General features: G+C 72.7%; 49 protein-coding genes and 1 pseudogene (2 of these 50 cut by a window edge). 24 read left to right on the forward strand and 26 right to left on the reverse strand.

Annotation, left to right across the window (positions count from 1 at the left end):
- Both ACFY2L_RS07865 and ACFY2L_RS07870 read right to left on the reverse strand, forming a co-directional pair.
- On the reverse strand, positions 1 to 98 hold the beginning of the coding sequence (locus tag ACFY2L_RS07865; protein WP_390658668.1) for an SCO5389 family protein. Its footprint begins 295 nt before the window's first position; only the first 98 of its 393 coding nucleotides appear in the window; it begins with the start codon at positions 96 to 98; its stop codon lies off the left edge, out of view.
- Positions 99 to 160: 62 nt separating this feature from the next.
- Positions 161 to 1108, reverse strand: a complete 948-nt coding sequence (locus ACFY2L_RS07870; RefSeq protein ID WP_390821793.1) for an ATP-binding protein — start codon at positions 1106 to 1108, stop codon at positions 161 to 163.
- A gap of 150 nt (positions 1109 to 1258) precedes the next feature.
- Here ACFY2L_RS07870 and ACFY2L_RS07875 point away from each other — a divergent pair, with 150 nt between their 5' ends.
- The 4 genes from ACFY2L_RS07875 to ACFY2L_RS07890 are packed head-to-tail and all read left to right on the forward strand — an operon-like array spanning position 1259 to position 6366.
- Positions 1259 to 1828, forward strand: a complete 570-nt coding sequence (locus ACFY2L_RS07875) for a GNAT family N-acetyltransferase (RefSeq protein ID WP_390658666.1) — start codon at positions 1259 to 1261, stop codon at positions 1826 to 1828.
- A 13-nt stretch (positions 1829 to 1841) separates the two neighbouring features.
- On the forward strand, positions 1842 to 3341 hold the full coding sequence (locus ACFY2L_RS07880; protein ID WP_390821794.1) for an ABC transporter substrate-binding protein: 1500 nt from the start codon (positions 1842 to 1844) through the stop codon (positions 3339 to 3341).
- Between the two features lie 5 nt (positions 3342 to 3346).
- The gene (locus ACFY2L_RS07885) at positions 3347 to 5134 is read left to right on the forward strand and encodes an ABC transporter permease subunit (RefSeq protein ID WP_390821795.1); all 1788 of its coding nucleotides are present in this window, start codon (positions 3347 to 3349) and stop codon (positions 5132 to 5134) included.
- A complete protein-coding gene (locus ACFY2L_RS07890) occupies positions 5131 to 6366 on the forward strand; it encodes an MDR family MFS transporter (protein WP_390821796.1) in 1236 nt (411 codons plus the stop codon). Before ACFY2L_RS07885 ends, ACFY2L_RS07890 begins: the two co-directional genes overlap by 4 nt.
- Positions 6367 to 6965: 599 nt before the next feature.
- On the opposite strand, the gene ACFY2L_RS07895 is transcribed toward ACFY2L_RS07890, so the two are convergent.
- A complete protein-coding gene (locus tag ACFY2L_RS07895) occupies positions 6966 to 7724 on the reverse strand; it encodes a CDP-alcohol phosphatidyltransferase family protein (RefSeq protein ID WP_390658662.1) in 759 nt (252 codons plus the stop codon).
- 108 nt (positions 7725 to 7832) lie between these two features.
- On the opposite strand from ACFY2L_RS07895, the gene ACFY2L_RS07900 reads away from it, so the two are divergent.
- The 5 genes and pseudogenes from ACFY2L_RS07900 to ACFY2L_RS07920 form a co-directional block, all read left to right on the forward strand.
- Positions 7833 to 8825 carry a zinc-binding alcohol dehydrogenase gene (locus tag ACFY2L_RS07900; protein ID WP_390821797.1) on the forward strand — a complete coding sequence of 331 codons (993 nt, stop codon included), beginning with the start codon at positions 7833 to 7835 and terminating at the stop codon, positions 8823 to 8825.
- 116 nt (positions 8826 to 8941) lie between these two features.
- Positions 8942 to 9340 carry a 6-pyruvoyl tetrahydropterin synthase family protein gene (locus ACFY2L_RS07905; protein WP_390821798.1) on the forward strand — a complete coding sequence of 133 codons (399 nt, stop codon included), beginning with the start codon at positions 8942 to 8944 and terminating at the stop codon, positions 9338 to 9340.
- The gene (locus ACFY2L_RS07910) at positions 9337 to 10518 is read left to right on the forward strand and encodes a glycosyltransferase family 4 protein (protein ID WP_390821799.1); all 1182 of its coding nucleotides are present in this window, start codon (positions 9337 to 9339) and stop codon (positions 10516 to 10518) included. Before ACFY2L_RS07905 ends, ACFY2L_RS07910 begins: the two co-directional genes overlap by 4 nt.
- Positions 10515 to 11555, forward strand: a complete 1041-nt coding sequence (locus ACFY2L_RS07915; protein ID WP_390658658.1) for a class I SAM-dependent methyltransferase — start codon at positions 10515 to 10517, stop codon at positions 11553 to 11555. Before ACFY2L_RS07910 ends, ACFY2L_RS07915 begins: the two co-directional genes overlap by 4 nt.
- A pseudogene (locus tag ACFY2L_RS07920) lies at positions 11555 to 12610 on the forward strand (YbhN family protein); the annotation flags it as partial. The gene ACFY2L_RS07915 and the pseudogene ACFY2L_RS07920, both read left to right, overlap by 1 nt.
- A 110-nt stretch (positions 12611 to 12720) precedes the next feature.
- On the opposite strand, the gene ACFY2L_RS07925 reads toward ACFY2L_RS07920, so the two are convergent.
- Positions 12721 to 13587: a creatininase family protein gene (locus tag ACFY2L_RS07925; RefSeq protein ID WP_390821800.1), complete on the reverse strand. Its 867-nt coding sequence runs from the start codon at positions 13585 to 13587 to the stop codon at positions 12721 to 12723.
- A 39-nt stretch (positions 13588 to 13626) separates the two neighbouring features.
- Here ACFY2L_RS07925 and ribA point away from each other — a divergent pair, with 39 nt between their 5' ends.
- The 4 genes from ribA to ACFY2L_RS07945 all read left to right on the forward strand — a co-directional run bounded on the left by ribA (position 13627) and on the right by ACFY2L_RS07945 (position 17796).
- Entirely contained in the window at positions 13627 to 14286 is a 660-nt protein-coding gene (ribA, locus tag ACFY2L_RS07930; protein ID WP_390658656.1) for a GTP cyclohydrolase II, read from the forward strand.
- A 135-nt stretch (positions 14287 to 14421) separates the two neighbouring features.
- The gene (locus ACFY2L_RS07935) at positions 14422 to 15567 is read left to right on the forward strand and encodes an NAD(P)/FAD-dependent oxidoreductase (protein WP_390658655.1); all 1146 of its coding nucleotides are present in this window, start codon (positions 14422 to 14424) and stop codon (positions 15565 to 15567) included.
- A 5-nt stretch (positions 15568 to 15572) separates the two neighbouring features.
- On the forward strand, positions 15573 to 16634 hold the full coding sequence (locus ACFY2L_RS07940; RefSeq protein ID WP_390822392.1) for a saccharopine dehydrogenase: 1062 nt from the start codon (positions 15573 to 15575) through the stop codon (positions 16632 to 16634).
- On the forward strand, positions 16627 to 17796 hold the full coding sequence (locus ACFY2L_RS07945) for a saccharopine dehydrogenase family protein (protein ID WP_390821801.1): 1170 nt from the start codon (positions 16627 to 16629) through the stop codon (positions 17794 to 17796). The genes ACFY2L_RS07940 and ACFY2L_RS07945 overlap by 8 nt, the downstream gene beginning before the upstream one ends.
- A gap of 3 nt (positions 17797 to 17799) precedes the next feature.
- Here ACFY2L_RS07945 and ACFY2L_RS07950 read toward each other — a convergent pair whose 3' ends face one another.
- From ACFY2L_RS07950 to ACFY2L_RS07960, 3 genes are read right to left on the reverse strand one after another with little or no spacing between them, the layout of a single operon-like run.
- Positions 17800 to 19029, reverse strand: coding sequence for a serine hydrolase domain-containing protein (locus tag ACFY2L_RS07950; protein ID WP_390821802.1), 1230 nt, complete (start codon positions 19027 to 19029; stop codon positions 17800 to 17802).
- Positions 19030 to 19087: 58 nt separating this feature from the next.
- Entirely contained in the window at positions 19088 to 20506 is a 1419-nt protein-coding gene (locus ACFY2L_RS07955) for an MFS transporter (protein ID WP_390821803.1), read from the reverse strand.
- Positions 20503 to 21093, reverse strand: a complete 591-nt coding sequence (locus tag ACFY2L_RS07960) for a TetR/AcrR family transcriptional regulator (protein ID WP_390821804.1) — start codon at positions 21091 to 21093, stop codon at positions 20503 to 20505. Before ACFY2L_RS07960 ends, ACFY2L_RS07955 begins: the two co-directional genes overlap by 4 nt.
- Before the next feature lie 80 nt (positions 21094 to 21173).
- On the opposite strand from ACFY2L_RS07960, the gene ACFY2L_RS07965 reads away from it, so the two are divergent.
- The gene (locus ACFY2L_RS07965; RefSeq protein WP_390658650.1) at positions 21174 to 21623 is read left to right on the forward strand and encodes a PPOX class F420-dependent oxidoreductase; all 450 of its coding nucleotides are present in this window, start codon (positions 21174 to 21176) and stop codon (positions 21621 to 21623) included.
- 127 nt (positions 21624 to 21750) lie between these two features.
- On the opposite strand, the gene ACFY2L_RS07970 is transcribed toward ACFY2L_RS07965, so the two are convergent.
- Together ACFY2L_RS07970 and ACFY2L_RS07975 are read right to left on the reverse strand one after the other, a co-directional pair.
- Positions 21751 to 23094, reverse strand: a complete 1344-nt coding sequence (locus ACFY2L_RS07970; protein ID WP_390658649.1) for an MFS transporter — start codon at positions 23092 to 23094, stop codon at positions 21751 to 21753.
- A 305-nt stretch (positions 23095 to 23399) separates the two neighbouring features.
- Positions 23400 to 24065: a TetR family transcriptional regulator gene (locus ACFY2L_RS07975; RefSeq protein ID WP_390658648.1), complete on the reverse strand. Its 666-nt coding sequence runs from the start codon at positions 24063 to 24065 to the stop codon at positions 23400 to 23402.
- Positions 24066 to 24225: 160 nt separating this feature from the next.
- On the opposite strand from ACFY2L_RS07975, the gene ACFY2L_RS07980 reads away from it, so the two are divergent.
- Together ACFY2L_RS07980 and ACFY2L_RS07985 are read left to right on the forward strand one after the other, a co-directional pair.
- Positions 24226 to 25101 carry a shikimate dehydrogenase gene (locus ACFY2L_RS07980; RefSeq protein WP_390658982.1) on the forward strand — a complete coding sequence of 292 codons (876 nt, stop codon included), beginning with the start codon at positions 24226 to 24228 and terminating at the stop codon, positions 25099 to 25101.
- Positions 25102 to 25122: 21 nt separating this feature from the next.
- The gene (locus ACFY2L_RS07985; protein WP_390821805.1) at positions 25123 to 26958 is read left to right on the forward strand and encodes a bifunctional sugar phosphate isomerase/epimerase/4-hydroxyphenylpyruvate dioxygenase family protein; all 1836 of its coding nucleotides are present in this window, start codon (positions 25123 to 25125) and stop codon (positions 26956 to 26958) included.
- On the opposite strand, the gene ACFY2L_RS07990 is transcribed toward ACFY2L_RS07985, so the two are convergent.
- The 8 genes from ACFY2L_RS07990 to tkt are packed head-to-tail and all read right to left on the reverse strand — an operon-like array spanning position 26945 to position 37277.
- Positions 26945 to 28375 (reverse strand): membrane-associated oxidoreductase, encoded by a 1431-nt coding sequence (locus ACFY2L_RS07990; protein ID WP_390821806.1) that lies wholly within the window; start codon positions 28373 to 28375, stop codon positions 26945 to 26947. The genes ACFY2L_RS07985 and ACFY2L_RS07990 overlap by 14 nt on opposite strands.
- 41 nt (positions 28376 to 28416) lie before the next feature.
- A complete protein-coding gene (locus ACFY2L_RS07995; RefSeq protein ID WP_390658645.1) occupies positions 28417 to 29010 on the reverse strand; it encodes a histidine phosphatase family protein in 594 nt (197 codons plus the stop codon).
- A gap of 8 nt (positions 29011 to 29018) precedes the next feature.
- Positions 29019 to 29897, reverse strand: a complete 879-nt coding sequence (gnd, locus tag ACFY2L_RS08000) for a phosphogluconate dehydrogenase (NAD(+)-dependent, decarboxylating) (protein ID WP_390658981.1) — start codon at positions 29895 to 29897, stop codon at positions 29019 to 29021.
- An 18-nt stretch (positions 29898 to 29915) separates the two neighbouring features.
- The gene (pgi, locus tag ACFY2L_RS08005) at positions 29916 to 31580 is read right to left on the reverse strand and encodes a glucose-6-phosphate isomerase (protein WP_390658644.1); all 1665 of its coding nucleotides are present in this window, start codon (positions 31578 to 31580) and stop codon (positions 29916 to 29918) included.
- The gene (gene opcA, locus ACFY2L_RS08010; protein WP_390658643.1) at positions 31573 to 32508 is read right to left on the reverse strand and encodes a glucose-6-phosphate dehydrogenase assembly protein OpcA; all 936 of its coding nucleotides are present in this window, start codon (positions 32506 to 32508) and stop codon (positions 31573 to 31575) included. Before opcA ends, pgi begins: the two co-directional genes overlap by 8 nt.
- Positions 32505 to 34040 (reverse strand): glucose-6-phosphate dehydrogenase, encoded by a 1536-nt coding sequence (gene zwf / locus ACFY2L_RS08015; protein WP_390658642.1) that lies wholly within the window; start codon positions 34038 to 34040, stop codon positions 32505 to 32507. The genes opcA and zwf overlap by 4 nt, the downstream gene beginning before the upstream one ends.
- Positions 34037 to 35182 (reverse strand): transaldolase, encoded by a 1146-nt coding sequence (gene tal, locus ACFY2L_RS08020; RefSeq protein WP_390658641.1) that lies wholly within the window; start codon positions 35180 to 35182, stop codon positions 34037 to 34039. The genes zwf and tal overlap by 4 nt, the downstream gene beginning before the upstream one ends.
- A 19-nt stretch (positions 35183 to 35201) precedes the next feature.
- Positions 35202 to 37277, reverse strand: coding sequence for a transketolase (gene tkt, locus ACFY2L_RS08025; protein WP_390658640.1), 2076 nt, complete (start codon positions 37275 to 37277; stop codon positions 35202 to 35204).
- A gap of 146 nt (positions 37278 to 37423) precedes the next feature.
- On the opposite strand from tkt, the gene ACFY2L_RS08030 reads away from it, so the two are divergent.
- The 3 genes from ACFY2L_RS08030 (at position 37424) to ACFY2L_RS08040 (ending at position 40012) form a co-directional block, all read left to right on the forward strand.
- Complete coding sequence (locus ACFY2L_RS08030; protein ID WP_390658639.1) at positions 37424 to 38320, forward strand: helix-turn-helix domain-containing protein; 897 nt, start codon at positions 37424 to 37426, stop codon at positions 38318 to 38320.
- Between the two features lie 178 nt (positions 38321 to 38498).
- Positions 38499 to 39269 carry a 2-phosphosulfolactate phosphatase gene (locus tag ACFY2L_RS08035; RefSeq protein WP_390821807.1) on the forward strand — a complete coding sequence of 257 codons (771 nt, stop codon included), beginning with the start codon at positions 38499 to 38501 and terminating at the stop codon, positions 39267 to 39269.
- Positions 39270 to 39331: 62 nt separating this feature from the next.
- Positions 39332 to 40012, forward strand: coding sequence for an SDR family NAD(P)-dependent oxidoreductase (locus ACFY2L_RS08040; RefSeq protein WP_390821808.1), 681 nt, complete (start codon positions 39332 to 39334; stop codon positions 40010 to 40012).
- Positions 40013 to 40081: 69 nt separating this feature from the next.
- Here ACFY2L_RS08040 and ACFY2L_RS08045 read toward each other — a convergent pair whose 3' ends face one another.
- Both ACFY2L_RS08045 and ACFY2L_RS08050 read right to left on the reverse strand, forming a co-directional pair.
- Positions 40082 to 41473: a glycoside hydrolase family 16 protein gene (locus ACFY2L_RS08045; protein WP_390821809.1), complete on the reverse strand. Its 1392-nt coding sequence runs from the start codon at positions 41471 to 41473 to the stop codon at positions 40082 to 40084.
- Positions 41474 to 41631: 158 nt separating this feature from the next.
- Positions 41632 to 42879, reverse strand: coding sequence for an Ig-like domain-containing protein (locus tag ACFY2L_RS08050; RefSeq protein WP_390821810.1), 1248 nt, complete (start codon positions 42877 to 42879; stop codon positions 41632 to 41634).
- A 255-nt stretch (positions 42880 to 43134) separates the two neighbouring features.
- Here ACFY2L_RS08050 and ACFY2L_RS08055 point away from each other — a divergent pair, with 255 nt between their 5' ends.
- Positions 43135 to 43548, forward strand: coding sequence for a VOC family protein (locus ACFY2L_RS08055; RefSeq protein WP_390658634.1), 414 nt, complete (start codon positions 43135 to 43137; stop codon positions 43546 to 43548).
- Between the two features lie 45 nt (positions 43549 to 43593).
- On the opposite strand, the gene ACFY2L_RS08060 is transcribed toward ACFY2L_RS08055, so the two are convergent.
- On the reverse strand, positions 43594 to 44388 hold the full coding sequence (locus ACFY2L_RS08060) for an IclR family transcriptional regulator (RefSeq protein WP_390821811.1): 795 nt from the start codon (positions 44386 to 44388) through the stop codon (positions 43594 to 43596).
- A 4-nt stretch (positions 44389 to 44392) separates the two neighbouring features.
- Positions 44393 to 44818: a MarR family winged helix-turn-helix transcriptional regulator gene (locus ACFY2L_RS08065; protein ID WP_390658980.1), complete on the reverse strand. Its 426-nt coding sequence runs from the start codon at positions 44816 to 44818 to the stop codon at positions 44393 to 44395.
- A 263-nt stretch (positions 44819 to 45081) separates the two neighbouring features.
- Between ACFY2L_RS08065 and ACFY2L_RS08070 the strand changes: the two genes are divergently transcribed.
- Genes ACFY2L_RS08070 through ACFY2L_RS08085 form a run of 4 tightly spaced genes read left to right on the forward strand, consistent with a single transcriptional unit; the run spans position 45082 to position 48887 of the window.
- The gene (locus ACFY2L_RS08070; protein WP_390658632.1) at positions 45082 to 45999 is read left to right on the forward strand and encodes an SDR family oxidoreductase; all 918 of its coding nucleotides are present in this window, start codon (positions 45082 to 45084) and stop codon (positions 45997 to 45999) included.
- A 2-nt stretch (positions 46000 to 46001) separates the two neighbouring features.
- Positions 46002 to 46886, forward strand: a complete 885-nt coding sequence (locus ACFY2L_RS08075; RefSeq protein ID WP_390821812.1) for an amidohydrolase family protein — start codon at positions 46002 to 46004, stop codon at positions 46884 to 46886.
- Between the two features lie 12 nt (positions 46887 to 46898).
- Positions 46899 to 48404 (forward strand): long-chain fatty acid--CoA ligase, encoded by a 1506-nt coding sequence (locus tag ACFY2L_RS08080; protein WP_390658630.1) that lies wholly within the window; start codon positions 46899 to 46901, stop codon positions 48402 to 48404.
- A gap of 27 nt (positions 48405 to 48431) precedes the next feature.
- Positions 48432 to 48887 (forward strand): MaoC family dehydratase, encoded by a 456-nt coding sequence (locus tag ACFY2L_RS08085; RefSeq protein WP_390821813.1) that lies wholly within the window; start codon positions 48432 to 48434, stop codon positions 48885 to 48887.
- Positions 48888 to 48985: 98 nt separating this feature from the next.
- Here ACFY2L_RS08085 and ACFY2L_RS08090 read toward each other — a convergent pair whose 3' ends face one another.
- The 5 genes in view from ACFY2L_RS08090 to ACFY2L_RS08110 are tightly spaced (at most 60 nt apart) and all read right to left on the reverse strand, a layout consistent with a single transcriptional unit that may run on beyond the window.
- The gene (locus ACFY2L_RS08090; protein WP_390821814.1) at positions 48986 to 50653 is read right to left on the reverse strand and encodes a histidinol-phosphatase; all 1668 of its coding nucleotides are present in this window, start codon (positions 50651 to 50653) and stop codon (positions 48986 to 48988) included.
- Positions 50654 to 50681: 28 nt separating this feature from the next.
- Positions 50682 to 52523 (reverse strand): LamG-like jellyroll fold domain-containing protein, encoded by a 1842-nt coding sequence (locus tag ACFY2L_RS08095; protein ID WP_390821815.1) that lies wholly within the window; start codon positions 52521 to 52523, stop codon positions 50682 to 50684.
- A gap of 60 nt (positions 52524 to 52583) precedes the next feature.
- Positions 52584 to 55526, reverse strand: coding sequence for a glycoside hydrolase family 2 TIM barrel-domain containing protein (locus ACFY2L_RS08100; RefSeq protein WP_390821816.1), 2943 nt, complete (start codon positions 55524 to 55526; stop codon positions 52584 to 52586).
- Positions 55523 to 56359, reverse strand: coding sequence for a carbohydrate ABC transporter permease (locus ACFY2L_RS08105; protein WP_390821817.1), 837 nt, complete (start codon positions 56357 to 56359; stop codon positions 55523 to 55525). Before ACFY2L_RS08105 ends, ACFY2L_RS08100 begins: the two co-directional genes overlap by 4 nt.
- A 12-nt stretch (positions 56360 to 56371) precedes the next feature.
- On the reverse strand, positions 56372 to 56853 hold the 3' portion of the coding sequence (locus tag ACFY2L_RS08110) for a carbohydrate ABC transporter permease (RefSeq protein ID WP_390658624.1). It continues 475 nt past the right edge of the window; the window shows 482 of its 957 coding nt (coding positions 476-957); its start codon lies off the right edge, out of view; the stop codon is at positions 56372 to 56374.

Raw genomic sequence — 56853 nt, forward strand, 5'->3', positions numbered from 1 at the left:
TACGGGAGGGAGGTGCGGACGGTGTCCACGAAGTCCGCCTCGCGGATGTCACCGGCTTCGGCCTCGGCGAGGAGCTTCGGGGAGACGTCGAGAGACATGGGTGTCCTGTTCTGGGGAGGGAAGGGGAGGGGGAGGGGAGGGGTGGGGACGTGCGGGGGTGTCAGGGCAGGGACGCGGGGCCGGGGACGAAGTCCGGGTCCACCTGGGCCGCCAGGTCCTGGCCCGTCGCCGCGTCCGCCCAGGCGCGGGCGTTGCGCAGGTGGAACTCGACGGCGTGGCGGTGGAGCGTGGGCCAGTCCCGCACGCGGGCGTCGGCCGTCTCGCGCAGGACGGCGAGGGCGTGGCGGTTGGCGGCCTCCAACTCGCCCTGTGGCGTGCCCCGTTCGGCGGAGCGCACCCAGGGGGAGTGGACCAGGTGGGTGAGGAGGTCGTCACCCACCTGCTCCTTGAGGAAGAGGAGATCGTCCTCTCCGGTGACCTTGTTGCCGACCACGGCGAGCGGGATGCCGAACTCGCGGGCGTGGTCGCGGTACTGGCGGTAGACGGAGACGCCCTTGCGGGTGGGTTCGGCCACCAGGAACGTCATGTCGAAGCGGGTGAACAGTCCGGAGGCGAAGGCGTCGGCGCCGGCGGTCATGTCGACGACCACGTACTCGCCGGGGCCGTCGACGAGATGCCCGAGGTAGAGCTCGACGGCACTCAGCTTGGAGTGGTAGCAGGCCACCCCCAGGTCGCTCTCGTCGAACTCACCGGTGACCATCAGCGGTACACCGCCCACCCGTTGGACGTGACGTGCGTGCAGCTCGTCGTCGCCCAGCGGACGCAGCAGCCGTGAACCACGGCCCGGCGGAGTGGTCTTGATCATCGCCTCGCGGGAGGCGATCCGCGGATTTCCGCCGCGCAGGAGGTCCTTGATCTCGCCCAAATGGGCGGCCAGGGGCGGAGCGGTGAACGCGCCGCCCCCGGGGTCGAGCGCCTCGGCCAGGTGCTGGTTGATGTCGCCGTCGACGGCCAGCACCGGCGCGCCGGACCGCGCCAGCTCGCGGGAGAACAGAGCCGACAGGGTGGTCTTGCCGCTGCCGCCCTTGCCGACGAACGCGATGCGCACCTATCGCCCCTCATTTTTGAAAATGAATGTCATGTTGCTAGGTTTAGGGCTCGGTGATGATCTCTGTCAAGTCAAGGGCGGGAGGCGGGGGATGGGTGCGGGAGCGGATGAAGTGATCATGTGCGGGGTCTTACTGCATAGGATGTGCAGGTGCGTGACTACTGCATCAGGCCCGCAGGCCGTGACGACCTCGACGGCGCCCGTGCCGTCATGCTCGACACCGTCTACCGCGACTTCGGCACCGGGTACGTACCTCGCTGGCACGGCGACATCATCGACCTGGCCGCCGCCTATCTCGCCCCGCCCCGCCACACCCTGCTGGTGGCGCTGGACGGCGTCGACGGCGAGGTCGTCGCCACCGCCGCGCTGGACTGCCGCGGCCCCGCGCATCCGCCGAACCCGAGACACGTCGCCGAACGCTTCCCGTCCGGGGAGACCGCGCAACTGCGCCGGGTGTACGTGCGGCCCGGGCACCGCCGGCGCGGGCTCGCCCGGCACCTGGTCGCCGGCCTCCTCGCCTTCGCGGCCGCAGACGGCGGATACCGCTCCGTCTACCTGCACACCGACCCCGCCGTGGAGGGGGCCGAGGGCTTCTGGCGGTCGCTCGGCCAGGTCGTGCACGACGAGCGCGAGGACCCCGGCGGCGGCCAGGGGGTCGTCCACTTCGAGGTCCCCCTGCCCGCCCTCACCCCATCAGCCCTGTCCTTTCTCACCCCCTAGGTCGGAACTCCCCATGCGCCTTCCCCGCCGCCCGCGTCGCTTCGCCGCGCTCCTGCTCACCCCGTTCCTCGCCGGCTGCTTCGCCTCCACCGGCGCGGGCGGCGGGGCGGCCGACGGCGAGGACGGTTCGCGGCTGCGCGTCGCCCTCGCCTTCCCGCCCGCCGAGAACCTCTCCCCGTACGGCGCCGACGCCACGATCCTCAGCCGCCTCGGCGTCACCGAGGGCCTGACCGCCCTCGACGCCAACGGCGCCGCCACGCCCGCGCTCGCCGCGTCCTGGCGGCGCGAGGACGACCGGACCTGGCTGTTCACCCTGCGCGAGGCCGTCTTCCAGGACGGCACGGCCGTCACGCCGGCCGCCGTGGTCAACGCCCTCACCCGCGCCACCCGCGCCGAGCCCGTCCCCGCCGCGCTCTCGGGCGTCACCCTCACGGCGAAGGCGGCGGGCACCACGGGCGTACGGATCACCACCACCGCCCCCGACGCCGTCCTGCCCCTGCGTCTGGCCGGCCCCTCCCTCGCCGTCCTCGCCCCCGGGGCCTACGAGGAGAAGGGCGCCGTCGACCCGGTCGGGACCGCCACCGGGCCCTTCGAACTCACCGAGGTCACCGGCACCACCGCCGCCGGCCTCGACCGGTTCGACGACCACTGGGGCGGCCGCGCCCACGCCCCGGGCATCGACGCCCGCTTCATCGCCGACGGCACCGCCCGCGCGAACGCCCTGCGCACCGGCCAGGTCGACCTCGCCGAGGCGATACCCGTGGCCCAGGCCGCCACCCTCGACGCGGACACCCGCCGCGAGACCGCCACCACCCGCACCACCAGCCTGTTCCTCAACACCCGGTCGGACGTCTTCGCGGACCCGGCCCTGCGGGCCGCCGCCCGCGCCGCCGTCGACACCGCCGCGCTCGCCGAGGGCGTGTACGAGGGACACGCCGACGCCGGAGCAGGCCTCTACGGTCCCGCCGTCACCTGGGCCGACGGCAAGCGGGCCCGGCCCGCCGGGCGCGCGAAGCCCGGGAACCCCGACGGCGCCTCGCTCACCCTCGCCACCTACGACAACCGGCCCGAACTCCCCGAAGCCGCCCAGGTGGTGAAGCAGCAGCTGGAGAAGGCCGGATTCACGGTGAAGCTGGAGGTGCGCGAGTACGCGCGGCTGGAGAGCGACGCGCTGGCCGGGAAGTTCGACGCGTTCGTCGGCGCCCGCAACAGCCTCCTCGACACCGGAGACCCGGTCTCCCTCCTCGCCGGCGACTTCACCTGCGACGGCGGCTACAACCTGGCGCTGCTGTGCGACAAGGCGGTCGACCGGGCCGTCGCGGCGGCACAGGGCACCGCCGGGACCGGCGAACGCCAGGAAGCCGCCCTGACCGCCGAGGCCGCCGTCCTCGGCACCGACGCCGTCGTCCCGCTGGTCCACCAGCGCGTCGTCACCGGTGTGGCCGCCGACGTCCGCGGGGTGCTGCTCGACCCGTACGAGCGCACCCTCGTCGGTGCCGGCACCCGGCGCTGAGCCGCATGGCCACCAGGGTGGGCACGCTGCTGTGGCGTGCCGGACTCGCCGCGGCACTGGTGTGCGGGATCGGGCTGCTGCCCTGGCTCTCGCACACCGATCCGGCGCTCACCGTCCTCAAGGCCCGCAACGCCGACCGCGCACCCTCCCCGGAGGTGCTGGCCGGCATCCGCGCCCAACTCCACCTCGACGAAGGGCCGTTGCGGCTCCTCGGGCGGTGGCTCGGCGGGCTGCCGCACGGGGACGCCGGACGGTCCTGGATCTCCGGCACCGAGGTCGCGCCCGCCGTCGCGCAGGCGCTGGGGGTGTCCCTGCTGCTCATGGCGGTGTCCCTCGTCGTCGCCGGCGGCACGGCCGCCGTGGTGTGCGCCCGCACCCTGTGTCTCGGCGCCCGCCGGCGCCTGGACGGGCGGCCCCCGGGCGGCTCGGGCTCCGCCGTGCTCGCCGCGCTGCCCGAGTTCCTCACCGCGTCCGTCCTCGCCACCGTCGTCGGCGTGCAGTGGGGATGGCTGCCCGCCCTCGGCTGGTACGGGCCCCGGTGGACCGTCCTGCCCGCGCTCGCCCTCGGTCTGCCCGCCGGAGCCGTGCTCGGGCGTCTCCTCGACGACCGGCTGCCCGCAGCCTTCGCCGAGCCCTGGGCGACGGCGGCCGCCGCGCGGGGACTGCCCGGCCGGAGCATCGCCCGCCAGGCGCTGCGCCGCTGCGTCCCCGGACTCCTGCCCAATCTCGGGCTGTTCGCCGTGGGGCTGACCGGCGGGTCGGTCGCCGTCGAGCAGATCTTCGACATCCCGGGTCTCGGCCGCACCACCCTGCAGGCCGCGCTCGCCCAGGACCTCCCCGTCCTCCAGGCCGGCACGCTCGCACTCGTCGCTCTCGCCGCCGTCACCACGGCCGTGGCCCGGCTCGCCGCCCGACGGCTGATCGGTCCCGCGCTGCGCGACGGCGCGCTGCACACACTCCACGGGCCCACGCCCACCGTCCACGGGACGCCGCCGACCGCCCACAGGATCCTGGCTCCTGCATACAGTCTTTCGCTGGTCGCCGTCATCGCCCTCGGCCTCCCCCGCGACCCCCTGGCCCTCGACACCGCCACCCGCCTCCAACCCCCCTCCGCCGCCCACCCCTTCGGCACCGACGCCCTCGGCCGGGACATGCTCGCCCGCGTCGCCCACGGCGCCCTCGACACCCTTCTGCTCGCCCTCGCCATCAGCGTGCTCGCCCTGACCGCCGGGACGCTGCTCGGCCTGCTGCCCCGGCTGTCCGGGCCGCTCGTCGACACCGTCAACGCCGTACCACCCGTCCTGGCCGCCCTTCTCGTCACCGCGCTCTGGGGCAGCGGGAGCACGACCCCCCTGCTCGCGGTGGCCGCCGTGGCCTGGACGCCGCTCGCCGCGCACACCTCCGCCCTGCTGCTTCAGGAGCGGGCCACCCTGCACCTGGCCGCCACCCGCGCCCTGGGAGCCGGCCGCTGGTACCTGCTGAGGAGCGAACTGCTGCCGGCCGTCCTGCCGGCCGTCACCCGGCACGCCCTCCTGCGGCTGCCCGGTGTCGCCCTCGCCCTCGCCTCGCTCGGCTTCCTCGGACTCGGCGCCCAGCCGCCGTCCCCCGAGTGGGGCCTGCTGCTCGCCGAGAACCAGCCCTACGCCGAACGCGCCCCCTGGGCCGTCCTCGCCCCCGCCGCCGTGCTCGCCCTCCTGGGCGCCCTCGCGGTCACGGCGACCGGGGCACTGCGACGGACGCGGCGCCAGGCCGGACAAGTGGCCCTCCGCGCCGTCGTGTTGGCGGACGCATGACGACGGCCCTCTCCCTGCGGCGGAGTTCACCGGGTGAGGTCCGGCTCTCTCCTCTCCTCCGGCTGCTCGTCCTCACCCAACTCGCCTTCAACATCGGCTTCTTCGCGGTGCTGCCCTTCCTCGGCGGGCATCTGGGCGGCGCGGTCGGCATGGCCGGATGGCTCGTCGGGTTCGTGCTGGGGCTGCGGACCTTCAGCCAGCAGGGGCTGTTCCTGGTCGGCGGGGCCCTGGCCGACCGGTACGGTGTGCGGCCCGTCGTCCTCACGGGCTGCGCGCTCAGGATCGCCGGGTTCGGCTGGCTCGGGTACGCCGAGCAGGCCTGGGCGGTGACCGGCGCGGTGCTGCTGACCGGGTTCGCGGCCGCGCTCTTCTCGCCGGCGGTCGAGTCGGAGGTGGCCCGGCAGGCCGTCGCGCACGAGGAGGCGGGCGGCGGCTCGCGGACCCGGGTGCTGGCGCTGTTCACGGTCGCCGGACAGGCCGGGGCGTTCGTCGGACCGCTGGTGGGCGCGCTGCTGCTGTCGGTCGGCTTCCGCACGGTGTGCCTGGCCGGGGCCGGCGTCTTCGTCCTCGTGCTCGCGGCCCACGCGTGGCTGCTGCCACGGCACATCCCCGGCCGCCGGCTCGTCCGGATCCGGGGCGGGATGGGGCCGTTGCTGCGCAACCGCCGCTTCCTCGCCCTGTGCTGCGTGTACGGCGCCCACCTCCTCGCCTACAACCAGCTCTACCTCGCCCTGCCCGCCGAGGTGGAGCGCGCGGCGGGTTCGCAGGCCCCGCTGGCCTGGCTGTTCGCGCTGTCGTCGCTGCTGGTGGTGACCGTCCAGCTGCCCGTCACCCGCGGGGTGGGGGAGCGGCTCGGCCCGCGCCGCGCGACGGCGGCCGGGCTGGCGCTGATCGCCGGCGGATTCGCGATGGTGGCCGCCGCCCTGCCCGTCGGGTGGACCGGGACGGCCGGGCTGCTGCCCGCCGCCGGGTTCGTCGTCCTGCTCACCCTCGGCCAGATGCTGGTCGCGCCCGCCGCCCGCGCCTGGGTGCCCGACCTCGCCGAGGACGGCCGGCTCGGCCTGTACACCGGGGCACTGTCCTCGGTCTCCGGGCTGATCGTGCTGCTCGGCAGCGCGGCCACCGGCACCCTCCTCGACACCGGCCTGCCCCCGGCCGTGCCCTGGCTGCTGCTGGCCGCCGTACCGGTCGCCGCGATCACCCTGCTGCCCCACCGCCCGCAGAAGGCCTGAACCACGAACACCGGCCCGCGCGGCCACCGACCCGCCCCGCCGCGGCGACGCGGCCGACAGGGCCGTGGGAACGCGGCCGCCGGGGCCGGAGGAGCGGCGCGGCCGACGCCGTCGTGGGTCCGGTGCCGTCACGGGGGTGGGAACGTGAGCGCTGGGGTCGGAGGAGCGGCGCCGAGCCGCCGTGGGACCGGTGCCGGCAGGGGCGTAGAAGCGCGGTCGGTACGGACGGTCGCAGGAGAGGCGCCGACGCGCCGTAGGGCAGGTGCCGGCAGGGGCGTGGGAACGCGGCCGCCGGGGTCGGAGGAGCGGCGCGGCCGACCCGTCGTGGGACCGGTGCCGACACGGTCGTAGAGCGCGCCGAGCGGTCGCAGGAGCTCGGTCGGCACTGTCGTGGGAGCGGCGCCTGAAGACCGGCGCCGGCCTCGCCGTAGTACCGCGATACCGCGAACGGCACCTCCGCCGGACCCGCCGTCACCACACACGTGGCGGCGCGTGCCGTAGGCCGGGGCATACGGAAGGGCCCGGACCGTCCGTGACGGCGCGGGCCCTTTCCCGTGGGTGGCGGCGGACTTCCGAACGGCGGGAGTCTCCTCGGGGCGTTACGCGAGCTCCAGCACCCGCTGTTCCGCCGGGAGACCCGAGCGCGTCCGCGAGGTGCGCCACAGCCACAGCACGTCCCGCCCGAACGACCAGAGCAGGGAGCCGAGGGCCAGCAGCATGATGCCGAAGTTGGCCGCGTAGGGCAGCAGATCGGCACCCGCGACCAGCAGGCAGACGCCCTGGAGCGCGGCGACCGTCTTGCGGGCCATGCTCGGCGGGAGCGGGGCGTTGAGCCAGGGGGCGACGCGGGCGGCGGCGACGAAGCCGTAGCGCATGGCGCCGATCAGCAGCACCCACGGACCCAGCGCCATCGAGACGTACACGCTGAGGACGAGGATCAGGAACGCGTCGACCTCCATGTCGAAGCGGGCCCCCAGCGCCGTCGAGGTGCCGGTGCGGCGGGCGACCTTGCCGTCGACGCCGTCGAGGATCAGGGCCACCGCGGTGAGCCCGACCAGCAGGGTCACCGGCGGGGTGCTGGCGAAGGAGTCCGCGACGAGGGCGGTCACCCCGCCGACCAGCGTCGCGCGGCCGAGGGTCACCCGGTTGGCCGGACCGAAGGAGCGCAGCCCGGAGCGGTGCAGCGCCCGGGAGAGCACCGCCCAGGTGGCGACGGCGAAGACGAGACCGGTCACCCAGCCCGCCGGCCCCATGCCGATCGCCGAGCCGAGCAGGGCCAGCAACAGGATCTGAACGCCCGCTCCCACAGCGGTCTCCTGCTGGACCAGCCTTGCGTCGTAAGTGTTGTTCAGGGCCACCGCACATTCCTCCGGCCAGGTGACAGAGATGATCAGTGCCGCGTACTGTGCGCGACCTGTGCACACCTCGGTACGTGCACCAGTTCCAGATCGTTCAGGAGGATGCCGATGAACCGCACCGGACGCGCGTTCTGGCTCAACTCTCCGGGCCAGGGCGAGATACGCGACGTCGCCCTGCCGGACCCGGCCGAGGGCGAGGTCGTCGTCCGCTCGCTGTACTCCGGGGTCAGCCGCGGCACGGAGACCCTCGTCTTCCGGGGCGGGGTGCCCGGGAGCCAGCACGCCGTCATGCGGGCGCCCTTCCAGGAAGGCGACTTCCCGGCGCCCGTGAAGTACGGCTACCTCAACGTGGGGCTGGTGGAGGAGGGGCCGGCGCGGCTCGTCGGGCGGACCGTGTTCTGCCTGTACCCGCATCAGACGCGGTATGTCGTGCCCGCCTCGGCCGTGACGGTCGTACCGGAGTCCGTGCCCGCCGAACGGGCCGTGCTCGCCGGCACCGTGGAGACCGCCGTCAACGCGCTCTGGGACGCGAAGCCGTTGATCGGCGACCGGATCGCGGTGGTCGGCGGCGGCATGGTCGGCTGCTCGGTCGCCGCGCTGCTGGCCCGCTTCCCCGGTGTGCGCGTCCAGTTGGTGGACGCCGATCCCGCCCGGGCGAAGACCGCGAAGGCGCTCGGCGTGGACTTCGCGCTGCCGCAGGACGCGCTCGGCGGCTGCGACCTCGTCGTGCACGCCAGCGCCACCGAGGCGGGCCTCACCCGCTCCCTGGAACTGCTGACCGCCGAGGGCACCGTCGTCGAACTGAGCTGGTACGGCGACCGGCAGGTGTCCCTCCCGCTCGGCGAGGCGTTCCACTCCCGCCGCCTGGTCATCCGCAGCAGCCAGGTCGGCACCGTCTCCCCGGCCCGTCCGAACCGCGACTACGCCGACCGGCTGGCGCTCGCCCTCGACCTGCTCGCCGACCCGGCGCTCGACGCGCTCGTCACCGGAGAAAGCGCCTTCGAGGAGCTGCCCGAGGTGATGCCGAGGCTCGCGTCGGGGGAGATCCCCGCGCTCTGTCACCGCGTCACGTACCCGTCGGGTACCAGCAAGAGCGCCTGACCTGAGAAAAGAGTGAGATCCGGCTGAACAAGGGGAAGCGAAGAGCCGTACTACACGGCATCCCCCGGCGGTCAACGGCCGGGGGACCAGACGCGCCGCACCTGGAGGGTCGTCCGTTGTTCAGTGTCACCGTCCGCGATCACATCATGATCGCCCACAGCTTCCGCGGCGAGGTCTTCGGACCCGCGCAGCGCCTGCACGGAGCGACGTTCCTGGTGGACGCCACGTTCCGCCGCGAGCAGCTGGACGACGACAACATCGTCGTCGACATCGGACTGGCCACCCGGGAACTCGGGGCCGTGGTCAGCGAGCTGAACTACCGCAACCTGGACAACGAGCCCGATTTCGCCGGGGTCAACACCTCCACCGAGTTCCTGGCCAAGGTCGTCGCGGACCGGCTCGCCGAGCGGATCCACAAGGGCGCGCTCGGCGACGGCGCCCGGGGTATCGCCTCGCTCTCCGTCACCCTGCACGAGTCGCACATCGCCTGGGCGAGTTACGAGCGTGCGCTGTGACCGACGTGACCCTGGAGAAGGCCCCGCTCGTCTACGTGCCCGCACAGACGGCCGTTCCCAAGATGGGCGACATCATCCCCATGTCCCTGCGCTCCGTGCACTTCGTCATGCCGGGCGGTGTCGACGACCCGGCGAACCCCAGCGGCGGCAACGCCTACGACCGGCGGGTCTGCCTGGACCTGCCCGGTTTCGGCTGGCAGGTCCACAAGCACCTGCTGAACGGCTCCTGGCCGCGCCCGGAGGCGGCGGCCCGCACCGAACTGGCGCGCACCCTGGCCGAGTTCCCGGACGGCACCGTCGTCCTGCTCGACGGGCTGGTCGCCTGCGGCGTCCCGGAGGTCGTCGTCCCGGAGGCGGAGCGGCTGCGGCTCGCGGTCCTCGTCCACCTCCCGCTGGGCGACGAGACGGGGCTCGAACCGCTGGTGGCCGCCGACCTCGACGCCAGGGAACGGACCGTGCTGCGGGCCGTGCCCGCCGTGATCGCCACCAGCGACTGGGCGGTGCGCCGGCTCGTCTCCCACCACGGCCTGGCCCCGGAGAAGGTGCACTGCGCCGCTCCCGGCGCCGACATCGCGCCCCTCGCCTCCGGCACCGACGGCGTCTCCCGGCTGCTGTGCGTGGCCGCCGTGACCCCGCGCAAGGGCCAGCACCGGCTGGTGGAGGCGCTGGCCGCGGTGACCGACCTGCGGTGGAGCTGTGTGTGCGTGGGCGGCCTGGGCCAGGACCCGGAGTACGTCGCCCATCTGCGCGGTCTCATCCGCGACTACGGCCTCGAGGACCGGCTGGAACTGGCCGGACCGAAGACGGGCGCCGAACTCGACGCCGCCTACGCCTCCGCCGACCTGATGGTCCTCACCTCCTACGCCGAGACGTACGGCATGGCGGTCACCGAGGCCCTCGCCCGCGGCATCCCGGTGCTGGCGACGGACGTCGGCGGGCTGCCCGAGGCGGTCGGCCGCGCCCCCGACGGCGGGATGCCCGGCATTCTCGTCCCGCCGGAGAACCCGGCCGCCCTCGCCGCCGAACTGCGCGGCTGGTTCGGCGAGGCGGACGTCCGGCGCCGGCTGAAGGCCGCCGCGCGCAGCCGCCGGGCCGCCCTGAACGGCTGGGCGTCCACCGCCCAGAGCCTGGCCGGCGTCCTGGGCCGGCTTCCCAGCGAACCCCGGAGGGCGGCATGAGGAAGACGACGGCGACCCCGGCGGACGTGGCCCGCCAGATCGGCCGCATACCGGCCCAGCCGGGCCCCAAGGAGGCCGAACCCATGACAGAGACCGTGATCACGGATGCTTCCGGCGTCGGCGGCGACGCCGTCATCGAGGGTGCCGGCCCCGTCACCCGCCCCGGCGAGCGGCCCACCGTACGGCTGCGGGACGCGGGTCCCGAGGACCAGCCCCGCTACGCGCCCGAGTGGCTGCAGCTGCGGGAGCCCGCCGACGCGGCCGCCCGGGCCGTGGACCTGCTGGACCCGCTGCGGATCCGGCTCGCCAACCTGCCCGGCCGCCCCGGCGGTCTGGCCGTCCACGACCTCGGCTGCGGCACCGGCTCGATGGGCCGCTGGCTGGCGCCCCGCCTGGACGGCGGCCAGCACTGGATCCTGCACGACCGCGACCCCTACCTGCTGCACTTCGCCGCCGTCGCCTCCCCGCGCGCGGCCGCCGACGGCAGCCGGGTCACCGTCGAGACCCGGCGCGGCGACGTCGCCCGGCTCACCCCGGACGCCCTGGCCGGCGCCTCGCTGGTCACCGCCTCCGCGCTGCTCGACGTCCTCACCCGCGAGGAGGTCGAGACGCTCGCCGCCGCCTGCGCGGGCGCGGGCTGCCCGGCGCTGCTGACGCTCTCCGTCGCCGGCCGCGTCGACTTCGGCACGCCGGACCCGCTGGACGAGGAGATCGCCGCCGCGTTCAACGACCACCAGCGGCGCGGCGGCCTCCTCGGCCCCGAGGCGGTGACCGTCGCGTGCGAGGCGTTCGCCGCCCACGGCGCCACCGTCAAGGTCCACCCGAGCCCCTGGCGGCTCGGACCCGAGAGCGCCGCACTGACCGCCCAGTGGCTGCGCGGCTGGGTCGGCGCGGCCGTCGAGCAGCGCCCCGCACTGGCCGAGCGGGCCGAGGCCTACCTCGCCGGCCGCCTCGCCGCCTGCCAGGCGGGCGAGCTGCGGGTCACCGTCCACCACAGCGACCTGCTGGCGCTGGCCCGGCCGACGGGCGGGGCCTGATGAGCGCCGAGACGGTGAGCGCACGGGCCGAGCCGGCCGCGCCCGTGGTGTGGGGGGCGGGCGCACCGGCCGTCCGGCGGCCGTCCCGCGCCCCGTCGGTGGCCCGGACCGGGCCCGCCGTGTCCGGGGACCGCATCGGCGTCGTCGTCACCGAGGCGCACCGCACACCGCCCGCCCGGCGCCGGCTGCTCACCTCCCGCGCCCTGCGCACCCACTTCGGGACCGTCGCAGGGATCGTCATCCTCGCGGTGCTGCTGTGGCGGATGGGCACCGGCGTCTTCCTCGACGGGCTGCGGCGGATCGACGCGCCGACCCTGCTGACCGGAGTGGGGATCGGCGCGGTCACCACCGTGTTCAGCGCCTGGCGTTGGGCGCTGGTCGCGCGCGGGCTGCGGATCCGGCTGCCGCTCGGCGCGGCCGTCGCCGACTACTACCGGGCGCTGTTCCTCAACGCGGCCCTGCCCGGCGGGATCCTCGGCGACGTGCACCGCGCCGTGCGGCACGGGCAGAGCGCCGGTGACGTCGGGCGCGGTGTGCGGGCGGTCGTCCTGGAGCGCACGGCGGGCCAGCTCGCGCTGGCCGGCGCGGGCGTGACGGTCCTGCTGGTGCTGCCGTCCCCGGTCAGGGACGAGATGCGCGCCCTCGCCCCGCTGGTCGTGCCGGCCGGGGCGGGCGCGCTCGCCGTCGTCCTCGCGCTGCGCATGAACTCCTCCGCCCGGCGTCCCGGCGGACGGGTGAGGAAGACGCTGGCCGAGGCGCGCGAGGGGCTGCTGTCCCGGAGCAACGGGCCCGGCGTCGCCCTGTCGTCGGTGGTCGTGCTGGCCGGATACGTGGCGATGTTCGTCGTGTCCGCCCGGGTCGCCGGCTCCACCGCCTCCGTGCTCACCCTGCTGCCGATCGCGATGCTCGCCCTGCTCGCCATGGGCGTGCCGCTGAACGTCGGCGGCTGGGGCCCCCGCGAGGGCGTCACCGCCTGGGCGTTCGGCGCGGCCGGACTCGGCGCGAGCACCGGCCTGACGGCGGCGGTGGTGTACGGGGTGCTGAGCTTCGTGGCCGCGCTGCCCGGGGCGGTCGTCCTCGTCGTCCGCTGGTACGCCTCCGTACGGGCCGGTGCGACCGGGACGAGCGGGGCGGCCGCGGCGGCCGCCCCCGGATCCGGCGCGGACTACTCGGAGCCGGCCGCCTCGGCCCCGGCCGAGGGCGTCCCGGCTCCCAGCGCGGGCGTCCCGGTTCCCAGGGCGGGCGTCGAGGCACCCCGGGCGGGTGCCCCGGAGCCCGCCGAGGTCAGCAATGCGAAATACGCCCCGAAGGAATCCGCCAGGCTCGCCAGCAGTTCCTTCCCCTTTTCCGCGGACCCCAGGGAAGGACGGCCGATGACGCCCGAATCGGTATAGGCGGACATTCCCAGCGTGAGCAGATGGCGACGGTCGTCCGCGACGAAATCGGCGGACTCGTAACCGGGCCGGACCAGTTCGGGGTGGGCGTGCAGCAGGATCGAGGTCTCGATTTCCCCGGCGTGCATGTCGGTGAGGAGTGAGGTCTCCACCCCGGACCGTTCCCGTGCCGCCTCCCAGTCCTCCGGGGCCGGGAAGAGCGCCATCCGCTCACCGCGGGCGGAGGACTCCTGGACCGCGTTGCCCAGGACGTAGTTCCCGCCGTGTCCGTTGACCAGCACCAGGGCCTCGACGCCCGAGCGGCGCAGCGAGGCCGCTATGTCCCGTACCACCGAGTGAAGGGTCACGGAGGAGATGCTGACGGTCCCCGGCCAGGCCGCGTGCTCGTGCGAGCAGGCGATGGTCACCGGCGGAAGGAGGTGCACCGGGTGCGTCCCGGCGATCTCCCGGGCGATGGCACAGGCGACCAGCGTGTCGGTGGCCAGAGGCAGGTACGGACCGTGCTGTTCGAAGCTCCCGACCGGCAGGACCGCCACCCGTGTCGCCGCGCCGGCCCCCCGGGCGCGGACGTCCTCGGTGGTGTCCGCCGGAACCAGTCCGTACGCCGTCGCCGCCGTCCGTATGTCCGAACCACTCATCTTTACAGGGCCTTTCGTCTCCGCTTAGGAATCAGAATCATGACAGAAAAAATTGGCGTACTCGGCAAGAAGACCTCGCAGCGCACCGGGGTGGAACGCGTGGTGAATGCCCCCCTGCCGACCGTGTACGGGAAATTCCAGGCGGTCGGCTACCTCGACCACGACCGCGGTGACGAACAAGTCGCCCTGGTGTACGGCGAGATCGGCAGCGAGGACGTGCTGACCCGGCTGCACTCGGAGTGCCTGACCGGCGACGCGTTCGGGTCCCAGCACTGCGAGTGCGGCGACCAGCTGGAGTCGGCGCTGCGCGCCGTCGTCGCCGCGGGCAGCGGGATCGTCGTCTACCTGCGCGGACACGAGGGGCGCGGTATCGGTCTGCTCGGCAAGCTGCGCGCGATGGCACTGCAGGCGGAGGGCCTGGACACCGTCGAGGCGAACGTGGCGCTGGGCTTCCCGGTGGACGCCCGCGACTACAAGGTGGCCGCCGACATCCTGCGCGACCTGGGCGTGCGGTCGGTGCGCCTGATGTCGAACAACCCGCGCAAGCGCGAGGCGCTGGTCGACAACGGCATCCAGGTCGCCGAGGAGGTGCCGCTGCTGATCGAGCCCTGCGAGAACAACATCACGTACCTGCGCACCAAGCGGGAGCGCATGGACCACCGGCTGCCCCACCTGGACGCGGTCGCGCACTGGTCCTGAGCGCGCCGCGGACCGCCGTCCCGGCCGAGGGTGAGCAGGGCTCCCCGGCGGGCAGGGATCAGGACGGTCACGGCATGTGACAGCCCCGGCCCCGGTACCCGGGCCGGGGCCGCCGCATCGGGAGGAGCCGCTCGCATGAACACGCATGCCTCGGTCGTCGTCATCGGCGGCGGAGTGATCGGGACCAGCATCGCCTACCATCTGGCCGCGGCCGGGGTGAGGGACGTCCTGCTCCTCGAACGGGACGAACTCGCCGCCGGATCCACCTCGAAGGCCGCGGGAGGGGTGCGCGCCCAGTTCTCCGACGAGCTGAACATCCAGCTCGGGGCGCGCAGTCTGGAGGCGTTCGGGCGGTTCGGGCAGGACTTCGGGCAGGACATCGGACTGCGCCGGGTGGGCTATCTCTTCCTGCTCTCCACACCCGAGGAGGTCGCCTCCTTCGAGGCCGGCGTCGCCCTGCAGAACGCCCTGGGCGTCCCCAGCAGGATGATCGACCCGGCCGAGGCCCGCCGCCTCTCCCCGCTGATCACCACCGACGGCCTGCGCGCGGCCGCGTTCTCGCCCGACGACGGCCACTGCACCCCCGAGGCGGTCGTCCACGGGTACGCGGCCGCCGCCCGCGAGTGCGGGGCGCGCATCCTGCGGCGCACCGCGGTGACCGGCATCGAGACCCGCGGGGACACCATCACCGCCGTCACCACCACCATCGGCCGGGTCACCACCGACACCGTGATCTGCGCGGCCGGCGCCTGGTCGCGGGCGGTCGGCGCGATGGTGGGCGTGGACCTGCCGGTGCAGCCGCTGCGCCGGCAGATCGCGGTCACGGAACCGGTCACGGACCTCCCGCCGGACCTCCCCATGACCATCGACTTCGGGACCACCCTCTACTTCCACGCCGAGGGCCCCGGTCTGCTCGTCGGCATGTCCGACCCCGACGAGCGCCCCGGTTTCGCCACCGACACCCACGACCGCTGGATCCCCCGTCTCGCCGCCGCCCTCGAACACCGCGCCCCCGACATCCTCGAACTGCGCCGCACCGGCGGCTGGGCGGGCTTGTACGAGGTCACGCCGGACCACAACGCGCTGATCGGCGAGGCGCATTCGGTATCCCGTTTTCTGTATGCGACCGGTTTCTCCGGGCACGGCTTCCTGCAGGGCCCGGCCGTCGGCGAGGTCGTCCGCGACCTCTACCTGGGCCGCGTACCCTTCGTGGACGTCACCCCCCTGAGCGCCGGCCGGTTCGCGGCCGACGCCCCGCGTCCGGAGGTCAACTGCGTATGACGGGTATGACGGCACCGCACCTGTGGCTGCGCCACGAGGTCCGCACCACCGAACGGCGCACCCCGGTCGTCCCCGACGACGCCCGCCGCCTGGTCGAGGCCGGCCTGGACCTGACCGTGGAGGAGTCCCCGCAGCGGATCTTCCCCGTCGAGGAGTACGAGGCGGTGGGCGCCCGCGTCGCCCCCGCGGGCTCCTGGGTGTCGGCGCCGCCCGGGACGGTCGTCCTCGGCCTGAAGGAACTCCCGGACGAGCCAGCCGAATTGACGCACCGCCACATCTTCTTCGGGCACGCCTACAAGCGGCAGCCCGGCGCGGCCGCCCTGCTGCGCCGGTTCGCCGCCGGGGGAGGGGCCCTCCTCGACCTGGAGTACCTCGTCGACGAACAGGGCCGCCGGCTCGCCGCGTTCGGCTTCTGGGCGGGCTACCTGGGCGCGGCCCTCGCGGTGCTCCAGCACCGGGGCCGGCTGACCGCTCCCCTGCGTCCCACCGGCCGGGACGAGCTGGACGAGACCCTGCGCCCCGCCCCGGGCGACGAGGAGTTCACCGCCCTCGTCGTCGGCGCCCTCGGCCGCAGCGGCCGGGGCGCCCGGGCCGCGTTCGCCACGGCCGGTGCCGGACCGACGTGCTGGGACCTCGCGGAGACCCGGGACCTGGACCGCCGCGCCCTCCTCGGCCACGACGTGCTGGTCAACTGTGTGCTGGCCACCTCGCCGGTGCCGCCGTTCGTCCGGGAGGAGGACCTCGACGACCCGGCCCGCCGGCTGCGCACCCTCTCCGACGTCACCTGCGACGTCGGCTCCCCCCTCAACGTCCTGCCGGTCTACGACCGTACGACCGAGTGGACCGACCCCGTGCGCCGGCTGCGCAAGGAACCCCCGCTGGATCTGATCGCCATCGACAACCTGCCGTCGCTGCTGCCGCGCGAGTCCAGCACCGACTTCTCGGCGGCGCTGCTGCCGCAGCTGCTGGAGTTCCCCGGGGGCGGCGCGTGGGCGCGCTGCCTGGACCGCTTCGATCAGGCCCGCCGTGAACTCGGTCTCGGCGAAGGAGGGCCGGGGCGTGCCTGACCTGGTTCCCGCGACCGGCACCGTCCACTGGGTCGGCGCGGGCCTGTCCACGGGCAGCGGCCTCGCGGCCCTGTGCGAGCGCGCCGCCAAAGTCCGTCTGTGGCACCGCACGAAGGAGCGCGCGGCGAAGGCGCTCGACCGGCTGGGCCTGACCGGACGGGCCGCGCCCCGCGCGTACACGCTCGACGCGCTCACGGCCGAACTCGCGCCCGGTGACGTCGTGGTGTCGATGCTGCCCGCCCCCGACCACGCCCCGCTGCTCGCCGCCTGTGTGGCCCGGCGCGCCCACTTCGCCTGCTCCAGCTATGTCTCGGACGCCGTGCTGGAGCAGGTGCCGGCGGCCGAGGAGGCCGGCCTCGTCGTCCTCACCGAGGCCGGGCTCGACCCGGGCATCGACCACCTCTTCGCCCTGAGCCTGGTCGCCCGCGCCCGGGAGGCGACCGGCGGCGACACCGCCGCCTCGTACCGCCTCACCTCGTACTGCGGAGGCGTCCCGGCCGTTCCCGACGACTTCCGCTACCGCTTCAGCTGGGCGCCCCTCGGCGTCCTCAACGCCCTCCGCTCACCGGCCCGTTACATCGAGGGCGGCGCCGAGACCGTCGCCGTCCGCCCCTGGGAGGCGACCCGCCGGCACGTCGTCGACGGCGAGCCCTTCGAGGTGTATCCCAACCGCGACAGCGTTCCCTTCATCGAGCAGTACGGGCTGCCGCCGGCCTGGAAGCCGGTCGACTTCGTGCGCGGCACCCTGCGCCTGGACGGCTGGCTGCGGGCCTGGGAGCCGGTGTTCGCCGAGCTGAGGGCGGGCGACGACGCGCGCATCGCCGCCCTGGCGGGGGAGCTGGCCGCCACCTACCCGACGACGGACGCCGACCGCGACCGGGTGGTGCTGGAGGTGTCCCTGGAGGTGACGGCCGGCGCGGGGGAGGGCCCCTCCTGGTCCGGGAGGTACCTGCTGGACCTGGTGGGGGACGAGGAGGAGAGCGCGATGGCACGGTGCGTGTCCCGCACCCTCGCGCTCGGCGTCCGTCATCTCCTGGCCGGCGACCTGCCGCCCGGTCTGAACCGGGCGGCGCGGACGGCGGACCGGTCCGAGCAGTGGCTCGGTGAACTCGCAGGGGAGGGACTGGAGTTCATGCTCCGGACTGATGGCGCGGACGGCTGACGGTCAGCCGTTCACCGCCTCGTGCACCAGCCGCTTGAGGTCGGGGTACAGCTTCAGCGACCTGCGCGGCCGCACCTGGGTCAGGAACTGGACGCTCACATCGCGGCCGGGGTCGATCCAGAAGGTGGTGGTGGCGACACCGCTCCAGCCGTAGGTGCCGGGGCCGGACGGGGCCTGGGTGCGGTCCGGGTCGACGACCACGGAGACGCCCAGGCCGAAGCCGACGCCGTCGTTGCCGGGTTCGTCGTGCGCCGGGCGGCTGCCGAAGGCCCGCAGGTCGGCGCCGCCGGGGAGGTGGTTGCGGGTCATCAGGTCCACCGTCTCCGGGGCGAGCAGGCGGACACCGTCGAGTTCGCCGCGGCGGCGCAGCAGCTCGCTGAAGCGGTGGATGTCGTATGCGGTCGCCACCATGCCGCCGCTCCCCGACAGGAAGCGGGGGCGGCCGGAGAGCGGCAGCCCCGGGATCGGTTCGATGCCGCCGCCGTCGGTGTCGCCGTACAGCTCGGCGAGCCGGCCGGCCTGCTCCTCGGTGACCTGGAAGCCCGCGTCCGGCATGCCCAGCGGCCGGAAGATCCGCTCGGCGAGGAACGTGTCGAGGGGCTGCCCGGAGACGACCTCGATGATCCGCCCCAGGACGTTGGTGGCCACCGAGTAGTTCCACTGGGTGCCCGGCTCGAACTGCAGCGGCAGCCGCGCGTACGCCTCGACGGTCCCGGCCAGGTCGGAGCCGGGCAGCACCGCCGACTCCAGACCGGCCTCGCGGTAGAGGGCGTCGACGGGGTGGCAGTGGTAGAAGGCGAAGGTCAGCCCGGCCGTGTGGGTCATCAGATGCCGCACCAGCATCGGCTGCTCCACGGGACGGGTGGTGAGCCCGTCGCCGGAGCCGCCCGCGTACACCCGCTGGCCGGCGAAGGCCGGGAGATGGTCGGCCACCGGGTCGTCGAGCCGCAGCCGGCCCTCCTCCATCAGTATCAGCGCGGCGACGGAGGTGACCGGCTTGGTCATCGAGTAGATCCGGTACAGGGTGTCGGCCTCGACGGGCAGCCCGGCGGCGATGTCGCGGTGGCCGTGGGTGGTGAGATGCGCGACCCGGCCGCCCCGGGAGACGGCCACGAGGAATCCGGGCAGCCGTCCCTCGTCGACGTAGTGGGCGACATGCTGGTCGAGGCGGTCCAGTGCCTTCGCGTCCAGCCCGACCTCGCTCGGGTCGACCTCTTGTCGCAGCAGTGCCATCGTTCTCCTCCGGTGCGCTCGTGCGAGGTGCGGTCCGGGTTGCCCCTCCCGTACGACCTCAGTCCTCATGGTCGCGCAGGGCACGGGCGTACGGACCGCTTTCCACGCCGTGATCGGTGTGGGGTGTGTCGCTTCGACCAGCCGCGGAGCTGGCGGGTGCGGGTGCGGGCGTGGGTGCGGGTGCGGCGGCGGAGAGCCCCGGCAGCGCGCGGCAGAGCGGGAGCGCCGCCAGGGCCGCCACGCCCAGCACGGCCGTCGGCGCCCGGTCCGGGCCGAGGTCCATCAGAACGGCCGCCGCGGCCACCCCCAGCACGGGTCCGACGTTCATCGCCGTCTGCTGCAGCCCGCCCGCCACCCCGGCGGACTCGGCGGGTGCCTGCCGTACGACGACATGTGTCGCCGCCACCATCACGGTGCCGAACCCGGCGCCCACCAGGGCGAACCCGGCGGCGAAGACCGCCTCGCCCGGCGCGGCGGCCAGGACCAGGAGACCGGCGCCGAGGACGGCCGTCGCCCCCGCGACCGCCGCCCGGGCACCGGTCCGGCGCAGCAGGACCGCCGCCACGGGCGCCGCCGCGATCAGGAACACCGCCAGCGGCAGACTCAGCAGCGCGCTGTGCAGGGCGGTGACCCCCATGCCGTCCTGGAGGACGTAGACGCAGGCGAACAGGGCGCCGTTGAGCGCCGCCGACGCGGTGACCAGCAGGGCGAGGGCGCCGCCGACGGCGGGGGAGCCGATGACGTCCGGCGGGAGCAGGGGCGCCGGCACGCGGCGCTCGTGCCGTACGAAGGCGACTCCCGCGAGGAGCGCCACCGGCGCGGACCAGATCGCGCCCGCGGGGGTGACGAGGGCGTGCACCAGGCAGGTCAGGGCCACCGCGAGCAGCAGGGCGCCGGGAGTGTCGAGGGAGGTGGCGGCGGGCGGCCGCCGCTCCTCCCGGGAGGTCAGGGCGAGCACGCCGAACAGCAGGGCCGGTACGACGTTGAGCAGGAACACCGCCCGCCAGCCGAACCCGGTGGCGAGCGCGCCGCCCACCACCGGCCCGGCGGCGGCCGCCACCCCGATGGCCGCGGTCCGCACGGCGATCGGCGTGCGCAGCCGGTCCGGCGGGAAGGACGCCCGCAGCATTCCCAGGGTGGCGGGCTGCAGCAGCGCCCCGAACACCCCCTGGACCACGCGCAGTCCGATCACCCAGCCCACGCCCGGCGCCCCCGCGAGGGCCGCCGACGCGGCGCCGAAGCCGAGCATGCCGACGGCGAACGTGCGCCGGTGCCCGTAGCGGTCGCCGAGCCGCCCCGCGAACACCAGCAGACCCGCCACGGCGACGAGGTAGCCGGTGCTCGTCCACTGCACCTGGGCGAGGGAGGCGTGCAGGTCGCGGCGCAGGGTGGGCTGGGCGACGGTGAGCACGGTGCCGTCCAGGGCGACGACCACGGCCCCCGCCACACTCGCGGCCAGCGTCAGGGGACGGTTCACCGGTCGCCCTCCGGCCCCAGGTGCGCGTCGAGCGCCGTCCGCAGCAGCGGTACGAAGTCGTCGGTGCCGGTGGCGAGTTGGAGGCTGCCCCAGCCCCACAGCTGGGCGATGCCGTGCAGGTTCGCCCACAGCGCACCCGCCACCGCCCGCGCGTCGGCGTCGGGCCGGACCCGGCCGACCAGGTCCACCAGGACGCCGAACAGGGGCAGGCTGGTGTCCCGCAGCCGCAGGTGCCCGCTCTCCAGCAGATCGTGACGGAACATCAGCTCGTACATGCCGGGGTTGTCCAGCGCGAACTCCAGGTAGACACGGCCCAGTCCGGTCAGCTGTGCGCGCGGGTGGGCGTCGCCGTCCGCGAGCGTCGTCGTCACCCGTACCCCCAGCTGGGCGAAGCCGCGGCGGGCGATGGCCGACAGCAGCTCCAGGTGGGTGGGGAAGTAGCGGCGGGGCGCGCCGTGCGAGACGCCGGCCCGGCGGGCGATCTCCCGCAGGGTGAGCGCGCCCGCGCCCTCCAGGGAGACCAGGTCCACGCCGACGTCGACGAGACGGGTCCGCAGATCGGGGTCGGGCTTGTCGGGTTCGCTCATGGACACTGTCTACCAGTCGGCGTAGACACTGTCTACCGCCGCGGGGAATGCGCCCCGGTGGTGCGCCGGTTGTGCCGGACATGACTCAGGACACGACGCGCAACGCACTGCTCGCACTGCTCTCGGAAGGCCGCGGCGGAGTACTGGTGACCCTCAAGCGCGACGGCCGGCCCCAGCTGTCCAACGTCAGCCACCACTACGATCCGCAGGAGGGCGTCATCCGGATCTCCGTCACGGACGACCGCGCCAAGACCCGCAATCTGCGCCGCGACCCCCGCGCCTCCTACCACGTGACGACCCCGGACCGCCGCGCCTACACGGTCGTCGAGGCCACCGCCGACCTCACCCCGGTCGCCCGGGACCCCTACGACGCGACGGTGGAGGAACTCGTCCGCCTCTACCGCGACGTCCTGGGCGAACACCCCGACTGGGAGGACTACCGCGCCGCCATGGTCCGCGACCGCCGCCTGGTGGCGCGGCTGCGGGTGGAACGGGCGTACGGGATCCCGAAGGGCGCCCTGGACGGCTGACACGGCGTGTACGCCCCTCGCCGCGGGCCCGGACGTCCGCAGCGGGCCGCGGGACCCGTGACGAGAGCCGAGCCCCCGGCGCCGTGCAGGCGTCCGGGGGCTCGGGACTTCCGAGGGGGGAACGGGGTCAGGCCGTCACCGTCTCCGGCTGGGGGACCTCGCGGGCGCCCCGCTCACCCAGCCGCTCGGTCGGGATCCGCACGGTCTCCCTGGCCGACAGGGCCGCGATCACCGGCGGGACGCACAGGGCCGCCGTGAACAGGGCCACCGAGGACCAGTCGTCGCCGTTCGGGCCCGCGATCTCCGCCGCGAAGGTGACCGCGAAGCCGGCCACGGCGAAGCCGATCTGGGTGCCGATCGCCATGCCGGACAGCCGGACCCGGGTGGAGAACATCTCGCCGTAGAAGGAGGGCCACACGCCGTTCGCGGCGCTGTAGACCACACCGAAGGTGACGATGCCCAGGACCAGGGTCAGCGGGTAGGAGCCCGTGGAGATCGACCACAGGTACAGGAACATCATCACCGCGCTGCCGGCCGCGCCGATCAGGAAGACGGGGCGGCGCCCGATGCGGTCGGAGAGCGTGGCCCACGCCGGGATCGCCGCCAGCGCCACCAGGTTGGCCAGCGCGCCCACCCACAGCATGGAGGAGCGGCTCATGCCGACCGAGTCGCTGGTCGCGTACGCCAGTGCCCACACGGTGAAGATGGTGCTGACCGAGGCGACGAGCGCGCCCCCGATCACCCGCAGCACGTCCGCCCAGTGCTCCCGCAGCAGCACCGCCAGCGGCAGCTTCACGACCTCACCCGTGGCCTGCTGCGCGGCGAACGCCGGGGTCTCCTCCAGCCTGCGCCGGATGACGTAGCCGACGACGGCGACCGCGATGGACAGCCAGAACGGCACCCGCCAGCCCCACGACAGCAGCTGGTCCTCGGGCAGCGCGGCGATCGGGATGAACACCAGGGTGGCCAGCAGCTGCCCGCCCTGGGTGCCGCTCAGGGTGAAACTGGTGAAGAAGCCGCGCCGGTTCGGCGGCGCGTGTTCGAGCGTCATGGAGTTGGCGCTGGCCTGCTCCCCGGCCGCGGAGACACCCTGCAGGACCCGGCAGGCGACCAGCAGCACCGGCGCGAGCGTGCCGACCTGGGCGCGGGTGGGCAGACAGCCGATGAGGAACGTCGAGACGCCCATCAGGATCAGCGTGAAGACCATGATCTTCTTGCGGCCCAGGCGGTCGCCGACGTGCCCGAGGAAGAGCGCGCCGACCGGGCGGGCCGCGTAGGCGACACCGAAGGTGGCCAGCGACAGCAGGGTCGCCGTGGCCGGGTCCGACTCGTCGAAGAAGACCTTCGGGAAGATCAGCGCGGCCGCGCTGCCGTAGATGAAGAAGTCGTAGTACTCCAGGGCGCTGCCGATCCACGCCGCCGTGGCGGCTTTCTTCGGCTGGCCGGGGGGTGCTGCGGCGGGGACGGACACGGCGTGCTCCTTCGGGGAAACTCCAACGTACGGGGAGTGAGGCAAGGGGAGAAGGGCCGGATCCCTGGGGTGCGGGGCGGCTGCGGCCGGGTCGTCGCCCGGCTAATTAACCCACTGGGTAGTTAGTAGCGGATGGCCAGTGATGTTGCGCTGATGTTTCCCCGCTGTCAATAGGTCACGCGGAAGGATCTCTCACGGTCCGAGGGCGGGCCGGCCGCCACCGGGCCGCCGTCTGCGGTGTGCCGTCCGCCGTCCGCCGTCCGCCGTCCGCCTGGCCGCCGTCCGCCGTTGCGCGGGCCCGGCCGTCAGTCCGCCGCGCGCTCCGCCGTCAGGTACGCGATCACCATGTCGCCGAGCATGGTCCGGTAGTGCTCGCGCTGGGCCGGGTCCACCAGGTCGCGGCCGAACAGGGCGCCGAAGGTGTGCCGGTTGGCCACCCGGAAGAAGCAGAACGAGCTGATCATCGCGTGCAGGTCGACGGCGTCCACCTCCGCCGTGAACAGCCCGGACTCCCGGCCGGCGGCGAGGATGCGGCGGATGACGTCGAGCGCGGGCGAGCCGATCTTGCCGAGTTTCTCGGAGGCGGCGATGTGCTCGGCCTCGTGGATGTTCTCGATGCTCACCAGGCGGATGAAGTCCGGGTGCTGCTCGTGGTGGTCGAAGGTCAGCTCGGCGAGGCGCCGGATCGCCGCCACCGGGTCCAGGTGCTCGACGTCGAGCCGCTGCTCGGCCTCGCGGATCACCCCGTACGCCCGCTCCAGGACGGCTGTGAACAGCTGCTCCTTGCCGCCGAAGTAGTAGTAGATCATCCGCTTGGTGGTGCTGGTGCGGGCGGCGATGTCGTCGACGCGGGCCCCGGCGTAGCCGACGCGGGCGAACTCCTGGGTCGCCACGTCGAGGATCTCGGCCTGGGTCCGGGCGGCGTCACGCGTGCGCCCGTTGGGTCGTGCCGGTTCGTCGGCGCTGGTCATCGGGTTCCTTCGGGCGGCGGGGTGCAGTGCAGCGATTCTAGGAGGCCGATCCCGCCCTGTGAGGGGAGAGGGCTTCCCCCGGCACCCGGCTTGGTGTTATGACTAACTCACCAGTTCGTACATTAGCCAGCCGCTCAGGAGGTCCGCCGTGACCAAGGACGTGACCAAGGACTCGTATCTCGTCGGACTGATCGGTTCCGGCATCGGCCCGTCGCTCAGCCCCGCGCTGCACGAGCGCGAGGCCGACCGGCAGGGGCTGCGCTACCTGTACCGGCTGATCGACATCGACGTCCTGGGGGTCGGTCCGGAGGCGGTCGGGGACCTGGTGCGGGCCGCCCGTGACCTGGGCTTCGACGGACTGAACATCACCCATCCGTGCAAGCAGCTGGTCATCGGGCACCTCGACGCGCTCTCCCCGCAGGCCGAGGCGCTCGGCGCGGTCAACACCGTCGTCCTCGAGGGCGGCAGGGCCGTCGGCCACAACACGGACGTCACCGGCTTCGCCGCCTCCTTCGCCCGCGGTCTGCCGGACGTCCCGCTGGAGCGGGTCGTGCAGCTGGGCGCGGGCGGCGCGGGCGCGGCCGTCGCCCACGCCACGCTCACCCTAGGCGCCGGACGGGTCACCGTCGTCGACGCGCTGCCCGCGCGGGCGGCCGCCCTCGCCGCCTCCCTGAACCACCACTTCGGCGACGGCCGCGCCGACCACGCGGGCGCCGACCGGCTGCCGCAGCTGCTCGCGGCCGCCGACGGCGTCGTGCACGCCACCCCCACCGGCATGGCCGCCCACCCCGGCCTGCCCTTCCCGGCCGAGCTGCTGCGCCCCGCCCTGTGGGTGGCCGAGGTCGTCTACCGCCCGCTGGAGACCGAGCTGCTGCGCACCGCCCGCGCCCTGGGCTGCGCCACCCTCGACGGCGGCGGCATGGCCGTCTTCCAGGCGGCGGACGCGTTCCGGCTGTTCACCGGCCGGGAACCCGACAGCACCCGCATGCTCGCCGACATCGCCGAGCTGGCCGGCGCCGTCACCGCCCCGAACTGACCAGAACCACGAGGTGCCAAGGTGCGTACGTCCATCGCCACCGTCTCCCTGAGCGGATCCCTCACCGAGAAGCTCACGGCCGCGGCCCGCGCCGGCTTCGACGGCGTCGAGATCTTCGAGAACGACCTGCTCGCGAGCCCCCTCACCCCCGAGGAGATCCGCGCCCGCTGCGCCGACCTCGGTCTCACCGTCGACCTCTACCAGCCGATGCGCGACATCGAGGCCGTGCCCGAGGAGGAGTTCGCCCGCAACCTGCGCCGCGCCCGCAGCAAGTTCGAGCTGATGGGCCGGCTCGGCGCCGACACCGTCCTGGTCTGCTCCAGCGTGTCCCCGCTCGCCGAGGACGACGACGCGCTCGCCGCCGAGCAGCTCGGCCGCCTGGCCGGCCTGGCCCAGGACTTCGGCATGCGCGTCGCCTACGAGGCGCTCGCCTGGGGGCGGCACGTCAGCACGTACGACCACGCCTGGCGCATCGTCGAGGCCGCCGGTCACCCGGCGCTCGGCACCTGCCTGGACAGTTTCCACATCCTCTCCCGGAGTTCCGGGCCCCAGGACCTCGAGGGCATCGCGGACATCCCCGGCGAGAAGATCTTCTTCCTGCAGCTGGCCGACGCCCCGCTGCTCGGCATGGACGTCCTGCAGTGGAGCCGCCACCACCGCTGCTTCCCCGGACAGGGCGGATTCGATGTGACGGATCTTGTACGCCGTGTATTGCATACAGGCTACGACGGCCCGCTCTCGCTCGAGGTCTTCAACGACGTCTTCCGCCAGGCCGAGGCCGGCCCGACCGCCGTCGACGCCCGCCGCTCCCTGCTCCTCCTCCAGGAGGAGCTCGGCATCACGGCCCTGCCCGCCCCGGCCGCACCCACCGCAGTCGCCTTCACCGAGCTGGTCACCCCGGACGCCCAGCCCGTCTCCACCCTGCTCGGCTCCCTCGGCTTCGCCCGCACGGCCCGCCACCGCGGCAAGCCCGTCGACCTGTGGGAGCAGGGCGAGGCCCGGATCCTCGTCAACACCGGACCGGCCGCCCACGCTCTGCCTCGCTCGCGCGGGGGGACCCCCACCGACGGCACCACCCTCGCCGCGATCGGCCTGGAGTCACCGGACCCGGCCGCCGCCGCCCGCCGCGCCGAGGCCCTGCTCGCCCCCGTCCTGCCCCGCCGCCGTGCCGCCGAGGACGCCCCCCTCGACGCGGTCGCCGCCCCCGACGGCACGGAACTCTTCCTGTGCGCGACGAACCGCCCCGGCCTGCCCGACTGGCGCGCCGACTTCGAGGACGTCCCGCACGCCCCGGCCGCCACGGACACCCTGCGCGTCGACCATGTCGCGCTCACCCAGCCCTGGCACCGCTTCGACGAGGCCGTCCTCTTCCACCGCGGTGTCCTCGGCCTCGACCCGCAGGAGAGCGTCGACGTCGCCGACCCCTACGGGCTGCTGCGCAGCCGCGCCGTCACCGGCGGCGACGGCGCCGTCCGCTTCCCGCTCACCGTCGGCGCCGCCCCCGGCGACGACACCGCCCAGGCCCGGCACATCGCGCTCGCCACCGACGACGTGGTCGCCGCCGCCCGCCGCTTCACCGCGGCCGGCGGGCGGCTGCTGCCCATCCCCGCCAACTACTACGACGACCTCGCGGCCCGCTACGCGTTCGCCGACGGCGAGCTGGAGACCTACCGGGACCTCGGCATCCTCTACGACCGCGACGCGCACGGCGTCTTCCGGCACGTCTACACCCGGACCGTCGGCCGGGTCTTCTTCGAGCTCGTCCAGCGTGACGGCGGCTACCGGGGCTACGGCGCCGCCAACGCGCCGGTGCGGCTCGCGGCCCAGCACGCCGTGAGCCGGCTCATTGCCGGCTGACCGTCCGGGTCACGCCCGCGACCACGGTCGTCGCCAGGATCCAGCCGGTGACGACGAGGACGTACGACAGCGTCTGGTACCCGCCCCGCGGGGCGAACGCGCCCTCCTGCCCGAACGAGATCACCGGCAGCAGCAGGTCGAGGGTGTAGAAGACCGGGTCGAAGCGGGGCGCCTCGCCGGCCTTGAGCGCCGGCGGGTGATGCCCGGCGTACACGAGGGAGCCGACGGCCAGCAGCGACAGCAGCCAGACGGCTGCCCGCAGCGGGCGGAAGCCGTAGCCGACGGCCGCGTCCTGCAGATGCCCCCACACCTTCCCGTACCAGGGGAGCGTGGACCGGCGGCGGCGCTGCTTGGCGAGCTGGACCAGCCGCGCGGCCTGGTCGTCGCCGATGCGCCGGTACGCGGCCGTCAACTGCTCGTACGCGTGCGGGTCGAAGCCCTCGCCGTCCCGCTCCAGCATCGGCAGCCGGCGCTCGGCGGGCTCGTGCGGGGTGAGGAAGGTGTAGGTGAGGTCGAGCAGCCGCACCTGGTCGGGCAGCATCTCCGGCTCGACGTCGAGCTGGTTGATCTCGGCCCGCCGCAGATTGAGCATGCCCTCCACCCGCGGGCCCCGGCGCAGCCAGAACTCGCCGATCACACAGCTGCTCGCGCGCAGGGCGGTGCCGCCCGGGTTGGACAGCCGGGCGTCCAGCAGGTCCACCCGGCCCGGTACGCGGGCGCCGCGCAGGTCGATCCGCCCCTGCGCGCGCAGCCGGCGGGCGAGCAGGTTGGCGCCGACGTCGAGGGCCTCGGCGTCCAGGACACGGGCGCCGGGGTTGCCGAGCTCGGCGTCCTCCAGGTCGAGCGAGCCGGCCACGGTCGCCCCGTCGAGCCGGATCAGCCCCCGGGCACGCAGACCACGGGCGCACAGGTCGTCCTCGACGGTGACCTGGTTGAGCTGGAGCACCGGCTGCGCGGCGGGCGCGGCCACGGCGATCTCCGCGCCCTCCAGGAACAGGGCCCCGCTGATCTGCGCCCCGTCCAGACGAACCGGCCCGCCGAACCGGCAGCGCGTCAGCCGCAGGCTGCCGTCGATCCGGGCCCGCGTCACCGACAGACCGGGCATGCCGGAGTCACGCAGGCTGAGATAGCGCAAGTGGGCGCCGACGAGGTCAGGGGCGTCCGTGAAGCGGCAGTGCGTCAGGTGGATGACGCTGCCCACCGTCGCGTACCGCAGGTCCAGGACCCCGGTGACGCATGCGCCCCGGACCTTCAGGGCCGCTATCTCCCCGGGTTCCTCGGGGCCGTTGAGGAGCAGCGCCCGCAACACGACGGCTCGCACCGCCTGTTCGCCGTCCTCGCGGAAGTCCACCTCCGCCCCCGTCGCGAAGGCCCGCCAGAGGCGCCGTTCGGCCGGTGTCAGATCGTCGATCTCCATCAGCCGCGACTCTGGCGGGCCCCGTGCGCGGTGTCAACCGGCTACGGCCTGACGTTCCACTCCGCGATCACGGACCGCCCGTGCTCCGTGGACAGCCGGCTGTAGGTTCCCGTGGCCAGCTGGAACAACCGGCCTTCCGCGGGTGGGAGTCCGAGCCGGCGGGCCGCCAGGACCCGCAGGAAGTGGCCGTGCGCGACGAGGACGGCGTCCCCGCCGCAGTTCGCGAGCGCCGCGTCCACCCGGGACAGCACCCGGTCGGCGCGCAGTCCGATCTCCTCGGGCGACTCACCGGGGTGCCCGTCGGGACCGGGCGGCACGCCGTCGGTCCACAGGTCCCAGGCGGGGCGGGTGCGGTGGATCGTGACGGTGGTGACGCCCTCGTAGGCGCCGTAGTCCCACTCGTGCAGGTCCGACTCGGCGAGGGCCCCGCCGATGCCGGCGAGTTCGGCGGTGCGCACCGCGCGCCGCAGCGGGCTGGTCAGGGCGAGGCAGAAGGGCCGGCCGGAGAAGAAGGGAGCGAGCGACTTCGCCTGTATCTCACCCTGTTCGGTGAGAGGCAGGTCGGTGAAGCTGGTGTGCTGCCCCGACCTGCTCCACTCCGTCTCGCCGTGCCGGACCAGGAGAACATCCCCCACTTGCCCGCCTACTTCGCCGACTCGACGGCGTGGCCGCCGAACTGGTTGCGCAGCGCCGCGATCATCTTCATCTGCGGCGAGTCGTCCTGACGGGACGTGAACCGCGCGAAGAGGGAGGCGGTGATGGCGGGCAGCGGCACGGCGTTGTCGATGGCGGCCTCGACCGTCCACCGTCCCTCGCCCGAGTCCTGCGCCCAGCCGCGCAGCTTGTCGAGGTGCTCGTCCTCGTCGAGGGCGTTCACGGCCAGGTCGAGCAGCCAGGACCGGATGACCGTGCCCTCCTGCCAGGAGCGGAAGACCTCGCGCACGTCCGTGACCGAGTCGACCTTCTCCAGCAGCTCCCAGCCCTCGGCGTAGGCCTGCATCATGGCGTACTCGATGCCGTTGTGGACCATCTTCGAGAAGTGCCCGGCGCCCACCTTGCCCGCGTGGACGTAGCCGTACGGACCCTCCGGCTTGAGCGCGTCGAAGACCGGCCGGAGGCGGTCCACGTGCTCCTTCTCGCCGCCGACCATCAGGGCGTAGCCGTTCTCCAGGCCCCAGACGCCGCCGGAGACGCCCGCGTCGACGAAGCCGATGCCCTTGGCGCCGAGTTCGGCGGCGTGCTTCTCGTCGTCCGTCCAGCGGGAGTTGCCGCCGTCCACGACGGTGTCGCCGGCCTCCAGCAGATCGCCGAGTTCGTCGATGACGGACTGGGTGGCGGGCCCGGCCGGGACCATCACCCAGACGGTGCGCGGCGCCTGGAGCTGCCCGACGAGTTCGGTGAGGTCCTTGACGTCGGAGAGGTCGGGGTTGCGGTCGTAGCCGATGACGGTGTGGCCGGCGCGGCGGATGCGCTCGCGCATGTTGCCGCCCATCTTGCCGAGACCGATCAGGCCCAGCTGCATCGCTGTCATGTCAGTTCACTACTTCCTGAGTTCACGGTAGGCGGCCACGAGGGCGGCGGTGGAGGGGTCGAGACCGGGGACGGACTCCGCCGCGGCGGCGGCAGACGAGAACGTCTCGGTCAGGGCGGGCTCGACGCGCCGGGCGAGGACCTTGCCCAGCTCCACGCCCCACTGGTCGAAGGAGTCGATGTCCCAGACCGCGCCCTGCACGAACACCTTGTGCTCGTAGAGCGCGACGAGCTGGCCGAGGACCGAGGGGGTCAGCTCGCGGGCCAGGATCGTGGTGGTGGGGTGGTTGCCCCGGAAGGTGCGGTGCGCCACCTGCTCCTCGGGCACACCCTCCGCGCGCACCTCGTCGGCGGTCTTGCCGAAGGCGAGCGCCTGACCCTGCGCGAACAGGTTGGCCATCAACAGGTCGTGCTGCGCCTTGAGTCCGTCGCTCAGCTCGCCGACGGGACGGGCGAAGCCGATCAGGTCGGCCGGGATCAGCTTGGTGCCCTGGTGGATCAACTGGTAGTACGCGTGCTGGCCGTTGGTGCCGGGCGTGCCCCACACCACGGGACCGGTCTGCCACTCCACCGGCCGGCCCGCCCGGTCCACCGACTTGCCGTTGGACTCCATGTCGAGCTGCTGGAGGTAGGCGGTGAACTTCGACAGGTAGTGGCTGTACGGCAGGACCGCGTGCGACTGGGCGTCGAGGAAGTTGCCGTACCAGATGCCCAGCAGGCCCAGGATCAGCGGGGCGTTGGCCTCGGCGGGGGCGGTGCGGAAGTGCTCGTCGACGAGGTGGAAGCCGTCGAGCATCTCACGGAAGCGGTCCGGTCCGATGGCGATCATCAGGGAGAGGCCGATCGCCGAGTCGTAGGAGTAGCGGCCGCCGACCCAGTCCCAGAACTCGAACATGTTGGCCGTGTCGATGCCGAAGCCGGCCACCTTCTCCGCGTTGGTCGACAGCGCCACGAAGTGCCGGGCGACCGCCTTCTCCTCGCCGCCCAGACCCTCCAGGAGCCAGGAGCGGGCCGAGGTCGCGTTGCTGATCGTCTCGATGGTGGTGAAGGTCTTGGAGGCGACGACGAACAGCGTCTCCGCCGGGTCCAGGTCCCGTACCGCCTCGTGGAGATCGGCGCCGTCGACGTTGGAGACGAACCGGAACGTCAGCGAGCGGTCCGTGTACGCGCGCAGCGCCTCGTACGCCATCGCCGGGCCCAGGTCGGAGCCGCCGATGCCGATGTTGACGACGTTCCTGATCCGCCTGCCGGTGTGGCCGGTCCACTCGCCGGAGCGGACCCGCTCGGCGAAGTCGCTCATCCGCGCGAGCACCGCGTGCACGGCGGGCACGACGTTCTCGCCGTCGACCTCGACGACCGCGTCCGCCGGAGCGCGCAGCGCGGTGTGCAGGACGGCGCGCCGCTCGGTGACGTTGATCCTCTCGCCGCGGAACATGGCGTCCCGCAGCCCGAACACGTCGGTGGCGGTGGCCAGTTCGGTCAGCAGGGCCAGTGTCTCGTCGGTGACCAGGTTCTTGGAGTAGTCGACGCGCAGGTCACCGACCCGCACCACGTACCGCTCAGCGCGCCCGGGGTCCGCCGCGAACAGCTCCCGCAGATGCGCGTGCCACCCGGCGCGGTGGTCCGCCAGCGCGGTCCACTCGGGCCGCCGGGTGAGCCGAGGTGTGTCAGACATGGGAAGGGGTCTCCTTGGTCGCCTCGCCCCGCAGGGCGACGGCGTACATCTCGTCCGCGTCGAGGCGCCTGAGCTCCTCGGCGATGAGTTCGGAGGTGGTGCGGACCTTCAGCGCGAGGGTGCGCGAGGGCTGGCCCGGCAGGGTGAGCGTGGCGAGGGGCCCCTCGGGACGGTCGATGACGATCTCACCGCTCGCGGTGCCCAGGCGCACGGCCGTGACGACCGGGCCCGCGGTGACCACGCGGTCGATGCGGACGTTCAGCCGCGCCTCCAGCCAGCGCGCCAGCAGCTCGGCGGCCGGGTTGTCGGCCTCGGCCTCCACCGCCCCCGACACGATCGGCACCCGGGCCTGGTCCAGGGCCGCCGCCAGCATCGAACGCCACGGCGTCAGCCGGGTCCAGGCCAGGTCGGTGTCCCCGGGGGCGTAGGAGCGCTCCCGGGTCTCCAGCGTCCGCAGCGGGTTCTCCACCGCGTACAGGTCGGTGATCCGGCGCTGCGCGAGCGCGCCCAGCGGGTCCTTGGACGGGTTCTCCGGCGCGTCCACCGGCCACCACACGACGACCGGCGCGTCCGGCAGCAGCAGCGGCAGGACGACGGAGTCGGCGTGGTCGGACACCTCGCCGTAGGTCCGCAGGATGACCGTCTCGCCGGTGCCGGCCTCCGAGCCGACGCGCACCTCCGCGTCCAGCCGCGAGTGGGTGCGCTCGCGGGGGGTGCGGGCGTGCCGCTTGATGACGACCAGGGTGCGCGAGGGGTGCTCGTGCGAGGCCTCCTCGGCCGCCTTGATCGAGTCGTAGGCGTTCTCCTCGTCCGTGACGATGACCATCGTCAGGACCATGCCCACCGCGGGTGTGCCGATGGCGCGGCGACCCTGCACCAGCGCCTTGTTGATCTTGCTTGCCGTGGTGTCGGTCAGGTCGATCTTCATGGCCTGCGCCAGCTCCGTCCGTCTCGTGCGAGCATCTCGTCGGCTTCCTTCGGACCCCAGCTGCCCGAGGGGTACTGCGCGGGCCTGCCGTGTGTCGCCCAGTACTCCTCGATCGGGTCGAGGATCTTCCAGGACTCTTCCACTTCCTGGTGGCGCGGGAAAAGGTTGGCGTCGCCGAGCAGCACGTCCAGGATGAGGCGCTCGTACGCCTCGGGGCTGGACTCGGTGAAGGACTCGCCGTAGGCGAAGTCCATCGTGACGTCCCGGATCTCCATCGAGGTGCCGGGCACCTTCGAGCCGAACCGGACCGTGATGCCCTCGTCCGGCTGGACGCGGATGACGATCGCGTTCTGCCCGAGCTCCTCGGTGGCGCTGGAGTCGAAGGGGGAGTGGGGCGCCCGCTGGAACACCACCGCGATCTCGGTGACCCGCCGGCCGAGCCGCTTGCCGGTGCGCAGGTAGAACGGGACGCCCGCCCAGCGCCGGTTGTCGACGTTCAGCTTCACCGCGGCGAACGTGTCCGTGGTGGACGCCGGGTCGATGCCGTCCTCCTCCAGGTAGCCGCGCACCTTGGCACCGCCCTGCCAGGCACCCGCGTACTGCGCCCGCACCGTGTGCCGGCCCAGGTCCTCCGGCAGCTTCACGGCCTTCAGCACCTTGAGCTTCTCGGTGAGCAGCGAGGCCGCGTCGAAGGCGGCGGGCTCCTCCATGGCGGTCAGCGCCATCAGCTGCAGCAGATGGTTCTGGATGACGTCACGGGCCGAGCCGATGCCGTCGTAGTAGCCGGCCCGGCCGCCGATGCCGATGTCCTCGGCCATGGTGATCTGCACATGGTCCACGAAGGACCGGTTCCAGATCGGCTCGAACATCGTGTTGGCGAACCGCAGCGCCAGGATGTTCTGGACCGTCTCCTTGCCCAGGTAGTGGTCGATGCGGAACACCTGGTCCGGCTCGAACACGTCGTGCACGACCGCGTTCAGCTCCTGCGCGCTCGCCAGGTCGTGTCCGAACGGCTTCTCGATGACCGCCCGCCGCCAGGAACCCTTCGGCGCGTTCGCCAGCCCGTGCTTCTTCAGCTGCTCGACGACCTTCGGGAAGAACTTCGGCGGCACGGAGAGGTAGAAGGCGAAGTTGCCGCCGGTGCCGCGGGAGGTGTCCAGCTCGTCGACGGCCGCCTTGAGCTGCTTGAACGCCGTGTCGTCGTCGAAGTCGCCGGGGATGAACCGCATCCCCTCGGCGAGCTGCTGCCAGACCTCCTCACGGAACGGGGTGCGCGCGTGCTCGCGCACCGCGTCGTGGACGACCTGTGCGAAGTCCTGGTCCTCCCAGTCCCGGCGGGCGAAGCCGACGAGCGAGAAGCCCGGCGGCAGCAGCCCGCGGTTGGCGAGGTCGTAGACCGCCGGCATCAGCTTCTTGCGGGACAGGTCGCCCGTCACACCGAAGATGACGAGGCCGGACGGCCCGGCGATCCGGGGCAGACGCCGGTCGCGGGGATCCCGGAGGGGGTTGTCCCACACAGGGGTGGTGCTCATTCCGCGTCAGCTCCCTTGCTCAGCAGCGACTTCGTGACCGTGTTCAGCAAGTCCTCCCACGCCGTCTCGAACTTGGCGACACCCTCGTCCTCCAACCGGGTGACCACCTCGTCGTACGAGATGCCGAGTGCCGCCACGGCGGCCAGGTCGGCGCGGGCCTGTGCGTAGCCGCCGGTCACCGTGTCGCCGGTGACGGCACCGTGGTCGGCGGTGGCGTCCAGGGTGGCCTCGGGCATGGTGTTGACGGTGCCCGGCGCCACCAGATCGTCCACGTACAGCGTGTCCTTGTATGCAGGATCCTTCACACCGGTGGACGCCCACAGCGGACGCTGCCTGTTCGCCTTCGCCCCGGCCAGCGCGGTCCAGCGGTCACCGGCGAAGACCTCCTCGTACGCCTCGTAGGCCAGCCGCGCGTTGGCCAGCGCGGCCCGGCCCTTCAGCGCGAGGGCCTCGTCCGTGCCGAGCACCGTGAGCCGCTTGTCGATCTCGGAGTCGACGCGGGAGACGAAGAAGGAGGCCACGGAGTGGATCAGCGAGAGGTCGAGGCCCCTGGCGCGGGCCTTCTCCAGGCCGGCCAGGTAGGCGTCCATGACCTCGCGGTAGCGCTCCAGCGAGAAGATCAGCGTGACGTTGACGCTGATGCCCAGGCCGATGACCTCGGTGATCGCCGGGAGGCCGGCCCTGGTCGCCGGGATCTTGATCATGACGTTGGGGCGGTCGACGAGCCAGGCGAGCTGCTTGGCCTCGGCGATGGTGGCCGCCGTGTCGTGGGCGAGGCGGGGGTCGACCTCGATGGAGACCCGGCCGTCGCGGCCGCCGGAGGCCGTGAACACGGAATGCAGGACATCGGCTGCGGCCCGCACGTCGGCGGTCGTCATCATCCGGACGGCCTCGTCGACCGTCACGCCGCGCACCGCCAGATCGGCGAGCTGGTCCTCGTAGCCCTCGCCGGAGCCGATGGCGGCCTGGAAGATGGACGGGTTCGTGGTGACGCCCACGACGTGCTTCGTGGCGACGAGTTCGGCGAGGTTGCCGGACTGGATCCGCTTGCGCGACAGGTCGTCCAGCCAGATGGAGACGCCTTCGTCGGACAGGCGCCGCAGGGCTCCCGCGGAGGCGGTCGCTTCGGTCATTGTGATCATCTTCTTTCGGGCGTTCGGATCAACCGCGCGCGGCGGCAAGGGATTCCCGGGCCGCGGCGGCGACGTTGTCGGGGGTGAAGCCGTACGCGGCGAACAGGGTGTCCGCGTCGGCGGAGGCGCCGAAGTGCTCGAGGGAGACGATGCGGCCCGCGTCCCCCACGAACCGGTACCAGGTCAGACCGATGCCGGCCTCGACCGCGACCCGCGCCTTCACCGCCGGCGGCAGGACGCTGTCGCGGTAGGCGCGCGGCTGCTCCTCGAACCACTCCACGGACGGCATCGACACCACGCGCGTCCCGATCCCCTCGGCCTCCAGACGCTCCCGCGCGCCGACGGCGAGCCGCACCTCGGATCCCGTGGCGACGAGGATCACGTCCGGGACCTCGGTCGAGGAGTCCTGGAGGACGTAACCTCCCTTGGCCGCGTCGGGGTTGGGCGCGTACGTCGGCACGCCCTGGCGGGTGAGGGCCAGACCGTGCGGGGCGGGCTTCGTGGCGTGCCGCTTGAGGATCTCGGCCCAGGCGATCGCGGTCTCGTTGGCGTCGGCCGGGCGGACCACGTTCAGGCCCGGGACGGCGCGCAGCGACGCGAGGTGCTCGACCGGCTGGTGGGTGGGGCCGTCCTCGCCCAGGCCGACGGAGTCGTGCGTCCACACGTACGTGACCGGCAGCTGCATCAGCGCCGACATGCGCACCGCGTTGCGCATGTAGTCGGAGAACACCAGGAACGTGCCGCCGTAGACGCGGGTGTTGCCGTGCAGGGCGATGCCGTTCATCTCCGCGGCCATCGAGAACTCGCGGATGCCGAAGTGCACGGTACGGCCGTACGGGTCGGCCTCGGGCAGCGGGTTGCCCTCGGGGAGGAAGGAGGAGGTCTTGTCGATGGTGGTGTTGTTGGAGCCCGCGAGGTCGGCGGAGCCGCCCCACAGCTCGGGGAGGACGGCGCCCAGCGCCTGGAGCACCTTGCCGGAGGCGGCACGCGTGGCGACGGACCTGCCGGGCTCGAACACCGGCAGCGCGTCCTCCCAGCCCTCCGGGAGCTGACCGGCGACGACCCGGTCGAACAGCTCCGCCCGCTCCGGGTGGGCGCCGCGCCACGCGTCCAGCCGCTTGTCCCAGGCGGCGTGGGCCTCGGCGCCCCGGTCGAGGGCGGCGCGGGTGTGGGCGAGGACGTCGGCGTCGACCTGGAAGGAGCGCTCGGGGTCGAAGCCCAGCACCCGCTTGGTGGCGGCGACCTCCTCCGCGCCGAGTGCGGAGCCGTGCGAGGCCTCGGTGTTCTGCGCGTTCGGGGCGGGCCAGGCGATGATCGTGCGCAGCGCGACGATCGACGGGCGGCCGGTCTCGGCCTGCGCCGCCTTCAGGGCCGCGTACAGGGCGGGTACGTCGACGTCGCCGTTCGCGGCGGGCTCGACGCGCCGCACCTGCCAGCCGTACGCCTCGTACCGCTTCAGCACGTCCTCGGAGAACGCGGTCGCGGTGTCGCCCTCGATGGAGATGTGGTTGTCGTCGTAGAGGAGGACCAGGTTGCCGAGCCGCTGGTGGCCGGCCAGCGAGGAGGCCTCGGCGGAGACGCCCTCCTGCAGGTCGCCGTCGGAGACGATCGCCCAGATCGTGTGGTCGAACGGGGACTCGCCCCGCGGGGCGTCCGGATCGAACAGGCCGCGCTCGTACCGGGCAGCCATCGCCATGCCGACGGCGTTGGCGACACCCTGGCCGAGCGGCCCGGTGGTCGTCTCGACGCCGGCGGTGTGCCCGTACTCGGGGTGCCCGGGCGTCTTGGAACCGTGGGTCCGGAAAGCCTTCAGGTCCTCCAGGTCCAGCTCGTAGCCGGAGAGGAAGAGCTGGGTGTAGAGGGTCAGCGAGGTGTGGCCGGGGGAGAGGACGAAGCGGTCACGGCCGGTCCACTCCGGGTCGGCCGGATCGTGACGCATCAGCTTCTGAAAGATCGTGTACGCGACCGGGGCCAGGCTCATCGCGGTGCCGGGGTGGCCGTTGCCCACCCGCTGGACGGCATCCGCCGCCAGAAGGCGTGCGGTGTCGACGGCACGCCGGTCGAGTTCGGTCCACTCGAAGCTGTTCGGCGTCTGCGTGCTCATCTTCAAGAAGTCCTCGATGGGAGGGGGAGACGTGCTCTGACGCGTTCAAAAGTAAAAGTCTGACTTTTACGAGGGAAGGTCTGTCTGTGTCAGCCTGTGGTGAAAGTGGGACACGGACGGCGGCAGCAGGACGGCGCGAGAACGACATGGCGGACAGAAACCCCCGACACGAGACCGTCGGCGACGGCATCAGAACCTTCCCCTTCCCGGTCGAACGGAGCGTCGGCGGCGTCGGCATGCAGGTCGGCCCCATGGGCCCCGGCCGCACCTGGAGCGCCGAGGGCGCGCCGTTGGACCGTGTCCACCGCATCGACTTCCACGTGGTGATGCTGTTCGACGACGGTCCCGTGCACCACATGATCGACTTCGCGGAGTACGAGGCGACGGCCGGCGATCTGCTGTGGATCCGCCCGGGACAGGTCCACCGCTTCTCGAAGTCGAGCGAGTACCGCGGAACCGTTCTCACCATGCAACCCGGCTTCCTGCCCCGCGCCACGGTCGAGGCCACCGGCCTGTACCGCTACGACCTGCCGCCCCTGCTGCGCCCCGACCCGGCCCAGCTCGCGGGACTGCGCGCGGCGCTGACCTGTCTGCGCCAGGAGTACGAGGACCACGCGACCCTCCCGCTGAGTCTGCACACGGCGGTGCTGCGGCACTCCCTGACCGCGTTCCTGCTGCGGCTCGCGCACCTCGCGGCGAGTTCGGCGGAGGCAGGGCGGCGCACCGAGTCGACGTTCACCCTCTTCCGGGACGCCGTGGAACGGGACTTCGCGACCAATCACAGCGTCAGCGCCTACGCCGACGCCCTCGGTTACTCCCGCCGCACCCTGGTACGGGCGGTCCGCGCCGCCACCGGCGAGACGCCCAAGGGCTTCATCGACAAGCGGGTGGTCCTGGAGGCGAAGCGGCTGCTGGCCCACACGGACCTGCCGATCGGGCGCGTCGGCGCGGCGGTGGGCTTTCCCGATCCGGCGAACTTCTCCAAGTTCTTCCAGCTGCACACGGGGCAGACGCCGGTGGGGTTTCGGGCGGAGTTGCGGTGAGGGGGCGTCGGCGGTCGGCGGTCGGCGGTCGGCTGTCGGCGGTGGACGGAGTGCCGGTCGCCGGCCGGCGGTTACCGGTCGGTGGTCGGCGGGAGCCTGTCGGCGGGCGACTGTAGACAGTTGACGACCGACCGGCGGGGTTGAGGCCCGCGGGGGTTTGCGTCGAGACTCCCCTCTCATGACTGACTGGTTCCTGCAGCAGGGGCACGGGGTGCGGTTCGAGTGGGGTCCCGTCGGGGCCCGGCGGCTCGCCGAGGAGGTCGCGTGCCTCGTCGTGGTCGACGTTCTCTCCTTCACCACCTCGGTGACCGTCGCTGCGGAGCGCGGGACCCGCGTCTTCCCCTACGCCTGGCGCGACGGGACGGCGCACGCCTTCGCCCGCGAGAGAAAGGCCGAACTCGCCGTGGGGCGCAGGGAGATGACGCCGGACGCGCCTTGGTCCCTCTCGCCCGCCGCCCTCCGCACGGCCCCTCTCACCCCCCGGCTGGTCCTGCCCTCGCCCAATGGCTCGGCCATCGCCGCCGCGGCCGGAGACGCGACCGTGATCGCGGGCTGTCTGCGCAACGCGACGGCCGTGGGACGCCTGCTCGCCGCCCAGGGGTGCGGAACCGAGCACCGCCCCGTCGGTGTCGTCGCCGCCGGCGAGCGCTGGCCGGACGGCAGCCTGAGACCCGCGCTGGAGGACCTGCTGGGCGCCGGCGCGATCATCGCCGAGCTGCGCGGGCAGGGGGCCGGCCCCCTGTCGTCCGAGGCCGCCGCCGCACGGGCCGCCTTCACCGGGACCCCGGACCTGGCGGACACCGTGGCCCGCTGCTCCTCGGGACTCGAACTGGTCCGGGGTGGCTTCCCCGAGGACGTCGCGATCGCGACCGAGCTGGACGCCTGCTCCGCCGTGCCCGTGCTCACGGACGGCGCCTTCACGGCCGTGTCCGACGCGGGATCGGGCTGATCGGTTCCCCCTTCTGGCAAGGTCGAGCCCGGCACGAGTCGGGGCGACGAAGGGGCGCGGCAGTGATCGCACTGGTGACGGGGGCGAACCGGGGAATCGGACACGAGGTCTCCCGCCAACTCCTCGGCCTGGGCTGGACGGTCCTGGTCACCGCCCGGTCCGGGCGGGCCGCCGCCGAGGCCGCTGCCCGGCTCGGCGCCGGTGCGCATCCGCTGCGGCTGGACGTGACGAGCGCGGCGGACGCGGAGGCGGCGGCCGGGGTCCTGCGGGAGCGGTTCGGCGGACTCGACGTCCTGGTGAACAACGCGGCGATCACCTACGACACCTGGCAGCGGGCCGCCGACGCCGACCTGGACGTCGTACGCGAGGCCATGGAGACCAATCTGTACGGGCCGTGGCGGCTCGTCCAGGCCGTGCTGCCGCTGCTGCGGGCGAGCGGTCGGCCGCGCGTCGTGAACGTCTCCAGCGAGGGCGGCTCGCTGGCCGGCATGACCGGCGGGACGCCCGCCTACTCGGTGTCCAAGGCCGCGCTCAACGCGCTCACCCGGATGCTCGCGGGCGAACTGGGCGCCGACGGCGTGCTGGTCAACTCGGTCTGTCCCGGCTGGGTCGCCACCGACATGGGCGGCCCGGGCGGCCGGCCCGTCGCCGAGGGGGCCGCCGGGATCGTGTGGGCCGCGACGCTGCCCGACGACGGCCCCACGGGCGGCTTCTTCCGCGACGGGCACGCGCTGCCCTGGTGACCCTTCGCCGGTTCGGTGCCGGGGTCCGGCCCTCGCCAGGACCGGACTCCGGCACCGACCCGGCCCCGGTCAGTGACCGAACGTGAACCAGTTGACGTTGACGAAGTCCGCCGACTGCCCGCTGGTGAAGGTGAGATACACGTCGTGTGTCCCGGTGACGGCGCTGATGTTCGCCGGAACCGTCTTCCAGGTCTGCCAGCCGCCCGTGTTGGCCACCGCGAAACTGCCGACGGGAGTGCTCGTACGGCTGTCCAGGCGCACCTCGACCAGTCCGCTGACCCCGGCGGCGGCACCGCTGGCGACCCGTGCGCTGAACTGGGCCGCGGCCGTCGAACCGAAGGTGACGCCCTTGTACAGCGCCCAGTCGCCGTTGGCGAGGTATCCGATGTCCTGGCCGCCGCCGGTGTCGGTCGTGGTCTCGGTCGTGACGCCGGACTGGCTGTCGTACGACTCGGCCTGGATCGTGGAGTAGGCGTCACGGCTGCCGGACGGCGGGGTCGTGGTACCGCTCCCACCGCCCGCGGCCTGGAGCACCTGCACATAGTCGACGACCATCGGGTGCCCCGGTTCGGTGGCGCTGTCGAGGCCGCCGCCGAACGCGTCGGGGAAGGCCCCGCCCATCGCCACGTTCAGGATGACGAAGTAGCCGTGGTTGGTGGCGTTGGCCCAGGTGGTCGCGTCGACCTGACTGGCCGTCACGGTGTGGTAGTTGACGCCGTCGACGTAGAAGCGGATCGCCTCGGGGCTGACCGAGCGGTCCCATTCCATGGCGTAGGTGTGGAAGCCGGACTGGCAGGTGGTGCTGGGGCAGGCGACGGAGTTGCCGATGCCGGTGGTCTCGTTGCACGGGCCGCCCGGGTTGGTGCCGCAGTGCATGGTGGCCCAGACCTTGTTCAGGCCCTGGACGTTCTCCATGATGTCCAGTTCGCCGACGCCCGGCCAGTTCTGGTAGTTGCCCCGGTACGGGGCGCCCAGCGCCCAGAACGCCGGCCAGTAGCCCTCGGCGGCGGTGCCGGTGACGTTCGGCATCTGCAGCCGGGCCTCCACCCGCAACTTGCCGCCGGACGGGGGCTGGAAGTCGGTGCGGACGGTCTCGATGCGGCCCGAGGTCCAGTTGCCGGCCGCGTCGCGCAGCGGGGTGATGCGCAGATTGCCGTTGCCGTCGAGTGAGACGTTGCTGGTGCTGCTGGTCATCGTCTCGACCTCGCCGGTGCCCCAGTTGGCGGGGCCGCCCGGATACGAAGTGCCGGTGCTGTACTGCCAGTTGGAGGTGTTGACGCCCGTCCCGGCGGCGCCGTTGAAGTCGTCGAGGAACACCTGCGTCCAGCCCGAGGGGGGCGTGGGCGCGGAGGCGTTCGCGGGCAGGGTGACGGCCGTCGCCGCGGCGGCCGCCAGGCCGAGGGTGCCGAGGACGGCGACGAGAGCGCGTCGCCGTCTCGACATGCCGGAGGGTGCACTCATGGGGGACCTCTCGGGTACGGAGGAGTGGGGTGCGGGTGACTGTGAGAGCGCTCTCAAAGTGGGCCCAATGTGCTCTCCGTGCCGAGAGTCGTCAAGACTTAAAGCGAGGAAAGTCCTTTCGCCGCAAGGAAGTTCATGGCGTGAACCGCGCAAACGGGCTAAACCGCGCTGCCGGCCCTCCAGTCCGCCCATGACATGTTCCAGCCGTTGAGGCCGTTGGCCGGGTCGACGGTCCGCTCGCCCGAGTTCTTCACGATCACCACGTCGCCGAGCATGGAGCTCTCGTAGAACCTGTAGCCGGCGACCGAGCTGTCGTTCGCGCCCTTGGTGTCGTCCAGGCCGATGCAGCCGTGGCTGGTGTTCTGGCTGCCGAACACGGACGTCGAGGCCCAGTAGTTGCCGTGGACGAAGGTGCCGGAGGTGGTCAGGCGCTGGGCGTGCGGCACGTCGGAGATGTCGTACTCGTCGCCGAGCCCGACCGTGGAGGACTCCATCCGGGTCTCCTTGAACCGCTCGCTGATCACCATGATCCCGGCCCAGGTGGTGTGCTCGGCGTCGCCGCCGGACACGGGATACGTGGCATACGTCGCGCCGTCCCGCTTCACCACCATCTGCTTGGCGGACAGGTCGACGGTGCTGATCTGCTCACGGCCGATGTGGAAGGTGACGTCCTTGGACTGCATACCGTAGACGCCATCCTGTCCTTCGACGTCCTTCAACCGCAGACTGAGGGTGATCTTCGTGCCGGCCGCCCAGTACGTCTCCGGCCGGAAGTCCAGCCGGGTGTCGCTGAACCAGTGGCCCACGACCTCCACGGCCGGCTCGGCGGTCACCGTGATGGCCTTCTGCACGGCGGCCTTGTCCGACACGGCGTGCGTGAAGTTGATCGACACGGGCATGCCCACGCCGGAGGTCGAGTTCGCCTCGGGGGTGAAGTAGCCGACGAAGGTCTCCCCGGGCGACATGGTCGTGAACGCGGCCGTCTCGGCGTCGGCCCTCTCCGCCCGCGCGGTGACCGTGTACTTGGTGCCCGAGTACGGGTTCCTCGACGACGTCCACGTGGTCCCCGCGTTGTTCAGGGTGCCCTCCAGGGTGGAGCCGTCGTTGCCCGTCACCTTCACCGACGCGAGGGTGCCGTCGGTCACCGTCACCACGACGGGACTGCTGAACGGCGCCTTCTTCGTGCCGTCGGCGGGGGTGACCGAGATCACCGGCCGCCTGGTGGCCGCCGAGGCCTTCGTGGAGGCGGCCGCCCGGGTGCCCGAGCCCTCCGAGGCGTCCGCCGACCCGGAGCCGCACCCGGTCATCGCGACCGCCGGGGCGGCCCCCAGCGCGGCCAGGATCCCGCGCCGGGACCAGCCCCGCTCCTGCTGCTCGGACCGGTTCGACATGTGCGAGACGCCCACGGCACGCCTTCCTGAGTTGTCCACCTTTGCGCGTGCATCCTGCGCCCCTCACATTGGTTGATCCTTTGAATATCCATGCCGCAACCTGAGATTTCCGTGAGGAGGGGCTGCGGGCGGGGAAGCCGGCGGAGGGGGAGGCGGCGAGGGAAACAAAGGGGGCGGGCGCGTAGTTGATCACCGGCAGCAAGAGGCGCAGAGAACGTCCACGAGCCAGGAACCCGAACCCGCGCACCCGCGACCCCCGAGGAGCCCCGCATGTCCGACGCGTCCGACGCCCCCGCCGTCCGTGAACTCCGTCTGGTGGTGACCGCCGACGACTACGAGGAGGCCCTGCGCTTCTACCGGGACGTCCTGGGCCTGCCCGAGCGGGCCGCGTTCTCCTCGCCCGGCGGACACGTCACCCTCCTCGACGCGGGCCGCGCCACCCTGGAGCTGACCGACCCGGACCACGCCGCGTTCATCGACGACGTCGAGGTCGGACGCCGGGTGGCCGGACACGTCCGGGTCGCCTTCCGGGTCGGCGACTCCACCGCCGTCACCGCCCGGCTCGCGGCCGCCGGGGCGGAGGTGGTCGCGCAGCCCACCCGCACCCCGTGGAACTCCCTGAACTCCCGGCTGCGGGCGCCGGGCGCCCTGCAGCTGACCCTCTTCGAGGAGCTCGGCGAGTAGCGGAGCGCGCGGCGTCACGCGCCGCAGCGCCCTGACGCCGGGTGCTCAGTCCCGCGGTCCCTCCGGCTGCCACCCCAGCGCCCGGGAGATCCCGCGCGCCGCGACCCGTACGGCCGGCGCCAGGACCGGCACCTGTGCGTCGGCGTGCGGGACGACCACCGACACGGCGGCGACCACCGCCCCGCCCGGTCCGCGCACCGGCGCCGCCACCGACAGGGCGTCGTCGGTCACCTGACGGCTGCTCACCGCCACCCCCGCACGCCGGACTTCGGCCAGCACCCGGCGCAAGCGTGCCGGATCGGTGATGGTGTGGTCGGTGAGGGACGCCAACGGCCCCGCGCAGTATGCCTCCTGGAGCTCGGAGCCGCCGTGGGCCAGCAGGACGAGTCCGACCCCGGTGACGTGCAACGGCCAGCGGGCGCCCACCCGGATGTGCACGCCGACCGCCGAACGCCCCGAGATCCACTCGGTGTAGACGACCTCCGACCCGTCCCGCACCGCCAACTGCACGTTCTCGTGCGTGGCTTCGTACAGGTCCTCCAGATACGGCAGCGCCACCTGGCGCAGCGCCAGGCCGCGTGGCGCGAGCGCGGCGACCTCCCACAGCCGCAGCCCCACGTGGTAGAGACCGGACGCGTCCCGCTCCAGCGCGCCCCACTCGGTCAGCGCGCCCACGAGCCGGTGCGCGGTGGTGAGGGTCAGCCCGGCCCGCCTGCTGATGTCGGTCAGCGACAGCGCCGGATGGGCGTGGTCGAACGCGGCGAGCACCGCCAGCAGGCGGTCGGGTGCGGAGCGGGAGGCCGGGGCAGGACGGTCCCGGCCCCCTTCGGTCGTCCCCATGGCATCAGCTGAGCCCGTCCCCGGCGATCCGCAGCAGCAGCGTGTGCAGCGTCTCGCGTTCGGCCGGGCCGAGCGGGCCGAGCAGGTCGTTCGTCACGCGCAGCCCCGCCTCGTCGGTGCCGCGCAGGAAGGCGCGGCCGTCCTCGGTGAGGACGACGATCCGGCTGCGCCGGTCGTCCGGGGCGGGCCGTCGCTCGGCGAAGCCCAGTTTCTCCAGATCGTCGACGAGGCCGACGATCGCGCTCGGGTCGTACCCCAGCCGGGTGCTCAGCTCACGCTGGAGCGCGCCCTCGGAGGTGGCGAGGAAACGCAGTACCGCGTAGTGGCGCAGGCGCAGCCCCGACTCCTGGAGGAACGTGTTGAACAACTGACCCGAGCGCAGCCCCAGCCGGTAGAGCAGATAGCCCGTGTCCGCGTGCAGCCCGCGCATCCACGGCTCGTCCCCGTCGATCGGGGTGGCGGCGTTCACTGCGTTGTCCTGGCGGGCGATGGCGGGCTCCCTGGTCTCGGCCCCCTGCCGGGGGCGGTGCGTCCTGCAGATTCCAGCATGACTCACCCGCAGGTGGACAACAACTATTGACGACAACAATTATTGCTCTTAGCTTCGATCTCGCAGCCGCACTCGCTGCGCCCCCGTGGGCGCAGCTCCCTGTGACCTCTCGTGGTCATGGTTCTTCCTGAAGGGACTCGCTCGTGACCAGCATCGATCTCACCGGCAAGGTCGCCGTCGTCACCGGCAGCGGCCGGGGCCTCGGTCTCGCCTACGCGCACGCCCTGGCCGCCCACGGTGCGTCCGTGGTCGTCAACGACGTGGACGAGGAGGTCGCCGAGCAGGCCGTGAAGTCCATCGCCGACGCCGGTGGCACCGCTGTCGCCGAGGTGGTCCCGGTCGGCACGGCCGAGGCGGCCGAGCGGCTGGTGGGCCGGGCCGTGGAGGAGTTCGGACGGCTCGACGTCCTCGTCACCAACGCGGGCATCCTGCGCGACAAGGTGCTGTGGAAGATGACCGACGACGACTTCGACGCGGTGATCACCACCCACCTCAAGGGCACCTTCACCTGCGCCCGCGCCGCCGCCGTCCGGATGCGCGAGCAGGGCGAGGGCGGCACGCTGATCCTGGTGGGCTCCCCGGCGGGCCAGCGCGGCAACTTCGGCCAGACGAACTACGCCGCCGCCAAGGCCGGCATCGCCGCCTTCGCCCGCACCTGGTCGATGGAACTGGGCCGCGCGAACATCACCGTGAACGCGATCGTGCCGGTCGCCGCCACCGCCATGACCGAGACGATCCCCGCCTTCGCCCCGTACATCGAGGCCATGAGGAACGGCGAACCGCTGCCGGACTTCCTGCGCAAGGGCGAGGGCTTCGGCACCCCCGAGGACTGCGCCGCGCTCGTGCCCTTCCTCGCCTCCGAGGCCGCCCGGGGCATCACCGGGCAGGCCATCGGCATCGGCGGCGACAAGGTGGCACTCTGGTCGCATCCGCAGGAGATCAGGGCGGCGTACGCCGACGGCGGCTGGACCCCCGCGAGCCTGGCCGACGCCTTCCCCACCTCGGTCGGTGCCGAGCTGCAGAGCGTCGGCATCCCGGCGCCCACGTTCCCGGAGGCCTGACCATGGCGACCCTCGATGTCGCGGAACTCGTCGCGATCGACGTCCACACCCACGCGGAGGTGTCCTCCAAGGGGCACTCCTCGCTCGACGACGACCTGCACGACGCGTCCTCGGCCTACTTCAAGGTGGAGGGCAAGCGGAAGCCGACCCTGGAGGAGACGGCCGCCTACTACCGTGAGCGGAGGATGGCTGCCGTGATCTTCACGGTGGACGCCGAGTCCGCGACCGGCACGGCCCCCGTCCCCAACGAGGAGGTCGCCGAGGCCGCCGCCGCCAATGCGGACGTCCTCATCCCCTTCGCCTCCATCGACCCCTTCCGGGGGAGGGCGGGCGTGCGGCAGGCCCGCCGTCTGGTCGAGGAGTACGGGGTGAAGGGCTTCAAGTTCCACCCCAGCATCCAGGGCTTCTTCCCCAACGACCGCTCGGTGGCCTACGACCTCTACGAGGTCATCGAGGAGACCGGCACCATCGCCCTCTTCCACACGGGCCAGACGGGCATCGGCGCGGGCGTGCCGGGCGGTGGCGGGATCCGCCTGAAGTACAGCAACCCGCTGCACGTGGACGACGTGGCCGCCGACTTCCCGCACCTCAAGATCATCCTGGCGCATCCGTCCTTCCCCTGGCAGGACGAGGCGCTGGCCGTCGCCACGCACAAGCCGGGCGTGCACATCGACCTGTCCGGCTGGTCGCCGAAGTACTTCCCGCCGCAGCTCGTCCAGTACGCCAACACGCTGCTGAAGGACAAGGTCCTCTTCGGCTCCGACTTCCCCGTCCTCACGCCCGACCGCTGGCTCGCCGACTTCGACAAGCTGACGATCAAGGACGAGGTGAAGCCGAAGATCCTCAAGGAGAACGCCGCCCGTCTGCTCAGGCTGACCACACCGTAAGGGGCGTCAGAGATGCGCAACGAGGGACTGGGGTCGTGGCCCGCACGCCGGGCCCGCAAGACCCCGCACCGCACCGCCCTGGTCCACGGTGATCAGTCGACGGACTACCGCACACTGTATGCACGCGTCACGCGCCTGGCCCACGCCCTGCGCGCCCGTGGTGTCCGCCGCGGCGACCGCATCGCCTACCTCGGCCCGAACCACCCCTCCTACCTGGAGACCCTGTTCGCGGCCGGCACGCTCGGCGCGGTCTTCGTTCCGCTCAACACCCGCCTCGCGGGACCCGAGATCGCCTACCAGCTCGCCGACTCCGGCGCCAAGGCCCTCGTCTACGGCCCCTCGCACGCGGGCCTGGTGGCGGGACTGCCGGGCAGCACGGACGTACGGACGTACGTCGAGGCCGGCGCCGAGTACGAGAACGCGCTGGCGTCGGCCGCCGACGAGCCGATCGACGAGCCCGTCGGCGCCGACGACACCTGCATCATCATGTACACCTCGGGCACGACGGGCCGGCCCAAGGGCGCCATGCTCACCCACGGCAACCTCACCTGGAACGCGATCAACGTCATCGTCGACACCGACCTGATCGCCGACGAGCGTGCCCTGGTCTCCGCGCCGCTGTTCCACACCGCGGGCCTGAACATGCTGACGCTCCCGGTGTTCCTCAAGGGCGGCACCTGTGTCCTGGTCGAGGCCTTCGACCCGGAGGCCACCCTCGACCTGGTCGAACGGCACCGGATCACCTTCATGTTCGGGGTGCCGACGATGTTCGACCAGGTGGCCAGGCATCCGCGCTGGGCGGACGCGGACCTCTCGTCACTGCGCATCCTGACCTGCGGCGGCTCCCCGGTCCCCACCCCGCTGATCGCCGCATACCAGGAACGCGGGCTCACCTTCCTGCAGGGCTACGGCATGACCGAGGCCTCACCCGGCACGCTGTTCCTGGACGCCGAGCACGCGATCAGCAAGGCGGGCTCGGCCGGAGTCCCCCATTTCTTCAGCGACGTGCGCGTCCTGCGCCCCGACCTCACCCCGGTCGACACCGGCGAGACCGGCGAGGTCCTCGTGCGCGGTCCGCACGTCATGCCCGGCTACTGGGGACTGCCCGAGGAGACCTCCGCCTCCTTCGCCGACGGCTGGTTCCGCAGCGGGGACGCGGCGAAGGTCGACGAGGACGGTTACGTGTACATCGTCGACCGCATCAAGGACATGATCATCTCCGGTGGGGAGAACATCTACCCCGCCGAGATCGAGGACCTCCTCCTCGGCCATCCCGACATCGTCGAGGCCGCCGTCATCGGCGTCCGGGACGACAAGTGGGGCGAGGTACCGCGCGCGGTGGTCGTACCCCGCGAGGGCGCCACCCTCGATCCCGACGAGGTGCTGGCCTCCCTGGCCGGACGGCTCGCGAAATACAAGATCCCCAAGTCGGTGGTGGTCGCGGACGGACTTCCCCGCACCGCCTCAGGCAAGCTCCTGAAAGCCCGGGTGCGCTCCCGGTTCGGCACCGACTCCTGAGTACGACTCCCAAGTGAGGAACGGCATATGAGCATCACCGTCAACGGCCTCGACGAGCTGAAGAAGCTGGCCGGCAGCGACCTGGGCACCAGCGAGTGGATCGAGGTCACCCAGGAGCGCGTCAACACGTTCGCCGACGCGACCGGCGACCACCAGTGGATCCACGTGGACCCGGAGAAGGCCGCGCAGGGCCCCTTCGGCGCCCCCATCGCCCACGGCTACCTGACGCTCTCCCTGTTCATCCCCCTCTTCACCGCACTTCTGGACGTCCAGGGCGTCACCACGAAGGTCAACTACGGCCTGAACAAGGTGCGTTTCCCCTCGCCGGTGAAGGTCGGCTCGCGCATCCGCCTGGCCGGCAGGCTGACCGAGGTCGAGGACGTGCCGGGCGGGGTGCAGATCACCGTCGACGGGACGATAGAGATCGAGGGCGCCGCCAAGCCGGCGGCGGTGCTGCAGAGCCTGTCGCGTTTCTACGCCTGAGGCTCTCCGCCGTCAGCGCAGCGGGAAGTTCCCGTCGCGGGGAACCGCGGGACCGCCGTGGCCGGTCGCGCGGTTCCCCGCGCCTCCTTCGGGGCGTCTCAGCGGACGACGTCGACGAAGACCGGGTTCGAGTAGAACCACGTGTCCGCCCACGGATCGCCGTCGCCCGGCTCGTGGGGGACCGGGCCGTGCGGGTCGATCGACGCGCCGAGGCATCCGGTGCCGTTGCGGTTGCCGTCGCTGCCGCGCAGGCGGACGTAGAAGGACTCGTCGCCGGCGGTCAGCGGGACGCGCAGCGTGTACGTCCCCCTCCGGCCGGACACGTCCTTCGTGTGGACGACCCTGGTGTCGGGGGCCTTCCAGGTGTCGCGGTCGGAGACCGGGCCGCGCACCGCGCCGCGGATCACGTCGACGTGCGCCAACCGGGGCAGGATTCCCCGCGGGTTGGGCCGGGAGGCGGTGGTCACCGTCACGTACAGCGTGATCCTCTCGCCCTTGCGGACCCGCAGCCGCCCGCCGAGGGTGACGCCCCGCCCGGCGTCGCGGTCCCGCTTCACCCGTACGTCGAGTCCGTCCAGCAGATGCCCGTGGTCGAGCCAGACGCGGCCCGCGCGCAGGCCCGCCATCACGGCGCGGTAGCCGTAGCGGGTGACGCCGACATGGGTCCGGCTGAACTGGCCCGGCCAGAAGTCGCTGCCCGGCTGCGGAGTGTCCGTGTCGACCGGGTCCGGCAGCCTGCCGGTGTCGTCGAAGGTCTGCCCCGCCGGCCAGTCGCCGTTCCTCCAGGTGTCGAAGACGGTCCGGTGGTTGTCGGAGTTGGTGGTGATCGTGAACAGCCGGCCCTCCGCCAGCATCGAGTCCCACAGGCCGCCGACGGTCGCCGTCGCCCAGTCGAAGCCGCCGTACGTGAGGAAGGCGTCCGCCGGGTAGCCCGACCAGGACTGCGCCGTCGGCCTGTTCTCGTACTCGCCGCGGACGGACGTGGGGCCGCGCAGGCCGGGGATCGCCGCGCCCTGGGCGCCGGGCGCGCCCTCCATGCCGATCATGATCTCGGGCGCCGCGTCGCGCCAGGCGCGCAGCTCGTGCGGGGAGTCGATGCCGAGGCGCAGCGGATGGTTCGCGAGGACGAGGACGTCGTCGACCTGGCCCGAACGGCGCTGCTCGGCCAGCCACTTGACGGCCTTGACCGCGTGGGCCTCGTTGCGGGCCGTGTCGGCCGCGCCGGCGGACCCCTCGGTGTACCCGAGCAGCTTGCCGTCGTAGGCGAGCTCGAACCGGGTGAGCAGGTCGACCTCGTGGGGGCCGGGCGCGGCGAACACCGTGCAGTGCTCCGCGGCCGGGATGTACCACTCCAGGCCCTGGAAGATCAGCAGGCGCGGGTTCTCCGCTCGGGCCTTCAGGATCTCCTGGTGCTCCAGCGCGGCGCCGTGGTGGGCGTGTCCCACGTTGGAGTGCTCGTTGAACACCATCCAGTCCAGGCCGAACCGGGCGGCGGCCCGGGCCTGCTGGGAGAATGTGTACTTGGCGTCGTGGCTGTAGACGGAGTGCACGTGGTGGTCGCCCACGAGGTAGGCGAGGTGGGGGTCCTCACCGCCCGTGCCGCCGCGCGGAGCGGCGGGCGCGGGCGTCGCGGCGGAACCGAGGGCGAACGCGGCGCCGAACATTCCCGCGCGGGACAGAAGCCGGCGACGGGAGACGCCCTGGGCGTCCAGGTGCGCGGGGGAGACGGACGGGTCGGCCCACTCGGGAAGCTGCTGCTCGGTCATGGTCGTGTACAGGTCCTCTGTGCGGGCGTCAGTGGTTCATGAAGGAGGTGACGGGCAGTGCCCGGGAGACGATCCGGACGTCGCCGAGGCGGCCGTGCAGGATCTGGTCGATCTGTCCGCCGTACTCGTATCCGCCGAGCAGCCACGGCAGTCCGACGGAGGCGATGCCGACGGCCCTCGCCCTCGGGTTGCGCACGACCGGGCAGCCCTCGACGTACAGCGTGGTGTGCGCGCCGTCGTTGACGACGGCGAGGTGCCACCAGGTCTCCAGCGGAGTCTCCTGCCCCCAGTTGGTGGCGATGCCCTCCTGGTTCAGCGGACGCGTCGCCCACTGCGGCTCGCGGTCGTCGGACAGGGACAGCGTGGCGAGCGGTTCGTCGGGATCGTCGTCCGTCCGGCCCGCGGCGCCGCCCGTGCCGCTCCGTCCGACCAGTCCCGACCAGGCGTGGTGCGCCGGATCCCAGTCGGCCGGGAGGCGGTAGAACGCCTCGATGGTGTAACCGTCCTCGAACGTCGCCGCGTTGAGCGGAGCGCCGTCGACCGTGCGCAGGTACGCGCCTTTCAGCGGGGACTTGAAGCCCCGGAACTCCAGGCTGCCGTGGCCGGGCTGGTCGGGGTGGTGGTCCGTCGACCAGCCCAGTGTGCCGCCGCCGACCGTGACGAGGGTGAGGTCGTTTCCGTTCCCCGTGCGGTCCCGGACGGTGCCGGAGACGGTCGTGCCGTCGTCGTGGCCGTCGAACCGCCAGTAGGCGACCGTGCCGGGCACGACGATCTTCGACGCCGGACGTGCGGGCCGGGCCGGCACCGGGTCGAAGCCGGAGAAGCGGTCGGCGAAGTCGACGCCGACCGAGAAGCGGTCGGCGTCGCCGGTGAGTTCGCTCTCCTGCCGCTCCAGCTCGTTGAGCCCCTTCGCGGCCCGGCCCAGGATCCACGGGGAGACGGTCTCCACGTCGATGACGTCTCGGTCGAGGTCGAAGCGGTACAGGCGGATCATCGCAGCGCCGCCGTAGTAGCGGTTCTGATAGTTCGTCAGATGCAGGTGGACGTCATGTCCCGCCGCGTTCACACGGGTTGTCCGGCCCGCGGGCCAGTAGTGCCCGTTGAGGGTGAGGAAGATCTGGTCGTGCTCCTCGATCAGCCGGTCCCACAGCCGCTCCCCGTACGCCGACAGGGAGTCGTCCCCGACGACCAGCTCGTGCGTCGTGAGGACGACCGGCGTCCCCGGATGCCGGGCGAGGACATCGGCGGCCCAGGCGTACCCCCGGTCCGACAGCCGCCAGTCCAGCGCCAGCACCATCCACCGGCGCCCGGCGGCCCGGAACAGATGAAAGGTGTTGTACCCGTCGGGGGAGGCCCCGCCGAAGGTGGACTTCCCCCGGAAGCGCCGTGGGCCGAACGCTTCCAGGTACGGGGTCGTGCCCCGCTGGTCGGTCGTCGACGCCTGCACGTCGTGGTTGCCCGCCAGGACGCTGTATCCGACCCCGTGCCGGTCGAGCAGCTCGAACGCCGCGCCGATCGCGGTGAATTCGGACTCCGCGCCGTTCTGCGTCAGGTCGCCGAGGTGGGACAGGAAGACGATGTTCTCCTCCCGGCCGTGCTCCAGCAGAAAGCGCAGCGACGCCTCGACCGGCGCCCCGTCGATGCTCGGACCGTCGAAGAGGTACTGGGTGTCGGGCATCACGGCCAGCGTGAAGCGGCGGCTGTCGGTGTCGGGGCGCCAGGCGGACGGCGTCGCCTCGGCGTCGGCGGCCGGCAGCGCGGCCGAGGCCGTCGCCGCCGCGCCCAGCAGCGCGGCGGCCCGCAGGAAACCGCGGCGTCCGGCGCCGGCCCGCGCGGCCTCGTCCGGTTCGTGGGCATGCGAAGTACACACATGTGCTCCGTCGGGAAGCGGGGGAAGGTCCTTGGGGAGTGAAGGGAACAGGGCGAGGGGTTACAGGGTGCGCAGCGTCCAGATCCAGCGGTGGACGCCGGGCGCGACGAGGTAGGAGGGGAAGGTGTCGGGTCCGCACGAGGCCGTACCGAGGCCCCGGTGGGCGGCGTCCAGGTGCACCACGCAGCCCGCGCGCGGCACCAGTTCGTCGTGATGGGCGGCGGCGGCCAGATCCTCGGCGCGGTACCGCGTCACGCAGACCTGCCGAGGCTCGTCCGGGGTGACCACGAGTCCCGGGGTGTCCGGCCCGGAGAGCGTGAAGCGCCGCACGCCGTGCCGGCCGCCGCTCTCCTGGGGCCGCAGGTAGGGGGTGAACAACTCGTCCACGGGGAGGGAGTGATGGCCCACCGGCGCGCCCCCGCTCCGGTCCGGGTAGGACTCCCAGGGGCCCTGCCCGAACCACTCCAGCCGGTCGAGCCCGGCGACCGTCTCGAAGACCGACCCGACCCGGGCCACATCCTCGAACTCCGGCGGAAGTTCCGCCAGTTCGTCCACCCGGACGCCGCCCTCGACGGGCGTGAGGACCTGCCGGTGCCGGACCACGCCGGTCGTGCCCGCGTACGTTGCGAGAACGGTCACCGTGCCGCCGTCGCGCCGCACCGACACCACCGTGCGCACGAGCGCGTCCAGCCCCCACGCCCGCCAGCGCGACGCCGTTCCGCCCAGCTCGTCGTTGTCGGTGGGCGCCCGCCACAGCGACAGCGTGGGGCCGGCGGTCAGCAGCGGATGGACGAGCAGCCCGTCGGCGTCGGCTTCGACGCTGCCGGAGACCATCAGGTCCTCGACCACGACGGCCGCCCGCAGCCGCACCTGCGGCGCGCACACCTCCGTGCCCCGCGGCGCCCACGCCAGGTCCTCGGCGGTCGTCACGCGCAGGGTCAGCCACGCCTCGCCGCCGTCGTCCGGCAACGCCATCGGCAGCGGCACCACGGCCGACTCGCCCGGCCGCAGCACGGGGAGTCCGGCCGGAGCCGTCAGCGTACGGCCGTCCGCCAGCGCCACTTCCCACTCGCCCGCGAGCCACTCCAGGCCCCGGAAGTGCTGGTGGTTGGAGACGACCAGCCCCTCGTGCCGGAACAGCTCCAGCCGTACCGGCGCGGCGATCTCCCGGTGCTCGTACATGACGGGCTTCGGAGTGCGGTCGGGGAAGACGACGCCGTCCGCGATGAACGCGCCGTCGTGGTCCTTCTCGCCGAAGTCGCCGCCGTACGCCCAGCGGTGACCCGGGGCGGTGACACCGTTGTCGTAGAGCCCTGCGCCCCCACGCCCGACCGGTCTTCCGTCGTTCACGGACTGAAGGATTCCGTGGTCCCAGAACTCCCAGATGAACCCGCCCTGAAGACCCGGGGTGGCCTCGATGGCGGCCCAGTGGTCGGCCAGCGTGCCGTTGCTGTTGCCCATCGCGTGCGAGTACTCGCACTGGATGAGCGGCTTGGTCTGCTCCCCGGACAGCGCGTGCGCCACGCAGTCCTCCAGCGGCGCGTACATCGGGCAGGCGATGTCGGAGGCGACGTCCGGATCCGCCCAGCCGCGCTTGGCGGCCCCCTCGTACTGCAGGGGCCGGGTCGGATCGTGCCGGCGCAGCCAGCCCGCGGCCGCGTCGTGGTTCGCGCCGTAGTCCGACTCGTTGCCCAGCGACCAGATGATCACCGACGGGTGGTTCTTGTCCCGCAGGACCATCCGCGACACCCGGTCCACGAAGGCGTTCAGGTAGCGCGGGTCGTCGGCGATCTCATGGGCGTGGTCGTGGGACTCGATGTCCGCCTCGTCGACCACGTAGAAGCCGAGTTCGTCCGCGAGATCCAGCAGACCGGGGTCGTTGGGATAGTGCGCGGTGCGGATCGCGTTGAAGCCGAAACGCTTCAGCAGGACCAGGTCCGCGCGCATGTCCTCGTACGACACCGTGCGCCCCGTCAGCGGGTGGAAGTCGTGCCGGTTCACGCCCCGGACGAGGATCCGCTCGCCGTTGACCAGCAGGTCCCGGCCGGCCACCTCGACGTCCCGGAAGCCGACCCGGTGCCGGGAGGTGTCGGCCACACTGCCGTCGGCGCGGTGCAGCCGCACCGTCAGGCCGTACAGCTCGGGTGTCTCGGCGGTCCAGGCGCGCACCTCGGGCACACGCGTGTGCAGCCGCGCCTCGCCGAGGAAGGCGGAGACCCGCTCGTCCTCGGCGTTGCGCCGGTCGAACTCCGTGTCCCGCGTGAGCTCCAGCCCGTCCAGCTCCCCGCTGACGTGCCAGCCCTCGGGCAGCGCCCCGCCCGCGTCCCGCACCCGGCAGTCGACCCGCAGGTCCCCGTCCCGCGACGCGCGGACGGTCACGTCGGCCAGGTGCAGCGGGTCGGTCGCGTAGAGGAGCACCGAGCGGGTGATCCCGCCGTGCCACCACTGGTCCTGGTCCTCGATGTGCGAGGCGTCCGACCACTTGACGACGGTCAGCCGGACGACCGACCGCCCACCGGGGCGCACGACGTCCGACAGATCGAACTCGGCGGCGAGATGCGAGTCCTTGGACACGCCGACGGGCCGCCCGTCCACGTGCACCAGCAGCACGCTCTCGGCAGCCCCGACCTGCAGCACGATCCGGCGCCCGGCCCACTCGGCGGGGACGTCGACCTCGCGCTCGTAGACACCTGTCGGGTTGTGGTCGGCGGGCGACAGCGGGGGGTGTTCCGTATACGGCATACGGATGTTCAGATACTGCGGAAGGTCGACCGTGGACCGCAGGGGGTCGTCGGTGTCCTGCATGGTCCATACGCCCGGCACGACCGCCGTCGACCACGCACCGCCGACCGGCGCGTCCGGAGCGGACAGCAACTGGAAGCGCCAGTCACCGTCCAGGGAGTGGGCTCCGGCGCGCCGGTCGACGGCGTTCATGGGCAGCCGTCCCCAGGAGGTCACCTCGGGCGCCCTCCAGGGGCGCAGCGCCAGCAGGGGGTCCGTCACTTGATGGCTCCCTTGGCGAGGTCCCCGATGATCTGGCGGGCGCCGACCGCGAACACGATCAGCAGGGGGAGGAGTGCGAGCAGTGCGCCGGTCATGACCATTCCGTAGTCCGTCGTTCCGTGGGTTCCGTTGAGCTGGGACAGCGCGACCTGGAGGGTGACGTTGTCCGGGTCGGTGAGGGCGATCAGGGGCCAGGCGTAGTCGTTCCACTGGCCCATGAAGGTGAAGATGCCGAGGAAGGCCAGGCCGGGGCGGACCACCGGCAGGGCCACGTGCCAGTACTGGCGCAGGAAGCCGGCGCCGTCGATGCGGGAGGCGTCGAGGAGTTCGTCGTGGACGGCGCCCTTCATGTACTGGCGCATCCAGAAGATGCCGAACGCGTTGGCGGCCGCCGGCACGATCAGCGAGGTCATCGAGCCGATCCAGCCGAGCTTCGCCATGATCACGAACTGCGGGATCGCCGCGAGCTGCGCGGGCACCATGAAGACGGCCATGAGCAGCGCGAACAGCAAGCGCTTACCGGGGAAGGTGAACTTCGCGAAGACGAACGCGGCCAGCGAGTCGAAGAACAGCACCAGGACGGTCACCGAGCCCGCCACGAGGAGCGAGTTGGCCATCGAGCCGAAGAAGTCGACGCTGTCGAGGAGATGGCGGACGTTGTCCGCGAAGTGCGTGCCCGGCAGCAGCTTCGGCGGGTAGGAGAAGATCTCGCTCGACGTGTGCGTCGACATGATCACGGCCCAGTAGAACGGGAAGGCCGAGAGCAGCACTCCGGCGATCAGCGTCGCGTGCAGGGCGGCGCCCCGGCGACGGGAACCCTTGATGGATGCCATGGGGTGGGCCTCCTAGTCTTCGCCCCGGCGCTGCACCAGGCGCCAGTTGACGATCGAGAAGAGGACGACGACGAGGAAGATGCCCCACGCCACGGCGGCGCCGTAGCCGAAGTCGTTGTTGTCGAAGGTCTGCTGGAAGAAGTAGAGGACCATCGTCCGGCCGGCGTGGTCGGGTCCGCCGGAGAACGTCGAGTCGTTGGAGGTGTTCTGCAGCAGGACCTGAGGTTCGGAGAAGCTCTGCAGACCGGTGACGGTGGAGATCACGAGCACGAACAGCAGCACCGGCCGCATCAGCGGCAGCGTCACCCGGAAGAACGTCTGCACCGGACCGGCGCCGTCCATACGGGCCGCTTCGTACAGTTCACCGGGGATCGTCTGCAGTCCGGCGAGGAAGATGATCGCGTTGTACCCCGTCCACTGCCAGGTCATCAGCGTGGCGACGGCGACCTTGATGCCCCAGGGCGTGTTCAGCCAGGCCACCTGGTCCAGTCCGA

It is taken from the genome of Streptomyces sp. NPDC001381 (assembly GCF_042895685.1).
GTDB lineage: Bacteria > Actinomycetota > Actinomycetes > Streptomycetales > Streptomycetaceae > Streptomyces.

Coding starts and splice junctions, on each gene's coding strand:
- ACFY2L_RS07880 (WP_390821794.1), top strand. CDS start 1,842: ATGCGCCTTCCCCGCCGCCCGCGTCGCTTCGCCGCGCTCCTGCTCACC.
- ACFY2L_RS07885 (WP_390821795.1), top strand. CDS start 3,347: ATGGCCACCAGGGTGGGCACGCTGCTGTGGCGTGCCGGACTCGCCGCG.
- ACFY2L_RS07890 (WP_390821796.1), top strand. CDS start 5,131: ATGACGACGGCCCTCTCCCTGCGGCGGAGTTCACCGGGTGAGGTCCGG.
- ACFY2L_RS07900 (WP_390821797.1), top strand. CDS start 7,833: ATGAACCGCACCGGACGCGCGTTCTGGCTCAACTCTCCGGGCCAGGGC.
- ACFY2L_RS07915 (WP_390658658.1), top strand. CDS start 10,515: ATGAGGAAGACGACGGCGACCCCGGCGGACGTGGCCCGCCAGATCGGC.
- ACFY2L_RS07925 (WP_390821800.1), bottom strand. CDS start 13,587: ATGAGTGGTTCGGACATACGGACGGCGGCGACGGCGTACGGACTGGTT.
- ribA (WP_390658656.1), top strand. CDS start 13,627: ATGACAGAAAAAATTGGCGTACTCGGCAAGAAGACCTCGCAGCGCACC.
- ACFY2L_RS07935 (WP_390658655.1), top strand. CDS start 14,422: ATGAACACGCATGCCTCGGTCGTCGTCATCGGCGGCGGAGTGATCGGG.
- ACFY2L_RS07940 (WP_390822392.1), top strand. CDS start 15,573: ATGACGGCACCGCACCTGTGGCTGCGCCACGAGGTCCGCACCACCGAA.
- ACFY2L_RS07950 (WP_390821802.1), bottom strand. CDS start 19,029: ATGGCACTGCTGCGACAAGAGGTCGACCCGAGCGAGGTCGGGCTGGAC.
- ACFY2L_RS07960 (WP_390821804.1), bottom strand. CDS start 21,093: ATGAGCGAACCCGACAAGCCCGACCCCGATCTGCGGACCCGTCTCGTC.
- ACFY2L_RS07965 (WP_390658650.1), top strand. CDS start 21,174: ATGACTCAGGACACGACGCGCAACGCACTGCTCGCACTGCTCTCGGAA.
- ACFY2L_RS07975 (WP_390658648.1), bottom strand. CDS start 24,065: ATGACCAGCGCCGACGAACCGGCACGACCCAACGGGCGCACGCGTGAC.
- ACFY2L_RS07990 (WP_390821806.1), bottom strand. CDS start 28,375: ATGGAGATCGACGATCTGACACCGGCCGAACGGCGCCTCTGGCGGGCC.
- gnd (WP_390658981.1), bottom strand. CDS start 29,897: ATGCAGCTGGGCCTGATCGGTCTCGGCAAGATGGGCGGCAACATGCGC.
- pgi (WP_390658644.1), bottom strand. CDS start 31,580: ATGTCTGACACACCTCGGCTCACCCGGCGGCCCGAGTGGACCGCGCTG.
- opcA (WP_390658643.1), bottom strand. CDS start 32,508: ATGAAGATCGACCTGACCGACACCACGGCAAGCAAGATCAACAAGGCG.
- zwf (WP_390658642.1), bottom strand. CDS start 34,040: ATGAGCACCACCCCTGTGTGGGACAACCCCCTCCGGGATCCCCGCGAC.
- tal (WP_390658641.1), bottom strand. CDS start 35,182: ATGATCACAATGACCGAAGCGACCGCCTCCGCGGGAGCCCTGCGGCGC.
- tkt (WP_390658640.1), bottom strand. CDS start 37,277: ATGAGCACGCAGACGCCGAACAGCTTCGAGTGGACCGAACTCGACCGG.
- ACFY2L_RS08030 (WP_390658639.1), top strand. CDS start 37,424: ATGGCGGACAGAAACCCCCGACACGAGACCGTCGGCGACGGCATCAGA.
- ACFY2L_RS08035 (WP_390821807.1), top strand. CDS start 38,499: ATGACTGACTGGTTCCTGCAGCAGGGGCACGGGGTGCGGTTCGAGTGG.
- ACFY2L_RS08045 (WP_390821809.1), bottom strand. CDS start 41,473: ATGAGTGCACCCTCCGGCATGTCGAGACGGCGACGCGCTCTCGTCGCC.
- ACFY2L_RS08055 (WP_390658634.1), top strand. CDS start 43,135: ATGTCCGACGCGTCCGACGCCCCCGCCGTCCGTGAACTCCGTCTGGTG.
- ACFY2L_RS08060 (WP_390821811.1), bottom strand. CDS start 44,388: ATGGGGACGACCGAAGGGGGCCGGGACCGTCCTGCCCCGGCCTCCCGC.
- ACFY2L_RS08065 (WP_390658980.1), bottom strand. CDS start 44,818: ATGCGCGGGCTGCACGCGGACACGGGCTATCTGCTCTACCGGCTGGGG.
- ACFY2L_RS08075 (WP_390821812.1), top strand. CDS start 46,002: ATGGCGACCCTCGATGTCGCGGAACTCGTCGCGATCGACGTCCACACC.
- ACFY2L_RS08080 (WP_390658630.1), top strand. CDS start 46,899: ATGCGCAACGAGGGACTGGGGTCGTGGCCCGCACGCCGGGCCCGCAAG.
- ACFY2L_RS08085 (WP_390821813.1), top strand. CDS start 48,432: ATGAGCATCACCGTCAACGGCCTCGACGAGCTGAAGAAGCTGGCCGGC.
- ACFY2L_RS08090 (WP_390821814.1), bottom strand. CDS start 50,653: ATGACCGAGCAGCAGCTTCCCGAGTGGGCCGACCCGTCCGTCTCCCCC.
- ACFY2L_RS08105 (WP_390821817.1), bottom strand. CDS start 56,359: ATGGCATCCATCAAGGGTTCCCGTCGCCGGGGCGCCGCCCTGCACGCG.